A 55,446-nucleotide genomic window follows, 5' to 3' on the forward strand; every position below is an offset into this window, starting at 1 on the left:
AGACGTCGTCGCCGATCACGGGCGTCCGACCCTTCGACTCGCCGATGGTGACGCCTTGGTAGATGAACGCGTTCCTTCCGATCACCGTGCGCGGGTGCAGGATCACGCCGCGGCCCCAGTGGGGGAGACGCAGGCCGGGCCCGACCGGAGCGGCCGGCGGCAGCTCGGCTCCGAGGATCATGCGGGTCCAGACGAGATCGACCAGGCGGTAGACGAGGTGGAGGGGGAGCCGGGTCCTCCGAGAGCTCGAGTACTGCCCGAGCCGGAGGACGAGGACGGTGAGCCGGTCGGAGGCGTGGCCCTTGGCGGCCAGGTCCGCGCGGACGACGGCGCGGAGGTCAGCGAGATCCATGCTCCCAGTCTGAGTGGGAGCCTCGAGGGTGAGGCCGGGCCGTCGGAGATCGTCCGGGGCGTGGCGAGCATCCGCGAGCGGACGACACGGTGGCGCGATGCGCTAGCACGTCCCGACGCGCCGCGCCCGTACTGGCCGCTCTCCGCTCGACGTGATTGCCTGAACCCGTGCCTGATCTTCCGATGTTCCCGCTCGGCTCCGTGCTCCTGCCGCACATGCCGCTCCCGCTCCGGCTGTTCGAGCCGCGGTACCTGCGGATGCTCGGCGACGTCCTCGAGGACGAGACCCTCGCGTTCGGCGTCGTGCTCATCGAGCGCGGCCAGGAGGTGGGCGGCGGCGACCAGCGGTTCGCGGTCGGCGCCCGCGCGCGCATCCTGAACATCGACGGGGCGGAGTCGTTCGTCACGCTCGACTCCGTGGGCGAGGAGCGCTTCGAGGTCGTCCGCTGGTACGAGGACGACCCGTACCCACGCGCCGAGGTCCGCCTGCTGCCCGATCTGGAGTGGGACGAGAAGCACGCCCCCGCGCTGGCTGCGGCGGAGTCGGCGGTCCGCACGGCACTGGCGGTCGCGAGCGAGTTCGTCGAGCAGCGCTACGGCGCGGTCGTCGAGCTCGCCGAGGATCCGGCCGCGCACGCCTGGCAGCTCGCCGGCGTCGCACCGGTCACCGAGCTCGACCGCCTCGCGTTCCTCCGCAGCTCCACCATGGAGGAGCTGCTGGAGTCGGTCCGGGAGCGCTCCGCCGAGGCGACCGAGTCGTTCCGCGCCGGCTGGGCCTGAGCCCCGTCCCGGCGTCCCACGACGAGCCCGTCAGTCCTCGAGGCTGACGCCGCGCTCCTCCGCCAGCTTGACCAGGTCGTCGACGACCACGAGCGCCATCCGCACCGAGCGGTCGCGGCGGTACTCCTCGTCGTCCGGGTCGATCCGCGAGGTGCGGTCGAGGGTCTCCTCGATCGACTGGGCGAGCTCGCGCCACGCGTCCTGACGGGCGTCGTCGACGAGCGTCGCGAGGTACTCCTCGTCCTGCGCACGCCTGTGGAGGGAGTCGGCGACCAGGAGCGAGAGCCGCTCGCGGTGGTCGAGGTTGTCGACGTCGGCCGAGCGGTAGTCGTGCACGTGGTCGGAGCGGCCGCCCACCGAGGTCACGTCGGCGGCGATGCCGCGCAGGCGCTCGGCGGCTGCCTCGGACTCGCGCGCCAGCTTCTCGAGCTCCTCCGCGGCGACGACGGAGTAGCGGCCCGAGTCGAAGGGGACGTCAGCACCGAGGCCGTCCATCAGCACACGGTTCTTCACGGCCATCCGGCTCGCGTACTGCGCGAGCATCAGGCCCTCCTCGGCGGCCTCCTCGACGGAGGCGGGCTCGCGCGACGGGTTCTCATCGGGGTCGTACGGCTCCATCTTGAACCTGCGTCGACGCCGGAACCACACGTGCGTCACCTACATCCCGGAGCAGGCGCCCCGCCCGCCGGAGCACCTCTTCGAGAGTACCCGGCGGGCGGGCGCCGTGGTCGGCGGCTCAGGCCTCGCGCCAGTCGTCCTGCCGGAGGTGGGAGCCGGCCTGCGGCCCCATCTGCAGCATCCCGCCGTCCACGACGTACGAGGATCCGGTGATGTAGGAGGCGGCGGGAGAGGCCAGGAAGGCGACCACCGCCGCGATCTCGCGGGCGTCGCCGGGGCGGCCGAGGGGGATGCCGGGGCGGTCGATCGTGACGGGGTCCACGTCCTCGGCGTCGTTCATCGGCGTGGCGATCTCTCCGGGGGCGACGGCGTTGACGGTGATGCCGAGGGAGCCGAGCTCGAGTGCGGCGACCTTCAGCAGGCCGCCCAGCCCGTGCTTGGCGGCGGTGTAGGCGACGGAGCCGACCCGCGGCTGGTGTTCGTGGACGCTGGTGACCGCGATGATCCTGCCGCCCGTGCCCTGGGGCGCCATGCGCCGCGCGGCGCGCTGAAGGCAGACGAACGCTCCGTCGAGGTTCAGGGCGACGGTCGAGCGCCAGCTGTCGAGGCTCTGCTCGAGGAAGGGCTCGCCTCCGCCTCCGCCCGCATTGCTGACGGCGACGTCGAGCCCGCCCAGTCGATCCGCGAGATCGTCGATCACGTCGCCCGCGCCCTCCAGATCCGTCGTGTCGAGGCGCGCGATCTCGGCGCGCCGGCCGAGGGAGCGCACCTCCTCCGCCGTGCCCTGCGCGCCCTCCTCGTCGCTGTGCCAGGTGATGCCGACGTCCATGCCCGCCTCGGCCAGTGCCACCGCGGTCGCCCGGCCGATGCCGGAGTCAGAGGCGGTCACCAGTGCACGGGTGGGCCGGAAGTCTCGAGGTCCCTGGGTCATGTCGTCTCCTGTCTCGATCGGGCCGCCGATCCGGCGGACACGGGTCGATCCCATCAGGGGATCCGACGCGCTCGGGAGCCGGTTGACAGGTCCGGGCTCGCGCGAGACGCGTGGCGGTGTCCCCGCTGAGCGCCCCGATCGCGTTGACTGGGCGGATGGATCACCGGCGCATCTCGGTCGTCGTCCCCGTGAAGGACGACGCCCGCCACCTCGAGCAGCTGCTCGAGCTCCTCCGCGAGCAGACGCTCGCTCCGTTCGAGATCGTCGTCGTCGACGACGGGAGCACCGACGACAGCGCCGCCGTCGCGCGGGCGGCGGGCGCGCGGGTGGTGCGGCACGACGGAGCCGGGATCCCGGCGAGCACGGCGCACGGCTTCGACGAGGCGCACGGCGACGTCCTCGCACGGCTCGACGCCGACTCCCGCCCGGGACCCGACTGGCTGGCGCGCCTGGCCGGCCACTTCGCCGACCCCGAGGTCGGAGCGGTGACCGGTCCCGGACGCTTCGACGAGCTCGGCCCGATCGCCCGGGTGATCGCGCGGGTCGCCTACATGGACGCCTACTTCGTGCTGATGGGGTCGGCGCTGGCCAACTGGCCGCTCTTCGGCTCCAACTGCGCCGTCCGCCGGTCGGCGTGGGAGGAGATCGCGGAGGAGATGCACCGGCACGACGCCTACGTGCACGACGACGTCGAGATCAGCGTGCACCTGGGACTCCGGCACCGGATCGTGCTCGACCGCCACCTCGAGGTCGGCATCTCGGCCCGCCCCTTCGGCGCCTTCGCCGACATGCTCCGCCGGTTCGACCGCGCTCTGCACACGCTGGCGCGGCACCCCGGGATGGGGTCGTCCCTGCAGCGCTGGACGCACCGGGTGCGCCGCACCCACCGCGACCGCCTGCGAGCGACGGCCGCGGCGCGCCGCTCCGGCTGACGACGAGAACCGACGGCGCCGCCTGACGGCTAGGGCTGGGCCGCGTCCGGCCGGGCCGCGTCGGGCTCGGCCTCCGCCGCCCGATCCTCTCCGGGCGCGGTGCGCCCCTCCTTCGGCATCGCCCAGACCGCGGCGAGCATGCCCACGGCGAGGACCGTGAGCGCGATGCAGACGAAGCGGGTGCCCTCGGCGAGGTCCGCCGGTGCGGGGACGCCGCCGCCCGCCTTCGCGTTCACGATCGCGCCGAACACGGCCACGGCGACGGCGCTGCCGATGTTGCGGGCGAAGAAGTTGGTCGAGGAGACCACTCCGCGCTCGTTCCAGTCGACGCTCGACTGCGCCCGGATCAGCGTCGGAGTCGCCACGAGCCCCATGCCGGCGCCGATCAGCACGCAGAAGCCGGCGATCTCCCACAGCGTCGAGGAGGCGCCGAGCAGGATGGTCAGCGCCGTGCCGATCACGACGAGCCCCGCTCCGAGGAAGCCCGTGTTGCGGAAGCCGATGCGCAGGTAGAGCCGGCCCGACAGGCTCGCCGCGACCGGCCAGCCGAGCGTCATCGCCGCGACGGCGAAGCCCGCGCCGAGGGCGGAGCTGCCGAGCACGCCCTGCGCGAAGGTCGGGAAGTACGAGGTGACGCCGAGCGTGATCGCGCCGACGGTCACCGAGACCAGGCTGGTCGAGATCAGCACGCGCCGCGTGAGGACCCAGAGGGGGAGCACCGGGGCGGCAGCTCGCCGCTCGATCGCGACGAAGCCGGCGAACGCGAGGGCCGAGACGACGAACACGCCGACTCCGGCGGGGGAGAGCCACGGCCAGGCGCTGCCGCCCTCGAGCAGCCCGAGGATGAGCAGCGCGGTGCCCACGGCGAGCACGGAGGCGCCCGCCACGTCGATCCGCTGCTTCTCGCCCCGCGTGGTCTCGCGGAAGCTGCGGATCAGGAGGAACGCCGCCAGGAGGCACAGGGGGATGTTGACGAGGAAGATGCCGCGCCAGGCGCCCAGGTCCGAGAGCACGCCGCCGAGGGTCGGCCCGACGACCGAGGAGATGCCCCAGACGCTCGCGAGGTAGCCCTGGGTCTTCGCACGCTCGGCGACCGTGTAGATGTCGCCGGCGATGGTGATGCCCATCGGCTGGATCGCTCCGGCCCCCAGGCCCTGCAGGGCTCGGAACGCGATCAGCGCGGGCATGCTCCAGGCGAGGCCGCACAGGAGCGAGCCGACCAGGAACAGGGCGATGCCGATCAGCATGATGGGCTTGCGCCCGATCACGTCGGCGAGCTTGCCGTAGAGGGGGACCGAGACGGCCTGGGCCAGCAGGTAGATCGAGAACAGCCAGGGGAACTGCTCGAAGCCCCCCAGGTCGGCGACGATGGACGGCACGGCCGTCGAGAGGATCGTGGCGTCGAGGGCGACCAGAGCGGTCGAGATCATCAGGGACAGCAGGATCGGGCCGCGCTCCGAGCGCAGTCCGACACTCGCGCGGGTGGGGGCGTCGGTCACTCTGCCCAGGCTATTCCACAGCCGGGGGATGGAAGCGGGGAGGAGAGGATCCGCTCCGGGGCTCGGTAGACTGGTGGCATGGAACTCGTTCTCTGGCTCGTCGTGTCCGCCATCGCCGGTGTCGGCCTCGTCTCCGGAGTCGCGGCTCTCATCGCCATGACGCGGGCGCCCTGGTCGGCCGACAAGTAGCCGCCCGGCCGGCCTCGCGCCGGCACTACTCGTAGATCCGCACCACGCTCCACTGCGGCTCCGTCGACGCGACCACGTCGAGCACGAACGCGCCGCCGGTCGCGAGGTCCGTCGCCTGGAAGCGCCAGCCGCCGATGCTCACCGGTGTGCGCCCGAACGTCGGCGGGAACCCCTCGAGGGGCGCCCACCACTCGCTCGTGCAGGTCCACACCGTCGGCCGGTCGGTCACCCGGTAGCTCCCGCCCCGCCACTCGAGCGCGATCGGCACTCCCTCGCCGTCGGTCGAGACCAGCGCCGTCTCGTCGATCACCGCCATCGTCGTGCTCCCGTTCACTCGCCGGACCCGGTTGGCCGTTCGAACATGTGTTCGATAGTCTGCGAGTGTACGCCGCGGCGCTCGTGCTCGCCACGGCCGCGGATCGACCGGTGGGAGGCGCGATGATCGAGTGGAGTCCGCTCCAGATGCTGCGCAGCAGCGGGCAGGACGAGTGGGTGATGGTCGACGCCCTGCGCACCGGCCGGATCGGCCTGGTGCGCCGCATCGAGACCGGCCCGTACCGCGAGACCTGGTTCCGCGCGGTGACCTGGGCGGCGGAGCCGGAGAGGCGGACGCTCGTGGGCTACTCCCGCTCGATGGACACCATCGCGGCCGCCCTGTGGGCCCATCAGCCGCCGACAGCGCAGGAGAAGCCCTTCCCCGGCTACCCGCCCTCGCGGCCGTCGCCGTGACTCCTTCAGCGAGAGGGGGCCCGGCCGTCCCCGCGACGGCGGCCTCCGTGTCCGCCACGGGGGAGAATGGCCCGATGCTCCTCGCACTCGTCGGCGGCCCCACGGGGGCGTGGCGGGCGGTCGACCCCGTCGGCGGCGCCGAGGCCGGGAGCGGCAGGGGCCCGGTCGAGCTGGCGGCGTTCGTCCGGAAGCGGGAGCCGGAGCGCCCGCGCTGGGTCTGGGACGACACCGCGCGCTGGTACCCCGCACTGCTGTCGGCCGGCGTGGTCGTCTCCCGGTGCCACGACCTCCGGCTGGCCCGCGCGATCCTCCGCCGCTCGGTCTCCGCCGCCGCATCGGCTCTCGCGCGCTCGCCCCTCGACCCGTGGGACGCGGGAGCCGCGGCCCCCGCCGCGCAGGACACGCTGATCGGGTTCGAGGAGGCGGCGGGCGGCTCCGACGAGCTCGACCCCGTCCTCGAGCTGGCCCGGCAGGAGGAGGCGCTCTCCGGCGCCGCCGAGGCCGGCCGGCTCCGCCTGCTGCTCGCCGCCGAGTCCGTCGGCGCCCTGATCGCTCGCGAGATCGCCCACGCGGGGCTGCCGTGGCGCGCCGATGTGCACGACCGGGTGCTCACCGGGATGCTCGGCCCCCGCCCGCTCTTCGGCGGCCGCCCGGCCCTGCTGGAGACGCTGGCCGTCCGTCTGCGCGACGAGCTCGGCGCGCCCGAGCTCAATCCCGACTCGCCGGCCGAGCTCCTCAAGGCGCTGCGGCGCGCGGGGCTGCCGGTCGAGTCGACGCGCTCCTGGGAGCTGCAGTCCCTCGAGCACCCCGCGGTGCCGCCCCTCCTAAAGTACAAGAAGCTCTCCCGGCTGCTCACCGCCAACGGCTGGGCCTGGCTCGACACGTGGGTGCGCGACGGACGGTTCCGGCCGGAGTACGTGGTGGGCGGCGTCGTCACCGGCCGCTGGGCGACCTCGGGCGGAGGGGCGCTGCAGCTGCCGCGGCAGATCCGCGCCGCGGTCACCGCGGATCCGGGCTGGAGCCTCGTGGTCGCGGATGCCGCGCAGCTCGAGCCGCGCATCCTCGCCGCGCTCTCGGGCGACTCGGCCATGGCCGCCGCCGGGCGGGGCCGCGACCTCTACCAGGGCATCGTCGACGCCGGAGTGGTCCCCGACCGGCCGAGGGCGAAGGTCGCGATGCTGGGGGCGATGTACGGGGCGACGAGCGGGGAGGCCGGGCGGCTGCTCCCGAGGCTCGCCCGTGCCTACCCGCGCTCGGTCGCGCACGTCGAGGCGGCGGCTCGGGCGGGGGAGCGCGGCGAGAGCGTCTCGACGTGGCTCGGGCGCAGCTCGCCTCCCGGACCCGAGGGGCTCTCGGCGGATGCGGCGCGAGCGCGCGAGTGGGGACGCTTCACCCGCAACTTCGTGGTGCAGGGCACCGCGGCCGAGTGGGCGCTCTGCTGGATGGGCGAGCTGCGGGCGCGACTGCGCGCCGAGGGCGGCGCGGTCGGCCGGGCGCACCTCGTCTACTTCCTGCACGACGAGGTGATCGTGCACGCTCCCGCCGACGTCGGCGAGCGGGTCGCCGCGATCGTCCGCGAGGCGGCGGTGCGCGCCGGACGCTCGCTCTTCGGAGAGGGCGAGGTCGACTTCCCGGTCACCGTCGCCGTCGTCGACTCCTACGACCAGGCGAAGTGAGACGCGGGATCAGTACCAGTGCGGCGAGCGGTTGTTCCAGCTCGACCATGCGTTGCAGGGCGAGCCGTAGGCGCTCTTGATGTACGAGAGACCCCAGTCGACCTGCGTCGCCGCGTTCGTCTGGTAGTCGGCTCCCGAGTTGGCCATCTTGCTCGCCGGGAGGGCCTGCGGGATGCCGTAGGCGCCGGAGGAGCGGTTCAGCGCGTTCCAGCGCCACCCCGACTCGCCGTTCCACAGCGGGATGAGGCACCGGTCGACCTGGTCGGCGCCCCAGCCGAAGCGGCCGACAGCGGTGCGGGCGTAGGCCTGGGCCTGCGCGGGGGAGAGGCCGTCCGTGCGTCCGGCGTAGGTGCCGAGGGCGGCGATGGTCTTGGCGGAGCTGTTGCGCGCGCCGGTCGGGTCGTCGTCGCCGAGCTCGACCGGGCCGCCTCCTCCGCCGCCTCCGCCTCCGCTGTTGGAGGGCGCTGCCGGAGCGGCGGCCGCGGCGGGAGCCGACGCGGCGCGCTGGCGGGCGGCCTCGGCCTCGGCGGCGAGGCGGGAGAGGCGCTGCTGCTCCTCGAAAGCCGACTTCGCGTCCTGGCCGTCGGCGTACTCCCGCTCGATCTCGGCGGTGGTGTTCTTGAGTGAGGCGAGCTGGGTGTAGAGCTCCTGGCTGTACTTCTCCTGGTCGGCGACCTTGGCGTCGGCCTCGGCCTGAGCAGAGCGGGCGACCGAGAGCGCGTCGGCCGCGGCGGTGGCGAGGGAGACGCGCTCGCCCCGGGCCTGCTCGGCCTGAGCGGCGAGGGAGACGGCCTGGTTCTCGGTCGACTGCGCCGCGGTCTGGAGCCGGCTGGTCTGCTGGGTGAGCTGCGTCATGGTGCCGAGGCGGTAGAGCAGCTCGCTCGACTCGTCGCCGCCGATGAGGAGGTTGAGCGTCGCATCGGTCCCGCCGTTGCGGTAGAGCTGCGCGGCGAGACGGCCGGCCTGCTCCTTCGCTGCGTCGGCGTCCGAGCGGGCGGCGGAGGCGCGCTCCTCCAGGGCGCTCACGCGCTGGGTCGCCTCGTCGAGAGCGCTCTGCGCGGCGTCCGCCTCGGCGGCCCGGCTGATGGCGGCGTCGGTGAGGGCGGCGGCCTGGTCGCGCAGGTCGGCGAGGAAGGCGGTGATGCGGTCGACCTCGGCGGCGGTGGCGCTCTCGCTCGACTTCGCGGCCTCGACATCGGACCACGAGGGGTAGTCGGACGGGTCGTAGGCGGCGGACGCGGAGAGCGGGGCGGCGAGGGCGGCGCACAGGACGAGGACCGTGCCCGCTCCGGCGGCGACGAGGCGCCGGCGCGCCCGGGAGGGGACGCGGAGACCGAGGGGGGTGCGGGACATGCGAACCACCCTAGGCGACGGCACCCGCGCCTGTCTCGTCCTAGCTCGAGGCTCGACGGCCCCGACGGGGACGCTCGAGAGCGTATCCGCGGACGCCCCGTCCCGGCCCGTCGCCCGTGAGCTCGTCGCGGGCCGCCTCGAGGAGGCGCCTCAGGGCCTCCTCCCGCACGCCGGCGGCGGTCGCGGCGAGGCGGCGCTGCGGGTGCGCGTCCTCCTCTTCCGCCTGCTCGTCGGCGGTGGCGGGCAGCGAGCTCTCGTACGCGTCGAGGACGGCGGCGAGGTCGGCGCCGGACAGGCTCGACGCCAGCAGCACGCGGTCGAGGACGTCGTCCCAGTCCTCCTCCGGGGACGCTCCGTCACCCGTCAGCCAGGCGGCCGCCTCCGCGCGGCCCTCGCGGGTGAGCGCGTGCAGGGGGAGGCCGTCGTCGGTGGACCCGGCCGAGACGACGAGGCCCCGCTCGCGCAGGCGCTCGAGCGTCGAGTAGATCTGGCCGACGTTGACCCGGGGCCGGTGCGCGGCACGGTCGAGGAGCTCGGCGTGCAGCTGGAGGCCGTAGGCGGGGCCGAGCGTGAGCAGGGCGAGCAGGCCGTCGCGGACGGACACGGTGCTCCTCCCGGCGGGCGTCTGGCGGTGTGCGGCGTCCGGCGGCGCGGACGACCCGAGTATAGGCAGGAGCCGCCCACGGCCGGTCGAGCAGGCGCGGCGAGCCGCCTTGACGGAGGTCCGCCGCTCCTGCATGATCGGGCGTGGTGGCACGTCCACCGTCATAATCGAAGAAGGCGCACCGCAGAGTGTTCCGTGGTCCGGGTCGTTGGGGAAGACGCACCGGGACGAACGGAGGACACCATGGTGGCGCAGCAGACTCGGGGTGTGCTCTTCGTGCACTCCGCCCCCCGCGCGCTCTGCCCCCACCTCGAGTGGGGGACAGGTCGCGCTCTTGGTCGTGCCGTGAACTTCGCCTGGATCGAGCAGCCCGTGCTCCGCAGCACCCTGCGCGCCGAGTTCGCCTGGGAGGGCCCGGTCGGAACCGGTGCCGTCATCGCGTCCGCTCTCCGCGGCTGGGCCGATGTCCGCTACGAGGTCACCGAGGAGCCCTCGCCCGGCGTCGACGGCGGCCGCTGGATGCACACGCCCGAGCTCGGAATCTTCTACGCCCAGACCGACAGCGCGGGCAACACCGTCGTGCCCGAGGACCGCATCCGCTCCGCCATGGAGCTCGCCGGCGCCGACCCCATCGAGCTGCACCGCGAGTTGCGCCTCGCCCTCGGCCAGGCCTGGGAGGACGAGCTCGAGCCCTTCCGCTACGGCGGCGACTTCGCGCCCGTCGTCTGGATGCACGGGGTCGGCTGAGTTCATTCGACGCCGCTCCTCGCGCGGCGTCGCGCAGTCGGCTCGGGCGGGTGGTCGGGTTCCTTGGAGCGGCCGGCGGCCGGCGACGCCGATCCGCTGGCACGCGGATCGGCGGATACGCCTCGCGGGGGCCGCTCGCTCCCGCCTCCCTGAACCAGGCGGCCAGCGGACCCTCGTTCCGGCAGAGGTCCGCCTCGAAGTCGCGTCGTCGCCTCACGGTTGCCGCTCGCTGGCACGTCGACCAGACGGTCGGCGGAGCACCGCGTTCCGGCGGAGGGCGTCGGAAAGCTCGTGGAGCCGCCCGCGCCTCTGTCGCGCACGACACCGACGGCCCGAGTAATGGCGAGTCGCACGCTCCCCACGAGCGCAGCCGCCCTGATCCGAGCATCCGACCCGGGTCGCGGCGAAGCCCGCGCTCCCCTCGAGCACAGCTGCTTGAACCGAAGCTTTCTACCCGAGCCGCGGCGAAGCCCGCGCTCCCCACCAGCACGGCGTGCTCACCAGCCCGCACCAGACGGCGGCGCAGATCCCTCGCGGCACGAGGCGTATCCGGGGATCCGCGTTCCAGCGGATCACCGTCGCCGCACCGCACCGGCCCTCGGAAACCCCGCCCCCCCTCCCCAGCGGACGCGCCTGCGCCGCGCAAGGAGCGGCGCAGCCCGCTTTCCGGACGGTGGAGCGGGGCTACGCCCCGCTACACCGTCCGGAAAGCGGCAACAGCATTGTGCCCCCCGAACCCGAACGAGTTCGAGATGGCGACCAGCGGTCCGTCGCCGAGGGCGCGGGGGCTGGTGACGACGTCGAGGGGGATCTGGGGGTCCTGCTCGAAGAGGTTGATGGTGGGGGGTGCGGTGCGCTCGTGGAGGGCGAGCACGGTGAAGATGGCCTCGAGCGCGCCGGTGCCGCCGAGGAGGTGGCCGGTGGACGCCTTGGTCGCGGAGACGGCGATGTTCGGGAGGTGGTCGCCGAAGACGCGCAGCAGGGCGCGGTACTCGGCGATGTCGCCGACCGGGGTGCTCGTCGCGTGGGCGTTGACGTGGGTGACGTCGGTGAGCGCGGCTCCGGCCTGCTCGAGGGCGCCGATCATGGCACGGGCGGCGGCGGAGCCCTCGGGGTCCGGCGCCGTGATGTGGTACGAGTCGCTGGTGACGGCGCCGCCGGCGAGCTCCGCGTAGATGCGGGCTCCGCGGGCGAGGGCGTGCTCCTCGGTCTCGAGGATGAGCGTCGCGGCGCCCTCTCCGAGGACGAAGCCGTCGCGGGAGACGTCGTAGGGGCGTGAGGCGGTCGCCGGGTCGTCGTTGCGGCGCGAGAGGGCCTGCATCGACGCGAAGGCGGCGATCGGGAGCGGGTGGACGACCGACTCCGTGCCGCCGGCGACGACCACGTCGGCGAGGCCGAGCTGCATGTGCTCGTAGGCGTTCGCGAGGGCCTCGGTGCTGGAGGCGCAGGCCGACACGTCGGTGCGGGCGTAGGCGCGGGAGGGGATGGCCATGCTGATGGCGGCGGCGGCCGCGTTGGGCATGAGCATCGGGATGGTCATCGGGAGGACCCGGCGGGGACCGCGCTCGCGGAGGGTGTCCCACGCGTCGACGAGGGTCCAGAGGCCGCCGATGCCGGTCGAGTAGTCGACGCCCACGCGGAGCGGGTCGACGTCGGTGATGCCGGAGTCGGCCCAGGCCTCGCGGGCCGAGATGAGCGCGAACTGGCTGGAGGGGTCGAGGCGCTTCGCCTCGGGGCGGGAGAGCACCTCCTCCGGGCGGACCTTGGCCTGGGCGGCGAAGGTGACCGGGATGTCGTACTGGGCGACCCAGTCCTGCTCGAGGGAGCGGACGCCTGATTCGCCGGCGAGGAGTGCGTTCCAGGACTCCCGGGCGGTCCCGCCGAGGGGAGTGCTGGCACCGATTCCGGTGACGACGATCTTCTTGGTCATGACGAGCTTCTCTGTTCCGTGTGGGTGGGTGCCGGGCTCACCCCGGCCGACGATCGCCGGCCGGGGTGTCCGCCACGAGGACGGGGTGCGCGGGCGACGACTACTCGGACGCCTTGACGATGAAGCGGACCGCGTCGCCGACCGTCTTGAGGTTCTTGACCTCGTCGTCGGGGATCTTCACGTCGAACTTCTCCTCGGCGTTGACGACGATGGTCATCATCGAGATGGAGTCGATGTCGAGGTCGTCGGTGAACGACTTGTCCATCTCGACGGAGTCGGTGGCGATGCCCGTCTCGTCGTTGACAAGCTCGGCCAGGCCGGCGAGGACTTCTTCGTTGGACAGTGCCATGGTTCTCTCCTTGGGGGTTCTTCGGGTGTTCGTCAGTGACCGTAGGTCAGTTTAGGGGTGGGGTCGCGCCGGTCACGGGAGCACCACGACCTGCGCGCCGAACACCAGTCCGGCGCCGAAGCCGATCTGCAGCGCGAGTCCGCCGTGCAGCTCCGGGTGCTCCTCGAGCAGGCGGTGGGTGGCGAGCGGGATCGACGCGGCGGAGGTGTTGCCGGTGGTCTCGATGTCGCGGCCGATAGCGACGGTCTCGGGCAGCTTCAGCTGCTTCGCGAGCTCGTCGATGATGCGCATGTTCGCCTGGTGGGGGATGAACGCGGCGAGGTCCTCGGGCTGGACGCCCGCCTCCGCGAGCGCCTGCTTGGCGACCTTAGCCATCTCCCAGACCGCCCAGCGGAAGACCGACGGGCCGTCCTGGCGGAGGGTGGGCCATTCGGCGGTGCCGTCGCGGTAGGCCGCGAGCGGGTTGTCCATGCCGACGGTGTCCCATTTGGAGCCGTCGGATCCCCACACGGTCTTCGAGATGCCGGCGGTGTCGCTGGGGCCGACGACCGCGGCGCCCGCGCCGTCGCCGAGGAGGAAGGAGATGCTGCGGTCGGTCGACTTGACCAGCTCGGACAGCTTCTCGGCTCCGACGACGAGCACGTACTCGGCCAGGCCGGAGCGGATGAAGGAGTCGGCCTGGGCGATGCCGTAGGTGTAGCCGGCGCAGGCGGCCGAGATGTCGTACGCCGGGGCGGGGTTCGCGCCGATGCGGTCCGCGAGGAGCGCGGCCAGCGACGGGGTCTGCACGGTGTTGCTGATCGTGGAGACGAGCACGACGCCGATCTGGTCCGGGCGGATGCCCGCCTTCTCGATCGCCTCGAGGGAGGCGGTGGTCGCGAGGTCGACCGCGTGGATGTCGGCGGAGGCCCGGCGGCGCTCGATGATGCCGGTGCGCTGGCGGATCCACTCGTCGGAGGAGTTGATCGGCTCGATCAGGTCGTCGTTCGGGACGACGAGGTCGCCGCGGGCCGCGCCGATGCCGAGGATCCGGGTGTACGCGCTGCCGCTGGACTGGGTGAGGGAAGGGGTCGTCATGGGGTCTCTCCTGCTAGGCGGCGTGCTCGTCGAGGAAGGCGCGGGCGGCGTCCACGTCGTCGGGGGTCGTGATGGCGATGCTCGGCACGCCCTTGAGGCCGCGCTTGGCGAGGCCGACCAGCGCGCCGGCGGGTGCCAGCTCGATGATCCCGGTGACGCCCGCGTCGGCGAAGGCCGCCATGCAGAGGTCCCAGCGGACGGGGGAGGCGACCTGGCCGACGAGCAGCTCGAGGAACGCGGCACCGGAGTCGACGACCGACCCGTCGCGGTTCGTCCAGAGACGGAGCGTCGGGTCGGTGGGGGTCAGCCCGGCGGCGACGCCGGCGAGGGAGTCGCGGGCGGGCGCCATGTAGCGGGTGTGGAAGGCGCCGGCCACCTGCAGGGGGATCACGCGGGTCCCGCGGAGCGGCTCCGCCTTGAGGGCCTCGAGCGCGTCGACCGCGCCGGCGACGACGATCTGACCGCCGCCGTTGTAGTTGGCCGGCTCGAGGCCGAGCTCGTCGAGACGGGCGATCAGGGCCTGCTCGTCGCCGCCGAGGACCGCGCTCATCGCGGTCGGCTCGGCGGCGGCCGCAGCGGCCATGGCACGGGCGCGCTCGCGGACGAACACCAGCGCGTCGGCCTCGGTGAGGACCCCGGCTCCGGCGGCCGCGGTGATCTCGCCGACGGAGTGGCCGGCGATGCCCGCGATGCGCTCGCGCCGTCCGCCCTCGAGGAGGGCGGCGAGGCTCACGAGTCCCGCGGAGACGATCAGGGGCTGGGCGACCGCGGTGTCGCGGATGGTGTCCGCGTCCGAGACGGTGCCGTGCGCGGCGAGGTCGATGCCGACCGCCTCCGAGTGCGCGGCGACCTGCTCGGCCACGGAGGGGATCTCGAGCCAGGGGGCGAGGAATCCGGGGGTCTGGGAGCCCTGACCCGGGGCGACGACGACGATCACGGTATCCAGTCTTCCGATCTGCGCTCGCACGTGCGGCGCGTGGAGCCACTGACAAAGCACAAAGAGCTTGTCGCGGGTCTACAAGTGTTCAGGGGCGGGAGGGGTTCGGCGAGCAGACGGCCTCAGCGGCGGGACGGCTTCCGGCGGACGGCGCCGTCCGGGTCGCTCATGGAGCCGAGGATGAGGGCGGACTGGAGGATGAGCGCCTCGCGGGCGCCCGTCGCGTCCCAGCCGATCACCTCGGCGACCCGCTTGAGGCGGTAGCGCACCGTGTTCGGGTGCACGAACAGCTCGCGGGCGGTCGCCTCGAGGGAGCGGCCGTTGTCGAGGTAGGCCCACAGCGTGGTCAGCAGCTCGGTCGAGTGCTTCTGCAGGGGCCGGTAGATCTGCGTGATGAGGCTCTGCCGGGCGAGCGGGTCGCCGGCGAGGGCGCGCTCGGGAAGGAGGTCGTCGGCGTTGACCGGTCGCGGCGCGTTCCGCCAGGAGCGGGCGACCGCGAACCCGGCGAGGGCCGCGCGGGCGCTGCGGGACGCCTCGACCAGGGTCGGCACCTCGTGGCCGAGGACGAGGTGGCCCGTCCCGAAGCCGGGCTCGAGCGCCTCCGCGATCTCGAGGAACGCGACCGGCGGACCGGTCTCCTCCGTGGCGTTCTCGCTCGGCTCGGCGCGGCCGATGACCAGGACGAGCCGGCTGCCCTGCACGCCGATCAGCACGTCGGCGTCCATGTGCCGGGCCGTGCGGCGCAGCTGGTCGACGTCGAGCATCTTGGGGGCGGTGCCCACCAGGACGGCGACCTCGCCGTGGCCGTGCCAGCCGAGGGCGGCGATCCGGCTGGGCAGCTCGTCGTCGGCCTCGCCCGTGAGGATCGAGTCGACGACCAGCGCTTCCAGGCGCGCGTCCCAGAGACCTCGGGCCTCGGCGGCGCGCGCGTAGACGTCGGCCGCGGCGAAGGCGATCTCGCGCGAGTAGAGGAGGATCGCCTCGCGGAGGTCCTCCCCGCCGTTCTTGATCCGGTCCTCGACGACCTCGACCGTCACCTTGATCAGCTGCAGCGTCTGCGTCAGCGAGACGGAGCGCAGCAGCTCGCGGGGAGCGGCTCCGAACACGTCCGCCGCGATCCACGGCGTGGCCGACGGGTCGTCGAACCACGAGATGAACGAGGTGATGCCGGCCTGGGCGACGAGGCCGACCGCCGAGCGCCGACCGGGGGGCATGCTGCCGTACCAGGGCAGCGTGTCCTCGAGGCGCTTGATCGTCTGCGTCGAGAGCTCACCGGCGAGGGTGCGCAGCCAGGCGAGGGTCTGCTCCTTCGTGCGGGGAGCGCCCGGCCGGGTGGCCGGACGCTCCGCCGCAGGAGCAGGACCCCGCGCACTCGACGGTGCGGGTTCCTGCGAGAGCACGGACTCGTCCGTCAGCTCTCGCCGCCCGCGTTGCCGGTGGTGCCGGCGTTGACGTCGAGGAGGCGGTACTTCTCGATCGCCTGGACGGCGAGCGAGGGGTCGACCTCGCCGCGCTTGGCGAGCAGCTGCAGCGTCCGCACGACGACCGAGGGGCCGTCGATCTGGAAGTAGCGCCGCGCCGCCGCACGGGTGTCCGAGAAGCCGAAGTCGTCCGCGCCGAGCGTCGCGAAGTCGCCCGGGATGAACTGGCGCAGCTGGTCGGGGACCTGGTGCGAGAAGTCCGAGACGGCGACGAAGGGACCCTTCGCGTCGGCCAGCTTCTGCGTCACGTACGGCACCTGCTCGGCGTCCTCGGGGTGGAGGAAGTTGTGCTGCTCGGCCTTGATGCCGTCGCGGCGCAGCTCGTTCCACGAGGTGACCGACCAGACGTCCGCCGAGACGCCCCAGTCCTCGGCGAGGAGCTTCTGCGCCTCGATCGCCCACGGCACCGCGACGCCCGAGGCGAGGAGCTGGGCCTTCGGCCCGTCCCACTGGCCCCAGGAGATGCGGTGGATGCCGCGGACGATGCCCTCGACGTCGACGTCCTCCGGCTCCTTCGGCTGCACGATCGGCTCGTTGTAGACCGTGATGTAGTACATGACGTTCGGGTCGGTGTGCTTCCCGCCGTACATGCGCTCGAGACCGGACTGCACGATGTGCGCGATCTCGTACCCGTAGGCCGGGTCGTAGCTCACGACGGCGGGGTTGGTCGCCGCGAGGATCGGGGAGTGCCCGTCCGCGTGCTGGAGGCCCTCGCCGGTCAGCGTGGTGCGTCCCGCGGTGGCGCCGATCATGAAGCCGCGCGACATCATGTCGCCGGCCGCCCAGATCGCGTCGCCCGTGCGCTGGAACCCGAACATCGAGTAGAAGACGTAGACCGGGATGAGCGGCTCGCCCTGCGTCGAGTACGAGGTGCCGATCGCGGTGAACGCCGCGAGGGCGCCCGCCTCGTTGATGCCGACGTGGAGGATCTGACCCTGCGGGCTCTCCTTGTAGGCCAGGAGGAGCTCGCGGTCGACCGACGTGTAGTGCTGGCCGCGCGGGTTGTAGATCTTCGCGTTCGGGAAGAACGCGTCCATGCCGAAGGTGCGCGCCTCGTCCGGGATGATCGGGACGACGCGGTTGCCGAAGTCCTTCGACCGGAGGATGTCCTTGAGGATGCGGACGAACGCCATGGTGGTGGCGATCTCCTGCGTCCCGGAGCCCTTCTTGCCGACCGCGTACGCCGAGTCCTCGGGGAGGTTCAGCTGCGTGTACTTCGAGCGGCGCTCGGGGAGGTAGCCGCCGAGCGCGCGGCGGCGCTCCTGCAGGTACTCGATCGCCTCGTCGTTCTGACCGGGGTGGTAGTACGGCGGGAGGTAGGGGTTCTCCTCGAGCTGCGCGTCCGTGATCGGGATGCGCATGGTGTCGCGGAACGACTTGAGGTTGTCCAGCGTCATCTTCTTCATCTGGTGGGTCGCGTTGCGGCCCTCGAAGCTGCGGCCGAGACCGTAGCCCTTGATGGTGTGGGCGAGGATGACGGTGGGCTGGCCCTTGTGCTCCGTCGCGGCCTTCATGGCCGCGTAGATCTTGCGGTAGTCGTGGCCGCCGCGGCGCAGGCCCCAGATCTGCTCGTCGGAGTAGCCCTCGACGAGCTTCTTGGCGCGCGGGTCGCGGCCGAAGAAGTTCTCGCGGACGTAGGCGCCGTCCTCCGTCTTGTAGGTCTGGAAGTCGCCGTCGGGCGTCTTGTTCATCAGGTCGAGCAGCGCGCCCTCGGTGTCGCGGGCGAGCAGGTCGTCCCACTCGCGGCCCCAGATGAGCTTGATGACGTTCCAGCCCGCGCCGCGGAAGTACGACTCGAGCTCCTGCACGATCTTGCCGTTGCCGCGGACGGGTCCGTCGAGGCGCTGGAGGTTGCAGTTGACGATGAAGTTCAGGTTGTCGAGGCCGTCGTTCGCGGCGACCTGGAGCTGACCGCGCGACTCGACCTCGTCCATCTCGCCGTCGCCGAGGAACGCCCAGACCTGCTGGTCGGAGGCGTCCTTGATGCCGCGGTTGGTGAGGTACTTGTTCGCCTGCGCCTGGTAGATCGCGTTGATCGGGCCGAGGCCCATCGAGACGGTCGGGAACTGCCAGAACTCCGGCATGAGCCGCGGGTGCGGGTAGCTGGAGAGCCCGCCGCCCCGGTGCGACTTCTCCTGGCGGAATCCGTCGAGCTGGTGCTCGCTCAGGCGTCCCTCGAGGAAGGCGCGCGCGTACGGGCCGGGGGAGGCGTGGCCCTGGATGAAGACCTGGTCGCCGCCGCCCGGGTGGTCCTGACCGCGGAAGAAGTGGTTGAAGCCGACCTCGTACAGCGAGGCGCTCGACGCGTACGTCGAGATGTGGCCGCCGACCCCGATGCCGGGACGCTGCGCGCGGTGCACGAGGATGGCCGCGTTCCAGCGGATCCACGCGCGGTAGCGGCGCTCGACGTCCTCGTCGCCCGGGAAGTCGGGCTCGTTCTCGGGCGCGATGGTGTTGATGTAGTCCGTGGTGGGCACCATCGGCACGCCGAGGTGGAGCTCCTTGGAGCGCTTGAGGAGGCTGAGCATGACGTCGCGCCCGCGACCCCGGCCCCGCTCCTCGACGAGCGCATCGAGCGACTCGTTCCACTCCGACGTTTCCTCGGGGTCCGAGTCCACGTGACCGACGGAATACGGGTCCTGATCGTTAACAGTCACCCTCGACCTCTCTCTGGGGGCAGATCGTGCCCGAGACATCACTCTCATGAAGCGGTGCGGATCCGCGGATCCGGGGCTCGGATGACGAGCCGCGCGCGGGCACCTCCGTCAGCCTAGCGATTCCCGTGCCCCGAACCTGGAATCGCACTGTGGTGATCCACGAGGGATGTGCGCCGACGACTGTAGGAGAGCGCCAGACGGGACGCGTCGACCGGCCCGTGATCGGGGGAGACGGGCCGTTCCTTGGAGTCTGCGCGGAGCGGGTCTAGCATTGCCCCTCGTGCTCGCGCGACTCTCGTGCGCACGGAAGGACATCGGACCGATGGCTCTCGAGAAGCTGACCCTGGCTCCCGACTTCGAACTCGCGAACCAGTACGGCGAGCGCATCCAGCTGGGCGACTTCCACGGGCGGCGCAACGTCGCCCTGGTGTTCTTCCCCCTCGCCTTCTCCGGCACCTGCACGGGCGAGTTCTGCGCGCTGCGCGAGAACCTCTCCCTCTTCGAGCACGCCGACGTGGAGCTGATCGGCATCTCGGTCGACTCCAAGCACACGCTGCGCGCCTGGGGCGAGAAGCAGGGCTACGACTTCACGCTCCTCTCCGACTTCTGGCCGCACGGCGACGTCGCCAAGCAGTACGGCGTGTTCACCGAGGCGAAGGGCTACGCGACCCGCGCGACCTTCCTCATCGACAAGGCCGGCGTCATCCGGGACACGTTCATGACCGCCCCGGGCGAGCCGCGCTCGATCGACGCCTACCGCGCCGCGATCGACGCGCTCGCCCCCGCGCACGTCTGACCCTCCGGAGGCGGACCGCCCCGGTCGTCAGCTGAGGATGTTGACGGCCCGCGAGATCACGAGGGCCAGCAGGACGAATCCGGTGAACGCCTCGGCGATCATCAGGAGCTTCATCCGGCTCGACAGCGGCATCGTGTCGGTCGGGCTGAACGCCATGGTGTTCGTCGTCGACACCGAGAGGTAGTCGACGAAGCCGGGCCGCCAGTCGGCGCGCTCGGAGGAGGTCGCGGCGACCTCGGGCGCGGTGTCGCGGTAGGTGTCCTGCGGGAAGGCGAAGTCGGCCGCCGGCAGCTCCGTGCGGGGGAGTGTTCCGCGGGCGACCGGACCGCCGCGGTCGAGCTCCCAGAACAGCAGCGCGTACGCGACGACGTTGGTGACCCAGACCTGGAGTGCGGTGAGCAGCAGCGGCGGGCCGTCGGCCGTCCCGTCGACGAGGTCGATCACCACGGCGACTACGTTCACCTGGTTCGCCACGGCGAGCACGACCGCCAGGGCGATGGAGACCCCGCGCGACCAGCGCGTCTCGCTGTCGAGCCGGTGCGGGTTGACGACGAACAGCGGCACGAGCAGCGCGAGCGTGATGCCGGCGGCGACGAGGCGGACCACCGAGGTGTCGGCGCTGTGGCCGGCCACGTTCAGGGCGACGGCCACGAGGATCGCGGCGGAGGCGGGCCAGCGGCTCTCGGCGCGCCGCCTCGCCCGGGAGTCGCTGTCGGCGGTCATGTGCCGAGGCTAGTGCCCGCAGGGGGCCGCTCCGCCTGCCGTAGGATCGAGTCGATCGTCCGCGGGTGCTCCCGCGACGGGGGCCTTTAGCTCAGTTGGTAGAGCGCCACGTTTACACCGTGGATGTCATCGGTTCGAGCCCGGTAGGGCCCACCACATCCGACGACCGGACACTGCGCGTCAGCGGGACTGGCGGCGCTTGTAGGGCTTCGGCTGGCCCTTGACGATCGGGGCGCGCCCGGTCCCCTTGGAGGCCTTGGCCTTGCCTCCCGACTTCGGGGCCGCCTCCGGCTCGTCGCCGAGCGCGGCGAGCTCCTCGCGGGCCGAGGCGAGGCGCTGCCGCCCGGCCGCGGTGAGGGTCGTGGCGGCGGCACCGGGCTCGAAGAGCGGCTTGCCGAGGTCGAGCTCGACGGCGGCGACGGAGGAGTCGAGCTTCTGCCGCGAGATGCCGAGGCGCTCGGCGGCGCGCACGAAGTGCAGCTCCTCGGCGACCGCCACGAAGTGGCGCAGCTGGCTGATCTTCATCCCGAACCCTTCACGGCCGCTCCCTGCGGCACGACCACGGTACGCGGTCCGGGAGGGGGCGCCGACCGCCGGGAGCGCCACCAGGAGCAGCGGCGACCCGTCGATCCGCGCCAGAGGCCCCGGCGGACATTGCCGGACGGAGGCGGGAGGCCTACGGTCGCGCCCGTGGGCGGTCCCGAAGCCGGCCACGGAGAGAGGCCGACGTGGGCGCGCTCATCTACAGCTCGATCGCGTCGCTCGACGGCTACGTGAACGACGCGGACGGCGGATTCGCCTGGGCGGAGCCGCGACCCGCCGTGCACCGCTTCATCACGGAGCGCGAGGGGCGGGTGCGCACGTACCTGTACGGGCGGCGCATGTACGAGGTCATGCGCGCGTGGGAGCAGACCTGGGCCCTCGCGGAGGAGTTCGCGTTCATCCGGGACTTCCAGGAGATGTGGCGGGCGGCCGACAAGGTCGTGTACTCGACGACACTGGAGTCGGCCGAGACCCGCCGTACCCGCGTCGAGGGCGGGTTCGACCCGGTCGTCGTCGCCGCGCAGGTCAGCGCCGCCGACCACGACGTCTCGATCGGCGGGCCGACCCTCGCCCGGCACGCGCTGCTCGCCGGGATCGTCGACGAGGTGCAGGTCTACACGGTGCCGGTGGCGGTGGGCGGCGGGACCCACTTCCTCCCGTGCGGGTTCCACGCGCGCCTCGACCTGCGCGAGGAGCACCGCTTCGCCGACGGCACGGTCTTCACGCGCTACAGCGTGCGGCGCTGAGACCGGCTACTCGGCGCCGACCAGCGCGGCGATCCGCGAGGCGAGCCGGGCGCCCTGAGCACGTCCGGCGCGGGCGGAGGCGGCGCGGACGGCCGGGTCGAGCGAGTTCGGGCCGAAGGCGCGCACCGACTCCTCGTCGGCGTAGAGCACCTCGACCCGCGAGTCCGCGAGGGCGTCGAGCTCGCCGGTCGGGATCAGGCCCGCGCCGGGCGTGCCGACTCCCGGCAGCGGAGTGACGATCAGTACCCAGTCGGCTCCCGCGGCGAGGTCGGCGTTGCTGCCGGAGCGCACGCCGCCGTCCATGTAGCGGACGCCGTCGATGCTGACGGGAGGCCAGACCCCGGGGACGGCGCAGCTGGCGGAGATCGCGTCGACGAGGCCGACACCGCTCTCGCGGTCGAACACGCGCAGCTCACCGGTGGCCGTGTCGACCGCGGTGATGAGCAGACGCTGCTCGGGCCAGTCGGCGTCGCCCACGCGGGCCGAGATGACGGCCCGGCGCGTGTCCTCGGGGAGCGTCTCGGCCTCGAGCGCGAGGGTGCCGATGCGGCGCCGCGCGTCCTGGGGCGAGGTCGCGCCCTCGACGGCCGTGGCGAAGAGGGCCTGGAGGCGCTCACCGTCGACGTCCGCTCCTATCTCGGCGGACTCCTCCTGGAGCTGGGCCTCGTACGACTCGTCGAGGCCGGTGCCGGTGCTCAGCTGCGCGGCGACCGCGGAGCCCGCGGAGGTGCCGATGAAGGTCGTCGACGGATCGAGCAGGAGGCGGGCCGCCTCGGGGGAGGCGTCTGCGAGGCCGCGGAGGACGCCGAGCTCCCAGGCGATTCCGGCGAGGCCGCCGCCGGCGAGGACGAGTGCACCAGGCATGGGGGAGGTCCTTTCGATCAGGATCAGGAGGGGGCGGGCGCTGCGGAGCGCCGCAGCACCAACGCTGTCACATCGTCGTGCGCGTCGTCTGCGAGAGCATGCAGACGCTCGAAGAGAGCGGGGTCGTCGTTGCTCCGCACCAGCTCGGCGAGACGGTCGAGCGCGTCGAGGCGCCCGCCGAAGACGTCGAGCAGGCCGTCGCTGCAGGAGAAGAGCGCGTCGCCGGGGGCGAGCACGCGCTGCTCCTCCTCCCAGGAGACGTCGGCGGCGATGCCGAGCGGGACGCCGGTGGAGGCGAGCCGCTCCGTGGTGCCGTCGGCGCGCAGCAGGAGGGTGAGGCCGTGGCCGCTGTCCACGAACGCGACGGCGCCGCTCGCGAGGTCGGCCCGGGCGATCAGTGCGGTCGCGAACATCCCGGTCGCGGTCAGGTCGGGCAGGAGCTGGCGGTTGACGGCCTCGACGGCTGCCGCGGGAGGGAGCTCCGGCCGCGCCTGGAACGCGGAGCGGATCGCGGAGGCGACGATCGCCGCCGACACCCCCTTGCCCATCACGTCGACCAGCTCGAGGGAGAGGTCGTCCCCGCTGCGACGCCACGCCGTGTAGTCGCCGGCGACGTCGTGCAGCGGCGTGGTCAGCGAGTCGAGGCTCCACTCGCCGAGGTCGAGGCGCTGGGGCCGGAGCCGCTCCTGCGTCTCGCTCGCGCGTCCGGAGAAGGCGATCTCGCGCAGCTCCCGCTCGGCCCACCGGCCGAGGTCCTCGAGGATCTCGCGCTCCTCCTCCGAGAAGCCGCGCACCTCGCTGTCGATGATGCAGATCGTGCCGACGCGGAGGCCGTCCCCCACGACGAGCGGGCGGCCCGCGTAGAAGCGCACGTGAGGGGATCCGGTGACGACTCCGCGGTCGGCGAACCGCGGATCGGCGGTGGCGTCCTCGACGACGAGGATGTCGCCCTGCTGGACCGTGACGTCGCACATCGAGTCGGCGCGCAGCATCCTGCTCGCCCGCGCCGAGCGCTGGGGCGACTTCGTGAACTGCGTCGACTCCTCGAGGATGTTGATCTCGGCGAGGGGGACGCGCAGGAGCCGGCGGGCGATGCGGGTGATCCTGTCGAAGCGCTCCTGGGGGGTGCTCAGGCCGATCCCGAGCTCGGCGATCGCGGCGAGGCGGGCGCGCTCGGTCGGCTCGCTCACGTGCGGGTCCGGGCGAGTGCCCAGAGGTTCTGCCCGTCGACACGGCGGTAGGAGAACTCGGTGACGAGGGCGTGGATGAACGGGATCCCGCGGCCTGCCTCGTCCCACTCGTCCGGCATGTCGCGGGGATCGGCGACCTCGGCGGGCGCCTCCTCGGCGGAGTCGTTGAGCGAGGCGCGCAGCTCGGTCGCGTCGACGCGGATCTCGACCAGGCAGATGATGTGCCGGTACGACCGGGCGTGCTGGACGATGTTCGAGGTCAGCTCGACCAGCGCGGTCTCGAACGACATCCGGTCGACCGGCGCGACGCCCGGCTCCTCGAGCCACAGCTCCTCGAGCGCCTCGTGGACGGCGGTGACGCCGTCCTCGGGCGGCGTGCGCACGACGAAGGAGCGCTCAGGCACGGTAGGCCTCCTCGACGGTCTCGGCGCTCCCGAGCAGGCGGTCGAGGTTGGACAGGCCGAGCACCATGGCGGGCTGCTCGCCGGCGGCGGCCACGCGCAGCTCGCCGCCCGCCTTCCGCGCCTCCTTGAGTCCGGCGACGAGGACGCCGAGCCCGGACGAGTCGAGGAACTCGACGGCCGCCAGGTCGACGACCACGCGGACCTCTCCCGCCTCGAGCGCGCGCTGGAGGACCGCTTCGAGCTCCCACGCCGTGGACAGGTCGAGCCGGCCGACGGGGCGGATCACCACGATGTCGGGCTCGATCCGCTCGGTGCTGATCCTCGAGCTGGGCTCCATGGTGTCCTCCTGACGGGACGGCACGCGGTTCCGCAGGGCTCGGAGACGTGGTGAGGACGCGGTCGGGCGCGCGACCGAGGGGCTCCGGATCCGATGCGGGGGTGAATCGGGGAGTTCGTCCGCCTCCGACCGTACAAGGGAACGGGGCGCCCCGTGGGAGGCGTGACCGCATCCGCGCTGCGACACGCGGTGCGCGACCCGGGGGAGGAGGCTCCGCTCAGCCCCTCGCGGCTGCGAGAGCGTCGGCGGCGAGCCGCACGGAGGCGTCCCGGCCGGTCAGCCAGAGCGGCACGGAGCGGGCGCGGAGCCCCGCCGACTCGAGCGCCGGGACCGCGTCCGCGTCCTCCTCGCCGACGAGCCAGGCGTCGAGGAGGCCGCCCCCGCTCCGGGCTCCGTAGTGCCGGCCGACGGCCTCGGCGGAGGTCTCGACGCCGATCGCGGCGAGGCAGGCGTCGGCCATGCCGCGCACCACCGCGCCTCCGATGACGGGGGAGACGCCCACGACGGGTGCGGAGGTCCGGCGGAGGGCGTCCGCGATCCCGGGCACTCCGAGGATCGTGCCGATCGAGACGACGGGATTGGAGGGGGCGACGAGCACCGCGTCGGTGTCGGCGATCGCCTCCAGCACGCCCGGGGCGGGGCGGGCGCTCTCCACCCCCTGCTGGACGAACCGGCGCGCGGGCGTTGACGCCCGAAGCCGCACCCACCACTCCTCGAAGTGGAGGAGCCGCACGCCCTCGCCGGGAAGGTCGACCTCGACGTGGGTCTCGACGTCCTGGTCCGACATCGGCAGCAGGCGGACCCCCAGTGGCCAGCGGGCGGTGATCCGGGCGGTCGCCTCCGAGAGGGTGAGGCCGTCGCGCAGCATCGAGCTGCGGGCGATGTGGGTGCCGAGGTCGAGGTCGCCCAGGGTGAACCACGGCCAGCCGACGCCGAAGGCGGTGAGCTCGGCCGAGACCCTCTCGCTCTCGCCGGCCCGCCCCCAGCCGCGCTCCGTGTCGTTCACTCCGCCGAGCGCGTAGGTGATCGAGTCGAGGTCGGGGCAGACCTTGAGGCCGGTGAGCCACATGTCGTCGCCGGTGTTGACGACGACGGTGATCTCGCTCACCTCGCCGCCGGCGGCCTCGAGATCGCTGAGGTGCTCGCGGACCGCCGAGGTGAAGCGGGCGCCGCCGACGCCTCCGGCCAGGATCGTGATGCGCATCCGACCACGCTAGCGGCACCGACGGATTCCTCCCCCGGCGAGCCTTAATGCTGCGGATCCGCGCCGGAAACACCGGGGAAACGTCGAACCCCGACGATGAAGCCCTGTCCCCGGAGCCGGACGGTCCGTCATTGCCTTCGGGCCCGGCGGGGACCACAGTGGGTCCACGTCCCCGGCTCCGCACCGCCCGGCGGAGCACACCGGAGCCGGACAGGGACGCCCGAGCATGGAGGTACCGATGACCATCGTCCGCGCAGCGATCACCCAGACGACCTGGACCGGCGACAAGGAGTCGATGCTCGACAAGCACGAGCGGATGGCCCGGGACGCCGCAGCCGACGGCGCGCAGATCGTCTGCTTCCAGGAGCTGTTCTACGGCCCGTACTTCGGCATCACCCAGGACAAGAAGTACTACCGCTACGCCGAGCCCGCCGACGGGCCGATCGTGCAGCGCTTCGCGGCCCTCGCGAAGGAGCTGGGCGTGGTGATGATCCTCCCGATCTACGAGGAGGAGCAGACCGGCGTCTACTACAACACCGCGGTCGTGGTCGACGCCGACGGGACGATCCTCGGCAAGTACCGCAAGCACCACATCCCGCACCTGGACCGCTTCTGGGAGAAGTTCTACTTCCGGCCCGGGAACCTCGGCTTCCCGGTCTTCGACACCGCGGTCGGCAAGGTCGGCGTCCACATCTGCTACGACCGCCACTTCCCGGAGGGCTGGCGGGAGCTGGGCCTGAACGGCGCCCACCTCGTCTTCAACCCCAACGCCACCAAGCCCGGCCTGTCGAACCGCCTCTGGGAGGTCGAGGGCCCGGCGGCCGCGGTGGCGAACGGCTACTTCGTGCTGCAGCCCAACCGCGTCGGCCGGGAGGACAACGAGTACGGCGACCTCGCGGTCGACTTCTACGGCACCAGCCAGATCATCGATCCGCGCGGGGAGTTCGTCGGCGAGCGGGGCTCGGGCGAGGCCGAGGAGATCCTGATCCGCGACCTCGAGATGGACATGGTGCAGGAGATGCGCGACGACTGGCAGTTCTACCGGGACCGCCGGCCGGAGTCGTACACCAGCATCCCGAAGCCGTGACCGCAGACCGAGACGGGGAAGACCGATGAAGACCCTCATCACCGGCGGGACGGTCGTCAACGCGACCGGCACCGGAGCCGCAGACGTCCTGATCGACGGCGAGACCATCGCCGCCGTCCTCGCCCCCGGCTCCACGCTGCTGGGCTTCGACCTGGCGGCCCACGTCGACCGGGTGATCGACGCGCGCGGCAAGTACGTCATCCCGGGCGGGATCGACGCGCACACGCACATGGAGATGCCGTTCGGCGGCACCTCCGCCTCGGACACCTTCGCGACCGGCACGCGCGCCGCGGCCTGGGGCGGCACGACGTCGATCGTCGACTTCGTGGTGCAGTACCCGGGCGAGAGCGTCGTCGACCGGTTCCAGGCGTGGCAGGAGAAGGCGGCCGGCAACTGCGCGATCGACTACGGCTTCCACCAGATCCTCTCGGACGTGCAGGACTCCTCGCTCGTCGCGATGGACGAGCTGATGCGCGAGGGGGTGACCAGCTTCAAGCTGTTCATGGCCTACAAGGGCGTGTTCCTCTCGGACGACGGGCAGATCCTCCGGGCTTTCCAGAAGGGCGCGGAGAACGGCGCGATGATGATGATGCACGCCGAGAACGGCGCCCTCATCGACGAACTGGTGAAGCAGACCCTCGCCGCCGGGAACACCGCGCCGTACTTCCACGGCACCTCTCGCCCCTGGCAGGCGGAGGAGGAGGCGACGCACCGGGCGATCATGATCGCCGACCTCACCGGCGCGCCGCTGTACGTGGTGCACGTCTCCGCGAAGCAGGCGGTGGAGCAGATCGCCCAGGCCCGCGACCGCGGCATGAACGTCTTCGGGGAGACCTGCCCGCAGTACCTCTACCTCTCGCTCGAGGAGCAGCTCGGCGCTCCGGGCTTCGAGGGTGCGAAGTGGGTGTGCTCCACGCCGCTGCGCTCGAAGGCGGAGGGGCATCAGCACCACATGTGGCAGTCGCTGCGCACCAACGACATCCAGATGGTCTCGACCGACCACTGCCCCTTCTGCATGAAGGGCCAGAAGGACATGGGGATCGGCGACTTCTCGAAGATCCCCAACGGCATCGGCTCGGTGGAGCACCGGATCGACCTGATGTACCAGGGCGTGGTGTCGGGGCAGATCTCCCTGCCGCGCTGGGTCGAGCTCACCTCGACCACCCCGGCGCGGATGTTCGGGATGTACGGGAGGAAGGGCGTCATCCAGCCCGGGGCCGACGGCGACGTCGTCGTCTACGACCCGAGCGGGCACACCTCGATCGGGATCGGCGAGGGCCGCAGCCACCACATGAACATGGACTACTCCGCCTGGGAGGGCTTCGAGATCGACGGCCACGTCGACACCGTGATCTCCCGCGGCAGGTTGGTCGTCGACGACGGCTCCTACGTCGGCACGAAGGGCGACGGGGCGTACATCCCGCGCGGTCTGAGCCAGTACCTGATCTGAGCCGGCACCCGATCCGAGCCAGCACCTGATCGAGCAGAAGGAACCCCATGGACTTCGGAGTCGTCCTCCAGACCAACCCGCCCGCCTCGCGCACCGTCGCGCTCGCCGTCCTCGCGGAGACGCACGGCTTCGACTACGCGTGGACCTTCGACTCGCACCTGCTCTGGCAGGAGCCCTACGTGATCTACTCGCAGATCCTCGAGAGGACGCACCGGATCACGGTCGGCCCGATGGTCACCAACCCCGCCACGCGCGACTGGACGGTCATCGCCTCGCTGCACGCGACGCTCAACGAGATGTACGGGAACCGCACGGTGTGCGGGATCGGCCGCGGCGACTCCGCGGTGAGGGTGACCGGAGGAGCTCCGACGACGCTCAAGACGCTGCGGGAGTCGATCCACGTCATCCGCGAGCTCGCCAACAGCCGTCCGGTCGAGTACCACGGCCAGACGCTGCAGTTCCCGTGGAGCCGGGGCTCGTCCCTGGAGATGTGGGTGGCCGCCTACGGCCCGCTCGCCCTGAAGCTCGCGGGCGAGGTCGGCGACGGCTTCATCCTGCAGCTGGCCGACGTGGACATCGCGCGCTGGATGATCGGCGCCGTCAAGGAGGCGGCGGCGAACGCCGGCCGGGATCCCGAGTCGCTGCAGTTCTGCGTCGCGGCGCCGATGTACATCGGCACCGACCGGGAGCACATGCGCGATCAGTGCCGCTGGTTCGGCGGGATGGTCGGCAACCACGTGGCCGACATCGTGGGCCGCTACGGCGCCTCCGGAGCGGTGCCGCAGGCGCTGACGGACTACATCGCCGGGCGCGAGGGCTACGACTACAACGAGCACGGCCGCGCGGGCAACAGCCACGCCGCCTTCGTGCCGGACGAGATCGTGGAGCGCTTCTGCGTGCTGGGCACGGCGGACGAGCACATCGAGAAGCTCCGGGCGCTCGCCGACATCGGCGTGACGCAGTTCGCGGGCTACCTCCAGCACGACAACAAGGAGGAGACGCTGCGCGTGTACGGCGAGCGGGTCATCCCGGAGCTGCGCGAGCACATCGTGGCCCGCGCATGAGACCGGCCCTCGCGCGCGGGCTCGTGCTCGGCGCCGGCGGGCTCCTCCTGCTCGCGCTGGTGTGGGAGGGCTGGAAGGCGCTCGGGCCCGAGGCCGGGGTGGTCGTCGGAGGAGTCGCGGTGCTCCCGCGCACGAGCGCCATCGCGATGCCCCACCTCTGGGAGATCGCGGCCCGGCTCGGCGAGCCGGTCACCGGAGCGCGGAACGCCCCGGCGCTCTGGTCGGCCGTCCTGGGGGCGAGCGCCTTCTCGCTCGGGATCGCCGCGGTCGGCTGGGTCGTCGGCACGGTCGTGGGGCTGCTCCTGGCTCTCCTGATGCAGCGGTTCCGCACGGCGGAGTCGGCGGTGCTGCCCTGGATCGTGCTGAGCCAGACGGTGCCCCTGATCGCGATCGCGCCACTGGTGCGGCGCTGGGGGTCGCAGCTCGAGCTCGGACCGGTGACCTGGGAGAACTGGATGTCGGTGGCCCTGATCGCCTCCTACCTCGCGTTCTTCCCCGTGTCGATCGGGGCGCTCCGCGGGCTCGGCTCGCCGACGGCGCACCAGGTCGAGCTGATGCACGTGTACGGCGTCGGCTGGTGGAAGACGCTGGTGCGCCTGAGGCTCCCGGCGAGCGTGCCCTACCTGCTGCCGGCCCTCCGGCTCGGAGCGGTCAGCGCCGTCGTCGGCACGATCGTCGCCGAGGTCTCGATCGGCCTGCGCGGCGGGATCGGCCGCATGATCATCGAGTTCGCCTCCGCTGCCGGAGGCGACCCCGCCAAGCCCTGGGCGCCGATCCTCGGGGCGGTGCTGGTGGGCCTCGCGGCCGCCGGCGCCGTCGCTCTGCTCGGCACCCTCCTCCGTCCGTACCGCCGAGGGGAGCAGCCCGCATGAGCACTGCAGGATCCGCGGTCGTCGTCGACTCCGTCACGAGGACCTTCACCACCGCCCGCGCCGCGAGCGTCACGGCGCTCCAGGACGTCTCGCTCGAGGTGGCCGCGGGGGAGTTCGTCTCGCTGATCGGCCCGTCCGGCTGCGGCAAGTCGACGCTGCTGCGGCTGATCGCCGACCTCGACGAGCCGGACTCCGGCTCGATCGCCGTGTTCGGCAAGACGGCCCGGCAGGCGAGGCTCGACCAGGACTACGGGATCGCGTTCCAGCAGGCGGGCCTCCTGCCGTGGCGCACGATCCGGGCGAACATCGCCCTGCCGCTGGAGCTGCACGGCGTCGCCGCGACCGCCCGGCGCTCGCGCGTCGACGAGCTGCTGGCGCTGGTCGGGCTCGGCGACTTCGCCGACTCCTACCCGGACCAGCTCTCCGGCGGAATGCAGCAGCGCGTCGCCATCGCGCGGGCGCTCGCCGAGAGCCCGCGTCTGCTCCTCATGGACGAGCCGTTCGGGGCGCTCGACGAGATGACCCGCGAGCGGATGCAGACGGAGCTGCTGCGGATCCGGCGCGAGACCGGCGCCGCCGTCGTCTTCGTCACCCATTCGATCCCGGAGGCGGTGTTCCTCTCGGACCGCGTCGTGGTGATGTCGCCGCGGCCGGGCAGGATCCGCGACGTCCTCCCGGTCGGACTCGCCGGAGCATCCGAGCGCGACGCGGCGGTCAGGGAGGACACGGCGTTCTTCCGCGACGTGAGCGCCGTGCGCGAGCTGCTGCACGGCGATCCCGCCGCCGTGCCGCGCGGAGTGGAGAGCCGGTGAGCACGACGGCGCTGGCGCGCAGCGTGCTCGCGCCGGTCGTGCTCGGGATCGCCGCGGTCCTGCTCTGGCAGGCCGGGGTCACCGCTCTGGCGATCCAGCCGTTCGTGCTCCCGTCGCCGCTGGCGATCGGACGGGAGTTCGCCGCGAACCTCGGCTCCGTCGCCGAGGGCAGCGCGGTGACCGGCCGCAACGCGCTGGTCGGCCTGCTGGTCGGCGCAGTGCTGGCGGTCGTGGTCGCCGGACTCTCGGCGCTCGCGCGGGTGTTCGACGGACTGGTCGCGCCGATCGTGGCCGCGGCCGCTGTCGTGCCGATCGTCGCCCTCGCTCCGGTGCTCTACACGATGTTCGGAGCGAACGCCGAGACCGCGAGGCAGCTCGTCGCGGCGCTCGCCGTGTTCGTGCCGGTGTACGTGACGACGCTGCGCGGGCTGCGGCAGGCCGCTCCGGTGCACCGCGACCTGCTGAAGGCCTACGCGGCGACCCCCTGGCAGACCGCCCGCACGATCACGCTGCCGGGAGCGGTGCCCTACGTCTTCACGGGGCTCCGCATCGCCTCCTCGCTCGCGGTGATCTCGGCGCTGGTCGCCGAGTACTTCGGCGGACCCGTGGGCGGGCTCGGCAAGTCGATCACCACGGCGGCCTCGGGCAGCGACTACGCGCTCGCCTACGCATACGTCCTGGGCGCCGTGCTCGTCGGCCTCGCGTTCTACTGCGTGACGGCCGCGCTCGAGGCGTTCGCGCTGCGGCGCAGCCGGCTGCGCTGAGCGCGGCGCCGCGCGTCCCCGCACCCTCCTCGATCCTCCCGATTCCCGATTCCCGATTCCCGACTCCACCCGACGCACCATCCGCACCGCCCGCATCATCAGCGCCACCTGCACCACAGCACCACCTGCACCGCCGCACCACGGGGCGCGCCGCACCGGCGACCCCGCAGACCGCACCAGGAGGACCCGTGACCAGACGCACCCGCATCACCCTGACGACGACCGCCGCCTTCGCGGCCGTGGGCCTCGCGCTCACCGGCTGCAGCGCCTCCGGCGGCTCCGACCCGGGGTCGGCTTCCAGCTCCGGCGGCCTCGCGCCGGTCACCCTGCAGCTGCAGTGGGTGGCCCAGGCGCAGTTCGCCGGGTACTACGCCGCGCTCGACCAGGGCTACTACGAGGACGAGGGCCTCGACGTGACGATCGCCGAGGGAGGCGGCGACATCGTCCCCCAGGACGTGCTCGCCTCGGGCGACGCGGACTACGCGATCTCCTGGGTGCCCAAGGTCCTCGGCTCGATCGAGCAGGGGGCCGGGATCACCGACGTCGCGCAGATCTTCGAGCGCAGCGCCACCACGCAGATCTCCTTCAAGGACAAGGGGATCACCTCGCCCGCCGACCTCGCCGGGAAGAGCGTGGGCAGCTGGGGCTACGGCAACGAGTGGGAGCTGTTCGCCGGCATGCAGAAGGACGGCGTCTCCCTCGACGACATCTCGCTGGTGCAGCAGCAGTTCGACATGAACGGCTTCCTCGCGGGCGACATCGACGCGGCCCAGGCGATGACCTACAACGAGTACGCCCAGGTCCTCGAGACCGTGAACCCCGCCACAGGCGAGCTGTACCAGCCGGACGACCTGAACGTCATCAGCTGGAACGACATCGGGACCGCGATGCTCCAGGACGCGATCTGGGCGGACGCGGGCAGGCTCGCCGACGACGACGCGTACGCCGAGCAGACGGTCGCCTTCATCAAGGCCTCGATCAAGGGCTGGATCTTCGCGAAGGACGACCCGCAGGCGGCGGCCGACATCGTCACCGCGGCCGGATCCACGCTCGGCACCAGCCACCAGCTCTGGATGACCAACGAGGTCAACAAGCTGATCTGGCCCTCGACGAGCGGCGTCGGGATGATCGACGAGGCCGCGTGGCAGCAGACGGTCGACATCGCGAAGGAGACGGAGAACGAGACGGGGGCGACGATCATCAGCGCGGACCCGCCCGCCACCGCCTATTCGAACGAGTACGTCGAGGAGGCGCTCGCGGAGCTCGCCGACGAGGGAGTGGACACGAGCGGTGCCGACTACGCGCCGATCGACGTGACGCTGGAGGCCGGCGGCGCCTGAGCCCGGACTCCGCCCCTCCCGGCTTCTCCCGGCCCCTCCGGCCCCGGAGGGGGCCGGGAGGGGTAGGCTGGACCCTCGTGACTACTTTCAAGAAGACGCCGTTCACCGTGAACGTGCGCGACCTCGTGAGGCGACCGGGCGAGATGCGCGAGCACCGCCTCGAGCTCGAGGCGCCGGAGCAGTTCGGCGAGGGGATCGTCGCGGTCCGCAAGGGATCGGCCGTCGATCTCGACGTCCGGCTCGAGTCCGTGCACGAGGGGATCCTGGCCAGTGTCGAGGTGTCGGCGAGGGCCGACGGCGAGTGCAGCCGGTGCCTGACCGACATCTCCCTGCCTGTCGATGTCGAGTTCCAGGAACTTTTCGCGTACTCTTCTGACGAAGCTTTCGACTATGAGGTTCACGACGACCACGTGGATCTTGAACCTCTGGTCAGGGATGCGGTGGTTCTGTCGCTGCCGTTCCAGCCGGTCTGCCGGCCGGACTGTCCGGGCCTCGACCCCGTCACGGGGGAGCGGCTGGCCGATTCCTCCACGCCCGAACCCGAGGCGCCGCGCGACTCCCGGTGGGCCGCGCTCGCAGGGTTGAGCGAGGGGGACGGCGGGGCCGCAGCGCCCGGAGCTTCCACCGACAGAGCTTCCGCAGACAGCGGTGAGGGCGCGACCGCCCGCACCGAATCCGACTAGAGGTAGAGAAGAGAGAATCATGGCTGTTCCCAAGAGGAAGAAGTCCCGCGCGAACACCCACGCCCGTCGTTCGCAGTGGAAGGCCGAGGTCCCCACCCTCGTCAAGACCATCGAGAACGGCAAGGTCGTCTACAGCCTTCCCCACCGCGCCAAGGTCGTCGAGGACTCCGCGGGCACCGCGCTGTTCCTCGAGTACAAGGGCCGCAAGGTCGCCGACGTCTGATCCCGCTCCTGGTCCGCACGGCGCGGGGCGCACCGCCTCTCGACGAACGGACCGCGGTCCATGGTGAACCAGACCTCCGCACGACCCTCCAGCGACGACCGGTCGCGTCTGGAGGCCACGCTCGGCGTGAGCCTCGACGGTGAGCTCTTCGAGATCGCCCTGACGCACCGGTCGTTCGCTTTCGAGCACGGCGGCATCCCGCACAACGAGCGCCTCGAGTTCCTCGGCGACTCGATCCTCGGGCAGGCCGTGACTGTCATGCTCTACACCGAGTACCCCGCCCTCAGCGAGGGCGACCTGGCTAAGCGCCGGGCGAGCCTCGTCTCGACCGTCGCGCTCGCCGAGATCGCCCGCGGCATCGGCCTGGGCGAGTTCCTCCGCCTCGGACGCGGCGAGGAGCTGACCGGCGGCCGCGACAAGGCGTCGATCCTCGCCGACACCGTCGAGGCCATCATCGGCGCCGTCTACCTGGGCACCGGTCCCGACGCGGCCCGCGACCTGGTGCTGCGCCTGATCGCCCCTCTGCGGGCCGATCCGCTCCGCTTCGGCGTCTCGATGGACCCGAAGACGAGCCTGCAGGAGGCGGCCGCCGAGCGCGGTGCGCCGGCCCCGCGCTACGAGATCGCCGCCACCGGCCCCGACCACAACAAGGTGTTCGTCGCCACCGTGATCGTCGGCGGACTCGTCACCGCCCGCGGCGAGGGGACGAGCAAGAAGGCGGCCGAGATGGCCGCCGCGCTCGACGCGTGGACGCGTCTGGCGGCCCCCGGCGCACCCGTCGCTCCAGCGGTCTCGGACTGACCGTGCCCGAGCTGCCCGAGGTCGAGGTGGTGCGGGCGGGTCTCGCTCCCGCGGTCACCGGCTCCCTGGTGACCGGCGTCGAGATCGTCGACGAGCGCTCGCTGAAGCGGCACGTGCATCCGCACGGGACCTTCGAGCGCCTGCTCGTCGGGCGCCGGCTCGAAGCGGCGGTGCGGCGCGGGAAGTTCCTCTGGCTGCCCGCGGGCCGCGACGAGGCGCTGCTGGTGCACCTCGGCATGAGCGGCCAGGTGCTGCTGCGCACGGCGGATGCGGCGCTGCCGCGGCTGGCGCGCATCCGGATCGGGATCGAGCACCCCGAGCACGGCGAGCTCGCCCTGCACTTCGTCGACCAGCGGATCTTCGGCTCGATGGCGGTCGACGCTCTGGTGCCGACCCCGGACGGAGCGCCGGGCGGCTACGCGGGCGAGGAGGTCCGCGGAGGCGGCTGGCTGCGCGCCGTGCCCTCGCAGGTCGCGCACATCGCCCGCGATCCGCTCGACCCCTCCTTCGACCTGGGCTCGGTCGTCGCGTCGCTGGCGAGGAGGAGCAGCGGGATCAAGCGGGCGCTGCTCGACCAGACGCTCGTGAGCGGCATCGGGAACATCTACGCGGACGAGTCGCTGTGGGCGGCGGAGCTGCACCCGGAGCGGCCGAGCTCGTCGCTCGGCGAGGCGCGTATCCGCCGCCTCTTCGCCGAGGTGCGCTCGGTGCTCGAACGGGCGCTGGCCGAGGGCGGCACCAGCTTCGATGCGCAGTACGTGAACGTGAACGGTGCCTCCGGCTACTTCTCGCACAGCCTGCACGCCTACGGGCAGACGGGGAAGCCCTGCGCCCGGTGCGGCGCGGCGATCGTGCGGGTGCCGTTCATGAACCGCTCCTCGCACCTCTGCCCGCACTGCCAGCAGCTGCCGCGCTGACGCGCCGGGAGGCGCCGCCTCAGGCGGCGGCGTCGGCGGGCGCCGGAGCGTACCGGGAGTGGACGACGAGCTCGCCCAGCAGCGTCGCGACGAGCGTGATGACGGCGGCGATCGCGAGGCCGAGCCAGAGCCCGACCAGCAGGGCGAGCGCGCCGACTCCGGCACCCGCGGCGATCAGGACGATCGCCGCCGCGCGGCGGAACCACGGCTGACCGGAACCACCCGCCAGGCGGGAGTCCGCAGCGAGGCCCGTGATCGTCGAGGTGACGACGACCGTCGTGACGTCCTTGACGGCGAGGTGGCGGGCGGTCGCGGCCTGGAGGCCCATCGCCCCGCCCAGCACGCCGGTGACGGTGAAGGCGAGCGGCTCGGGGTGCTCGGGCACGACCGCGAGCACGATCGCCAGGACGCCGAGCAGGATGCCGACCACCGCGAAGAGCCAGGTCGAGCGCGAGGTCCAGCCCTTCTTCACCGGGCGGAGCACCCGGCCGCCGATCACGGCGCCGATCATGAAGGCGCCCAGCGCGATCAGGGGCCCGACCACGGGCAGGTCGGCCGCGCCGGAGAGGGCCATGCCGAGGATGACGACGTTGCCGGTCATGTTGCCGGCGAAGACGCGGTCGAGCCCGAGGTACCCGACGGCGTCGATGATGCCGGTCGAGAAGGTGAGGGCGAGCATCAGGCCGAGGGTCGCGCCCTCGGAGCGGGTGCGCAGGCGTCGGAGCACAGGAGTCCTGTCGTCGGGGGCGGGTCTGGAGAATCGTGGCACACGCGTGCACATGCTCGAAACACGGCGCGGTTAGGGTCGGACGGCGCGGACGGGCCGCGCGGGAGGCGGACGCGCATGCGGTGGACGGAGTGGGCGGTGCAGCCCGGTGAGGGAGTGCCGCCGGGGGTGGACTACCTGCCGGCCGAGCCGGGTTCGGTGCTGTGGGGGCGCCTGCCGTGCGCGGCGGACGCGTCCGTGCTCACCGTCGACTCGGGGGCCGAGGTCGTCATCGACACGCTCAGCCACGAGGGCGTGCTGGAGGATCAGGGCCGCGATCCGGTCGCCTTCTTCGGCCGCCACGGAGTCGCTCCGGAGGGGGTGCTGCGCGACGCGGTCGCGCTCGCCGCGGACGGGCCGTTCCGCGACGGCGAGACGGACGGGCCGCACGTGGTCACGGGGCCGATCGCCGTCCGGGGAGCGCTGCCGGGGGACCTGCTCCGGATGACCCTCCTCGAGGCCGAGCCGCGCGTGCCGTACGGAGTCGTCTCGAACCGGCACGGCCGCGGGGCGCTGCCGGGCGAGTACCCGCTGCAGGAGGGGCCGTTCAGCGTCTTCGCGCGCGTCGACGAGGACGCGCAGGGCGGTCTCCGCGGCGTGATCCCGCTGGTGCCGGGAGGAGAGCGGGCCGCCCGGTTCCCGCTCCGGCCGTTCCTCGGGATCATGGGCGTCGCCGTCGCAGGGGAGGAGCGCCCGCACTCCGTGCCGCCCGGTGCGCACGGGGGCAACATCGACATCGCACTGCTGACCGCCGGAACCAGCCTCTACCTTCCCGTGCAGGTCCCGGGCGCGCTCGCGTACGTCGGCGATCCCCACTTCGCGCAGGGCGACGGCGAGGTGGCGCTGACGGCGATGGAGGCGAGCCTGCGCGTCCGGGTGCGCCTGGAGGTCGTCCCGCGTGCCGAGGCGATCGCGGCGTTCGGGGAGCTGCTCGGGCCGATGGGGGAGACCGGCGAGTTCCTCGTGCCCACCGCGATGGACGAGGACCTGGACGTCGCCGTGCAGAAGTGCGTCCGCGCGGCCATCGCGCTGCTGGCGGCCCGCTACGGGATGGACCCGGCTCACGCCTACGCCTACCTCAGCGCGGCGACCGACTTCGACATCTCGCAGGTCGTCGACCTGGTGAAGGGCGTGCACGCCCGCGTCCGGACGGCCGACTTCGATGACTGACCCGCGGGTGACGACGCTCGAGGGTGACCTGCCGGACGGGCTGGTGGACGCGGTTCTGGCGTACGAGGCGGCGCTCGGGGCTGACGACGTCGCGGCGCTCGCCGACGCGTTCGTGGACGCGCCGACGACGCTCCGGGGCGACGCCTCCGGACTGCTCGTCGGCCACGCGGTCATCACCGGCTTCCGGGGTCGTCGCGGCGGGGCGCCGGTGCGGGAGCTGGTCGAGCTGCACGTGCGGGCGGTCGATGCGGACACGGCGCTCGTGGTCAGCGTGAACGCTCCGGCCCGTGGCGGGCGCGGGCTCGTCACGCAGCTGTGGTCGCGCGAGGGCGGGACCTGGCGGGTGCGCGCCGCGCAGGTGCAGGCGCCCTCGCCCGCGCTGGACCCCCGTGTCTGGCGGGCCGTCGGCGCGCCGCTCGTGCCGGCCGCCGGCTCCGGGACCCTCGACGGACTGGACGTCGCGGTCAAGGACCTCTTCGCGATCGAGGGCCAGCGGATCGGCGCGGGAGTGCCGGCCCGCCTCGCTTCCGCGCCGATCGAGGCGGCGACCGCTCCGGCCGTCGCGCAGCTGCTCGCAGCGGGAGCGTCGGTGCGCGGGATCGCTCAGACCGACGAGTTCGCCTACAGCATCGCCGGCCGGAACTCCGGCTACGGGACGCCGCCCAATCCGGCCGTGCCCGGAGCGATCCCGGGCGGATCGTCGAGCGGACCGGCGACCGCCGTGTCGCTCGGGCAGGCCGCCGTCGGGCTGGCGACCGACACCGCGGGATCGATCCGGGTACCCGCCTCCTACCAGGGCCTGTGGGGGCTGAGGACGACCCACGGTGCGGTGCCCGTCGAGGGGCTGCTGCCGCTGGCGCCGAGCTTCGACACCGTCGGGTGGCTGACGCGGGACCTCGGCACGCTGAGGCGGGTGGCCGAGGTCTGCCTGCCGTCCGGCCCGCCGGTGCGGAGTCTCGCGGTGGCGCCGGCACTGCTGAGCGGAGTGGACGCGGCCGTCCGGGCGGCGTTCGGATCGGCCGTCGGGAGGATGAGCACCGAGGAGGTCGAGCTGCCCCCCGTGGCGGAGATGCTCGAGGCGTTCCGGCTCGTGCAGGCGGCGGAGGCGTGGCGGTCGAGCGGCTCGTGGGTCGCGGCGCATCCGGGAGTGCTGGCGGCGGACGTGCAGGCGCGCTTCGACGCGGCCTCGCTCGTCGACGAGCAGACGGAGGCGGCCGCACGGGCGCGGGTCGCGGGGTTCCGGGAGGCGCTCGACCGTGCGCTCGAGGGGCGGGTGCTCCTCCTGCCGTCGACGTCGTCGGCGGCGCCGGCCCTCGATGCGTCGGCCGAGGCGATCGACGCGGCGCGGACGGCGACGCTCGGCCTGACCTGTGTCGCCGGGATAGGCGGGTATCCGGCGCTGTCGGTGCCGCGATTGAGTGTCGGCGGCGCTCCGGTGGGGCTCTGCCTGGTGGGACCGCGGGGGTCGGATCTCGCGCTGCTGAAGCTGGCCGGCACGCTCTGAGAGGGGCCACGCCCGGAGCTCGTTCTCTCCCTCATCGTGAATCGAGGCGGAAGCCGTGACCCGCTCTCCCGCTTGCCGCCTCTCCCTCTCCCTCTCCCTCTCCCTCTCCCTCTCCCTCTCCCTCTCTCTTTCTCTCTTTCTCTCTTTCTCTCTCGCTCTCTCGCTCTCTCGCTCTCTCGCTCTCTCGCTCTCTCGCTCTCTCGCTCTCTCGCTCTCTCGCTCCGTCCCTCCGTCGCTCCGTCCCTCGTCGTGGATCCGAGGCGGAAGCTGCGCCGTCGCGCCCGAGTCGCTGCGGTGATCGCTGTCCTCGGGTGCGATCTCAGCGGTGAGCACGGGCGCCGAGCCCGGAGGGTGGAACGGGCCCGGGTGCAGCGAGTGCGGGCTCGGTGGACCGGTTCGTCGGCGGGCGCGTCGGACGACCGGCTTCCACGGCTCGGCCCTCGGCTGAGACAGGCCGCCGGCTCGGACCCGCGCGGCGCGAGCACGCCTGCTGGAGCACGCCTGCTGGAGCACGCCTGCTGGAGCACGCCCGCTGGAGCACGCCCGCAGGAGCGCGGCTCCTTCCGCCGTCAGAACGGGGGCGGCGCATCGCTGAAGCTCGGCCTGCGCCGCGGCGGGGCTGGCGGCGCGGGCGGATCGGGTGGACGGGTGACCACGCGGCGGCCCGTGGGGGTGGTCCAGTCGGCCGATCCGTCGGGGTGGAGCGTGTAGGTCCAGCGGTCGCCGTGGCGGACGTGGTGGTGGGCGACGCAGAGCGACGCCAGGTTGTCGAGGGCGGTGGCGCCTCCGTGACGCCACTCGAGCGTGTGGTCGGCCTCGGCGGTCGCCGCGGGCCGGGTGCAGCCGGGGAAGCGGCAGGTCCGGTCGCGCAGCTGGAGGGCGAGGCGCATCCGCGGGGGAGGGAGGCGGTGCGTGCGTCCGACGGAGACCACGGCGCCCGTGCTCGGATGGGTGAGCACCGGGGTGACGGCCGAGTCGGCTCCGAGGAGCTCGCGCGCGACGCCGGCCGGGATGAGGCCGTAGCCGTCCAGTTCCGCGGGGGTCTCGTCCTGTCCGGCCGCGGTGCTCGCGGCGAGGGTCAGACGCACCTCGGCCCGGATGCCGCGAGCGGACGTGCGCGGACGCTCGTCGCCCGGCGCCGTGCCGGACACGTCGCCGTCGCAGAGCAGGTCGACCAGGGCGTCGGCCCGCAGCTGCGCGAGCGTGCGCTCCTCCGCTGCACCGCTCCCGTCGCGGAGGGCGCGGGCGATCCGGTCGAGCCGCGCGAGCGCACCGAACGCTGCCGGAGCGGGGAGGGTCGCGCAGAGCGTGGCCATGCCGTCCTGCTCGGGCGAGACCCGGACCGACCGGTCCTCCCGAGCGCGGGCGTGCCGGTCGGCCAGAGGACTCTCGTGGAGCTCGTCCCGCAGCCGGGCGAGGCGTCGCCGCAGCTGGGTCGGCGTCATCGAGGCGGCCAGTCCCGCGGCGCGCTCGTCGAACTCCGGGAGGGTGGCCGGCGGCAGGGTGGCCGCGACTCCGCAGATGATCTGCCCCGCCTCCCAGCGCAACCGCGCCTCGGCCAGCGCGGCGCGCGTGCAGGGCAGGTGGTCGACCAGCAGACGGGCGTGCTCGAGCTCGCGCGCGGCCACACGCTCGGACACGGCGAGTGCGAAGGCGAGCTCGGCCCGGACGGAGCGCTCCACGAGGTCGCGTGACTCGGCGGGAGACCCGCCGCGCGCGAACGCCTCCGGGCGACGCAGAGCAGCCGTGTACGCCTCGTGCAGCGCCTCGGCGGAGGCGAGGTGGAGCGGAGCCGCCGAGCGGGCGAGCAGCGCCGCGCGGTCGCCGAGGGCGCGGACCTCCTCGAGTCCCTGCCGCATCCCATCCGCCATACCCGTATTGAACCAGCGACCACCGACACGCGGGCCGCAGGTGCGTCCGATCGGGAGAACCCGCTCGCCGGACGGCCCTGTGGAGGAGGCTCGCCGCACCAGCGGACGTCGAGCCGGTTCCGATCAACCGGATCAGGACGATCCGCACAGGTCCGACGTCGCCGTCAGCAGGACCACGAGGACGCCGATGACGACGAGGAGAGCTCCGCCCGCGGCCGTCAGGAACGGCGACTGCCCCGAAGGCCGGGCCCGTTGCCCGTGCTTCCGCAGCTGATCACGGGCCCGCGCAGAGATCCGCTCGCGCTGAGTGATGAACACCACACCGAAGATGATCGCGATCGACGCCTAGGTGAGGGCGACGATCCGGTCCTCGATCACCGTCCGGAGGCCCTTCCCTCCATCACGGCCCTCCTGCCGACCAGCGTCTCGCGACCCTCCCCGACGACCCCCGCCACACCGCGAAACACCGGCGAAACGTCCGTCGCATAGGCTCTGCGGGTGAAACGACTGTTTCTCTCCCGCTCGTGAAGAGGTGGCCCATGACCGCGCCCGCACCGTTCCTCCCCGTCGATCCGCCGCCTCGCCTGCTGATGGGGCCGGGCCCGATCAACGCGGATCCGCGCGTCCTGCGTGCGATGTCGGCGCAGCTGGTCGGGCAGTACGACCCGTTCATGACGGCGACGATGACGGAGACGCAGGAGCTGTACCGGCAGGTGTTCCGCACCCGCAACGAGAAGACGATGCTCGTCGACGGCACGAGCCGTGCGGGCATCGAGGCGGCGCTGGTCTCGATGCTGGAGCCGGGCGACCGCGTGGTCGTGCCGGTCTTCGGGCGGTTCGGGCACCTCCTCCGGGAGATCGCGGAGCGCTGCGGCGCGGAGGTGCACGTGATCGAGGCCGAGTGGGGGCAGGTCTTCCCCGTCTCGGCGATCGCCGAGGCCCTGGCCCGGGTGAAGCCGAAGATGCTGGCCGTGGTCCACGGCGACACGTCGACCACCATGGCGCAGCCGCTGGAGGAGCTCGGCGCCCTCTGCGAGAAGCACGGCGCCCTCTTCTACACCGACGTCACCGCCTCCCTCGCGGGCAACGCCTTCGCGACCGACGAGCTCGGGCTCGACGCGGTCACCGCGGGGCTCCAGAAGTGCCTGGGCGGTCCGTCCGGATCGGCTCCCGTCACCTTCTCGGAGAAGGCCGTCGCGGTGATCGAGTCGCGCAGGAGCATCGAGGCGGGGATCCGCGACGAGGGCGACACCGTCAGCGCCCGCCGCGTCCGCTCCAACTACTTCGACCTCGGGATGATCTTCGACTACTGGGGGCCGCGCCGCCTCAACCACCACACCGAGGCGACCACGATGCTCTACGGCGCGCGCGAGTGCGCCCGCATCGTCGTCGAGGAGGGCCTGGACGAGACGGTCGCCCGCCACGCGCTGCACGGGTCGGCGATGCTCGCCGGAGTCCGCGGCCTCGATCTCGAGGTGTTCGGCGACGTCGGGCACAAGATGACGAACGTCGTCGCGGTGCGCATCCCGCAGGGCGTGAACGGTGATGCGGTGCGCGGGGAGATGCTCGCCGACTTCGGCATCGAGATCGGCACGTCCTTCGGGCCGCTGCACGGGAAGGTCTGGCGCATCGGCACGATGGGCTACAACGCCCGGACGGACGCGGTGCTGACCACCCTGGCGGCGCTGGAGGCGGTGCTGCGCCGCGCGGGCGCCTCCGTGCCGGTGGGCGGCGGAGTCGCGGGCGCGTACGAGGTCTACGGGGCGGCACGCGCATGACCGGCACGACCACCGACCCCACGACCGCGCCCCCCGCCGCCACCGCCGCCCCCGCCCTCGACGCCGCCGCGATCATGGCCCGCTGCGACGAGCTCGCCGCGGTCTCCTCCAGCCGCGACGGCATCGAGCGGGTCTACCTCTCGCCCGAGCACGCCCGCGTGAACGCGATGGCCGCGCGCTGGATGACCGAGGCGGGCATGCGCACCTGGCAGGACGCGGCCGGCAACCAGTGCGGCCGCTACGAGGGCGCGACTCCGGGACTCCCGGCGCTCCTGCTCGGCTCGCACCTCGACACGGTGCCCGACGCGGGCCGCTACGACGGGATCCTCGGCGTGATGCTCGCGATCGCCGTGGTGTCGCGCCTGCAGGGGGCGGGCCGGCGCCTGCCGTTCGCCGTCGAGGTCGTCGCGTTCGGCGACGAGGAGGGCACCCGCTTCGGCACAGCGCTCCTCGGCTCCCGCGCCCTCGCCGGCACCTGGGACGAGCACTGGTGGGAGCTCGAGGACGCCGACGGGACGACGCTCGTCGAGGCGTTCCACGAGTTCGGGCTGGACCCCTCGCGCATCCGCACCGCCGCGCGCGACGCGCAGGACGTTCTCGCCTACCTCGAGGCGCACATCGAGCAGGGCCCCTACCTGGAGGAGGCGGACCGCGCCCTCGCCGTGGTCTCCTCGATAGCGGGCGCCCGCCGCTTCGCACTCACCCTCACCGGCAAGGCCGGGCACGCGGGCGGAGTTCCGCTCGACCGCCGCCGCGACGCGCTCACCGGGGCGGCCGAGGCCGTGCTCGCGGTGGAGCGCATCGCGCGGGAGCAGGGCGTGATCGCCACGGTCGGCCGGCTCGAGACCTTCCCGGGCGCGGTCAACGTCATCCCCGGCCGGGTCGAGTTCAGCCTCGACCTCCGCGCCGAGACCGACGCCCAGCGCGACGCGGCGTGGGACGCCATCGAGCACGCGATGTCGGAGTCGGTGTCGCGCCGCCGTCTCGCGCTGACGGTGGAGGAGACCCATTCGGCCCCCGCGGTCGTCGCCTCCTCTCGGCTGCAGGACGTCGTGCGGGCGGGCATCCGCGCGACCGGGGACGCGGAGCCGATGGTGCTGTTCTCCAAGGCCGGCCACGACGCGATGGCGGTCGCCGACCTCGCCGAGTACGCGATGCTCTTCCTCCGCTGCGAGGGCGGCGTCAGCCACCACCCGGACGAGAACGTGACCGAGGCCGACGTCGCGACCGCGCTCGACGCGTTCGAGGCGGCCGTGCTGGCGCTCGCCGACGGGACGCAGACTGCGTGACCCCCGCCCCGGCCCCCTCGACGAGCATCGGTCACCGCATCGATGCCGGCTACGCCGCGCTGTCGCGGCAGGAGCAGCGGGCGGCCGACTTCATCCTCGACCACCTCGGCGACCTGGCCGTCTACACGGCGACCGAGCTCGCCCAGCACAGCGGAGTGTCCAAGGCCACGGTCTCGCGGCTGTTCCGCCGCCTGGGGTTCTCGAACTCGCAGGAGGTGCGCGAGCACGCCCGGGCGCTGCGGTCCTCCGGTGTGCCGGTCGGTCCCGCGCAGGGACAGGGGGATCCGCTCGCCGCGCACCTCGAGAGCGAGCGGGCGAACCTGGCCCGGCTGGCCGCCGCGTTCGGCGACGGGCGGCTGGAGGAGGCGGTGCGGCTGATCGCGGGAGCGCGCGAGGTCGTCGTGATCGGACTGCGCAACAGCTACCCGGTGGCGCTGCACCTGCGCCAGCAGCTCGCGCAGGCGCGCGGAAGCGTCCGGATCGCCCCGCAGCCCGGCCAGTCGCTCGGTGAGGAGCTCGAGGGGCTCGGAGCCGAGGACGTCGTGGTGCTGGTCGGCTTCCGCCGCCGCCCCGCCTCTTTCGCGGCCCTGATCGGGACGCTCGCCGCGCGCGAGGTGCCCGTGGTGCTCCTCGCGGATCCGCCCGCCCGGCGCTACGCGGAGCACGCGGCGGTCTGGCTGGAGTGCCCGGTCGACAGCGGCACGGCGCTGGACAGCTACGCGGCGGCGATGAGCGCGGTCGCGCTCGTGGCGTCCGGAGTGCTCGGCGCGTCCCCGAGGGAGTCGCGCGAGCGGATCGCCGGGATCAGCACGGCCTACGCGGAGCTCGCCGAGCTGGAGGACCGGCCGTGAGCGAGGCGGCGGAGCTGATCCGCGCGCACGCCAAGGACCCCGTCGGGCAGGCCGACCCGACTCCGGCCCTCGGCCGGGCCGAGCTGATCACCCCCACCTGCGGCGACCGGATCGAGCTGCGCGTCGACGGCGGCGCGGAGCAGGTGCGCCTCGCCTGGAGCGGGCGGGGGTGCGAGGTCTCGCGGGGATCCGCGTCGCTGCTCGCGGACGGTCTCGACGGGCTGCCGGCGTCGGACATGCGGGAGCGGATCGACGCGTTCCTCGCGGCGATGGCGCACCGGGAGGGTGCACTCGCCGGCGAGGAGCAGGCGCTGCTCGCGGTGGCGGGCAACCCTGTCCGCTCCGTCTGCGCGACGCTGGCCTGGCGGGCGCTGGCCGCCGCCCTCGACGACGCGGGCCTGGCGTGAACCGCTCAGTCCGGCCCGTCGCGGTCGGCTCCCGACCACAGATCGCCGCACTCCACCCCGCGCGCGCCCCTCGCGCGGAGCAGGTCGCGCGCGCCGGAGTCGCCGTGCACGCCCTCGAGGAGCTCCGGCCAGTGGTCCCGTCCCAGCAGCACCGGATGACCGGGCCGACCGCGGAAGACCGCGCGGGCGAGCACGTCCGGCGCGACCGGCGCCTCCGCGAGCAGCCGGGCCCCCACGCTCGGCGGCTCCTCGGGCAGGTCGACCAGGGCGACCAGCGCGGCGACGCCCTCGGCCGCGGCGAGACCCGCGCGGAGCGACGCCGAGAGGCCGGTCTCCCACTCCGCCGCGACGACCACGTCCGCGGACGGCGGCACCAGGAGTCGCGCCCGTCCGGCCTCCGCGCCCAGGACCACGAGCACCCGCTCGCAGCCCACCGCGCGGAGCCTCTCGACGGCTCGCTCCACCCAGGGAACTCCCGCCGCGTCGCACCGCAGCGCCTTCGGGCCGCCCGCCCGGCGCCCCGCACCCGCCGCGAGCACCAGCCCGACGAGGTCCCGACTCCCGACCAGATCCATCCGACCATCGTGCCGCAGGCCGAGCCCCTGCTCCGCCGGACGAAGGAGACCGCATGACCGACACCCGATCCGAGACCGCCCGCGACGTGCTGCTCGCGTGCCTCGCCGTCCCCCGCTGGGCCGACGAGGTCGCCTCCGGCGCGCCCTACCCGTCGGCCGACGCGCTCGCCGACGCGGCCGAGCGGGCCGCGCGCACGCTCACCGAGGAGGAGGTGGAGGCGGCGCTGGCCGACCACCCCCGGATCGGCGAGCGGCACGCGGGCGCGGGGCGCTCCTCCGCGTTCTCGGCCGCGGAGCAGGCGGCGAGCCGCACGGGCGACGAGGAGCTGACCCGGCGGCTGCTGGCCGGCAACCGCGCCTACGAGGAGCGGTTCGGGCGCGTGTTCCTCCTCCGCGCGGCCGGCCGCGACCGGGCCGAGGTCGTCGCGGAGCTGGAGCGGAGACTCGGGCTCGACGACGAGACGGAGGCCCGCATCGTCGCGGAGCAGCTGCGGGAGATCACGGTGCTGCGGGTCCGCGGCCTCGACGACGGGCGCCTCGTCCGGGCGGAGGCCGCACGATGAGCGGGCACGCCAGCCGCGTCACCACCCACGTGCTCGACGCCGTCCGCGGCCGCCCCGCGCGAGGGGTCCCGGTGGCTCTCGACGCCCGTGCCGGCTCCGGCTGGGAGCGCCTCGCCGAGGCCCGCACCGACGACGACGGCCGCGTGGCGGCCTTCGGGCCGGAGCGCCTGGCCGCCGGGGTCCACCGGGTCGTCTTCGACACCGGCGCCTGGTTCGCCGCCTCGGGCACCGAGTCGTTCTACCCCGAGGTCGTCGTCGCCTTCCGCCTCGACGACGAGGAGGCGCACTTCCACATCCCGCTCCTGCTCAGCCCCTTCGCCTACTCGACCTACCGGGGCAGCTGATGCAGCTGCAGGACGTCCTCGACGCGCCGCAGCTGCGGCTGCGCGTGCTGGTCGCCGGCGACGGAGCGCTCGCCCGGCCGGTCGACGGCATCTTCACGACCGATCTCCTCGATCCGCGCCGCTACATCTCGCGCGACCAGCTGGTGCTGACCGGTCTGGTCTGGCGTCGGGACGCCCAGGACAGCGCGGCCTTCGTCGCCGCGGTCGCGGACTCGGGTGCCAGCGCTCTGCTCGCCGGCGAGGGGCTGCTGGGCTTCGTGCCGGACGACCTCGTCGTCGCCTGCCGCGAGCACGACGTCCCGCTGATCGCCGTGCCGGCCGATGTGTCGTTCGGCGCGATCACGGCGCACCTGTCGAACGCTCTCGCCGGCGACCGCGTGGCCCGGCTGACGGCCGCCCTCGCCCGCCAGCGGGAGCTGCTGACGGAGGTCTACCGGGGGCAGCAGCTCGACGAGCTCGTCACGCGCACCTCGCGCGAGCTCGGACTCCCCGTGTCGGTGCTGACCGCCACCGGCCGGACCGCGGCCTCCGCCTCGCCCCTGGGGCTGGGGGAGATCGAGCGGGTCGTGCACGCGGCGCTCACGGCCCGGCGCAGCCCGGTCATGGTCGCGGACGCCCGCGGCGGCGCCCTGTCGGCCCTCACCGTCGCCGGAGCGGGCGAGCACCGCGCCACCTCCTGGCTGGTCGTCGTCGGGGGCGACTGGAACGACTGGCCCGCCGCAGTGCTCGACGCCGTGACGGAGCTCGCCGGAGTCGTGGGGGTCTACCGGCTGCAGCGGGAGGCGGCGCTCTCGGCCGACTCCGCTCTCGCCGACCGCCTGCTCGAGCTCGTGGAGGAGGACAGCGAGCAGCCCGAGGCCGCGGTGTACCTGCGGCAGCTGGGACTCGGCGGCGCCGGGCGGTGCGCCGTGGTCGCCGCCGAGTTCGAGGGCGACGCGCCCCCGGACCTGGCGCGCCGTGTCCTGGTCGACGCCGCCGCGCACCTGGGCCGCGCCGTGGTCGGACGCGACGCCCAGGGCTGCGCGGTGGCGGTGCTGCCCACCGAGGCGACCGATGCGATCCCCACCGGCGCGGATCCGCTCGCCGTCGTCACCTCGGCGCTGCGACGAGCGGGAGCCGCGTGGCCGGGCGCCGTGCTGCGCGTCGGGACGAGCGCCGCGACTCCGCTGCCCGCGCTCGGCGGCGCCCTCCGCTCGGCACGCTACGGGATGCTGCTGCCGGGCTCTCCGGGCGACGACGCTCCGGTGCGGGTCAGCGACTCCGGGGAGGTCACCTCCGCCGTGCAGCTGCTGAGCGTGGTCCCCGACCACCTGCGCTCGGTGTTCGTCGAGCTGGTGCTCGGGCGGCTCGTCGAGCACGACGCGCGCTACGGCTCGCAGCTGGTCGCCACGCTCGCGGCGTTCCTCGACTGCGGCGGCTCGTGGGTGCGCACGGCGGAGCAGACGCACCTGCACCTGAACACGGTGCGGTACCGCATCGCGAGGGTGGAGGAGCTGACGCAGCGCGACCTGTCGGACACCGCGGACCGCGCCGACCTGTTCCTGGCGCTGCGCCTGCGCTGACGGCCGGGTGCGCGCGGTCCGCACCGCGCTTCCCGGGCCGGCCCCGTCACTCCGGAGCCACGATCCGCATGCCCCGGACGTGCACCGCGGCGATCGCCGGCTCGCGCAGCGTCATCAGCAGGGCGAAGAGCAGCTGGGCCGTCGCCTCCTCCTCGTCGTCCGCGCGGATCCCGTGGGCGAGGACGTCGGCGAGCGGCTCCCACCGGTCGGGCTCGATGCGGAGGAAGTCCGCGTCCTTCCCGGGGTCGAGGCTGCCGAACCGCTCCTCCTGGTCGAGCGCCCGCGCGCCGGCGAGCGTCGCCGTGAACAGGAGCTCGGCCGGATGCAGGGCGACGGCCGCGTCGCCGGGCTCCGAGAGGTGCACCTTGAAGGCGTCGTTCGCCACTCGCGCCAGCAGCCACTCGTCGCCCGCGCCCACGTCCGAACCGAGGGCGACGGTGACCCCCGAGGCGACGGTCCGGCGCCAGGGCATGGTGCCGGAGCCGAGGAACTGCTGCGAGGTCGGGCAGTGGGCGATCGAGGTGCCGGTCTCCTCCATCCGGTGCAGCTCCGCGTCCTGGCAGTGCACGGCGTGGGCGAGGATCGTGCGCGGCCCGAGGAGGGAGGATCCTCCGCGCGCGGAGCCGGGGAGAAAGAGCCCGTCGTAGGTGTCGAGGTAGCTGCGGGTGCCGTACGAGCCGAGCACGGCGGCGATCTCGCCGTCGCCGGGCCGGTCGTTCTCGTTGAGGTGGCTGTGCACGTAGACGCCGCGTCCGCGGACGTCGTCGTAGAGGTCGCCGAGCGCTCCGAGGGTCCGGGGAGTGACGGACAGCGAGAACCGCGGGACGAGCGCGACCTGCAGGAGCGGGTTCCTCCCGTGCCAGCGGTCGATCTCCTCCGACGCGAGCGTCAGCGCCTCCTCCTCCGAGGTGATCAGGGGCGCCGCCGAGGCCGGGCCCGTGGTCTGGATCCCGCGCCCCGACACGATCCGCAGCCCCGCCTCGCGGGTGCGCTCGAAGAGGGCGTCCTGCGCGGCCGGGAACGCGGAACCGAAGACCATCGCGGCGGTCGTGCCCGCGGCCACCCGCCGCCGGGTGAAGGCTCGCGCGACGACGTCGGCGAACTCCGGGTCGGCGAGCCGCGCCTCCGAGGGGAACACCGTCCGGTCGAGCCACTCGAGCAGCTGGCCGCCGCCGAAGCCGTCGGTCGAGAACGTCTGGGGGAAGTGCACGTGCGCGTCGACGAAGCCGGGCAGCAGGACCGACGCGGCGTCGCCGGAGACCGGCAGGAGCGCGAAGCGGTCCGGCAGCTCGCGGTACGGACCGACCCAGGCGATCGTGCCGTCCTCGTCCACGGCGAGAGCGCCGTCCGGGATCGACACCAGCGACTCCCGCGCGGTCGCGAGCGTCGCACCCCCGGCGACGTGCAGCACGTGCCCCCGGTGGACGCCCCCGGCGCCGGTCACACCAGGCCCGTGTAGGCGGTCCAGGCGGATCCCGCGGGCGGCGCGTCGTCGCGGGTGACGCTCGCCTGGATCAGCCCGTATGGGCGGTCGGCGGCGTGGAAGACCTCGTTGTCGTTCTCGACGCCGAAGGGCGAGAGGTCGTAGACGAAGTGGTGCTTGTTCGGCGCGGAGAGACGGATCTCGACGATCTGCGGGTACTCCTCCAGGACCGCCTTCCCCATCTCGAAGAGCGTCTGCTGGAGGGCGAGGGAGTGCACGGTCGCGAAGCGGCTCGTCATGAGCGCCTTGACGCCCGCGTAGACCGCCTCCCAGTCCATCGCCGCGATCTCGTCCTCGCTCAGGGCGAAGCGCCACTTCGCGACCAGCGAGGTCGCCATCACCCGGTCGTTCGTCGGCTGGAGGACCGTGTACGGGTCGGTGAGGAAGCCGTGGAACTCGCTCCCCGTGGACTTCAGGATCGTGAGGTCCTTGAAGCCGCCGGTGATCCAGATCCGCCGCTCGTCGCCCGAGCCCTCGACCGTGACCGACGCGATCCGCGTCTCCTGGCCCTTCCGGACCCAGGTGTGGTCGTGCTCGCGCCCGTCCACCAGCACGCGCTCCCAGGCGAACTCCTCGATCTCGATGCGGGCGCCGTGGACGGGCTCGTAGCCGTCGACGAAGTGGCGGGCCAGCTCGAGGCCGTAGGGCTCGATCGAGCGCAGGCCCTTCTCCTTGGCGAAGGCGTACGCCGTCTGCTTCTGCGTGTCCGTGGGCAGGACGGCCGACTGGTCGCCCTCTCGGTGCGCGGCCTCGAAGTCGCCGCGGAGGGCCATGGAGACATTGACGTCGTGGATCTCGTGCCGCGGGGTCTCGCGGTAGATCCGCACGACGCGGTTCTCGGCCTTCCCGTACTGGTGGTCCCCGAGGATGATCGACATGTCCGCTCCTGTCCGTTCCGTGCGGCCGGGCCCGGTCACGCGGTGGTGCCCGTCCTGCTCGCGGCTCCTGCGAGCCCGTCTGCCAGCCTCGCGCCTGCCGGGGGCTCCGCGCACCGGCGGAGCATCCCGAGGAGCCGCCGCCGGGACTCCGAGTCTTGTGCGATCCGCCCGCTCCGCGGCTCCGACCCGCCTCCGTTCACACACTCGAAACCTGCCGATGACACGGCGGCGCTCGGCGTGAGCGGGGGAGCTCCCCGAGGTGTCGTCAGGGAGGCGGGGCATCGGCGGGTCGAGGTCAGGGGCGGCTGAGGAGGCGCCCGGCGGGCGGGACCGTCGCGGCGGTGACGCGTCGGCCACCGACCCAGGTGGCGGCGACGGCGCCGCGGAGGACGCGGCCCTCGTAGGCCGAGACGGGGTTCCGGTGCGAGAGGGCGTCGACGTCCACGCGCCACTGCGCCTCCGGGTCGAACGCGACCAGGTCGGCGTCGGACCCCGCGTGCAGCAGGCCCTTCTGGCCGAGCCCGGCGAACGCGGCGGTCGCCGTGGACATCCAGGCGACGACCTGCTCGAGCGGGATGCCCCGCTCGCGGGCCCCGGTCCAGACCGCGCGGAAGCTCAGCTCGAGTCCCGAGATCCCGCCCCAGGCGACGCCGAAGTCGCCGCCGGCGGGGAGCTTCAGCTCGGCGGTGGCGGGGGAGTGGTCCGAGGCGATGATGTCGATCGTCCCGTCGAGCAGCCCCTTCCAGAGCAGCTCGCGGTTGCGCTCGTCGCGGATCGGCGGGCAGCACTTGAACTGCGTGCCGCCGTCGGGGATCGAGCCGGCGTCGAAGGTGAGGTAGTGCGGGCAGGTCTCGGCGGTGATCGGCAGCCCCTCGGCCTTGGCCTCTCGCAGGAGCGGCAGCGCGTCGGCGGAGGAGAGGTGCAGGATGTGCGCGCGGCAGCCGGTCTCGCGGACGGCCTCGATCACGTGCAGGATCGCGCTGCGCTCGGAGGCGGGCGGGCGGGAGTCGACGAACGCGCCGTAGGAGGCGCCGGGCTCCAGCGCGCTCGCCTCCAGCTCGGCCGGGTCCTCGGCGTGCACGATCAGCAGTCCGTCGAAGGCGGCGATCTCGCGCATCGCCTCGACGAGCTGCTCCCGGCTCAGGTGCGGGAACTCGTCCACTCCGCTCGGCGAGAGGAAGCACTTGAAGCCGAAGACGCCCGCGTCGTGGAGCTCGCGCAGCGTGCCGAGGTTCGAGGGGATCGCCCCGCCCCAGAATCCGACGTCCACCTGCGCCTGCGGCCCGGCGGCCGCGCGCTTGGCCTCGAGCCCCGACACCGTGGTGGTCGGCGGGATCGAGTTCAGCGGCATGTCGATGATCGTGGTGACGCCCCCGGCGGCGGCCGCGCGGGTGGCGGAGGCGAAGCCCTCCCACTCCGTGCGGCCCGGCTCGTTGACGTGCACGTGGGTGTCGACGATCCCCGGGATCAGGACCTGGCCCTCGGGGAGGACGATCTCCTCCGTGGTCCGCCAGGGGGCGTCCCGCTCGCCGACCGCGACGATCAGGCCCTCGGCGATCGCGATGCTGGCCGGACGCCGGCCGTTCTCGGTCAGCACGTCGGAGGCGCGGATCACGAGGTCGAGGAAGGGAGCGTCGTCAGGCATGGATCGACCCTATACTCGGCATGTTTCCTGCGTGTGAGCGCCCGTCGGCGGCTCCGCCCGGCCTCCCCGCAGCCCCGGCGCCGTCGCCTCCCGTCCGAGAAGAGGAGGCCGTCGTGCTCGACATCGCCGACCCCCTGCTCGAGCGCGTCGAGGCGGGCGGGAGCGTCGCGGTCGTCACGGTCACGCACGTCTTCGGCTCGGCTCCCCGCGCTCTCGGGTCCTCGATGGCGGTGGACGCGGAGGGGCGCGCGATCGGCTCGATCTCCGGCGGCTGCGTCGAGGCGCAGGCGTACGCGCTGGCCCAGGAGGTGCTCGGCACCTCGGGCAGCGCGTCCGAGCACTTCGGCTTCGACGACGAGGCGGCCTTCGCCGCCGGCCTGTCCTGCGGGGGGCAGCTGCGCGTGTTCGGCCAGGTCGTCGACTCCGGCTCCACCGCGGTCCTCGCCGAGCTGCGCGCCGCCCGCGCCGGCCGCTCGGCCGCGCTGGCGATCGTCGTCGGCGGCCCGGAGGAGCTGATCGGCCTCGTGCTCACCGGAGCGACGCGCCTCCAGGACGTCGTCGGCCCGCACCTGGACGAGGACACCGCCCGCCGCATCCTCGCCGAGCGCGAGGCTCGCCTGGCCTCCGGCCGCTCGGCCACGGTCGAGACCGCCTGCCGAGGTGCCGAGCTCGAGATCGCCTACGTCGTGCACGCCGAGCGGCCGCGCCTGCTGATCTACGGCGCCGTCGACTTCTCCGCCGCGCTCTGCTCCGCCGGCGCCCTGCTCGGCTACCGCGTGACCGTCTGCGACGCGCGTCCGGTGTTCGCGACCGCCGAGCGCTTCCCCGGCGCCGACGAGGTCCTCGTCGAGTGGCCGTCCGACCACCTCGCCCGCGCCGAGGTCGACTCGCGCACCGTGATCGCGGTGCTCACGCACGACGAGAAGTTCGACATCCCGCTGCTCGAGACCGCGCTCGCGCTCCCGGTCGCCTACGTCGGCGCGATGGGGTCGCGGCGCACCCATGAGCGGCGGCTGCGGCTGCTGCGCGAGACGGGAGTGACGGAGGAGGCGCTCGCCCGCCTGCACTCGCCGATCGGCCTGGACATCGGCGCGTCGACGCCGGAGGAGACGGCCGTGTCGATCCTCGCGGAGGTCCTCGCCGCGCGCACGGGGACGTCCGGGGAGCCGCTCGCGGGGCGCTCGGGCCCGATCCACGCGGCGCGCTGAGCCGCACTTGACGTTGCGCCGTCGTGATCGCGCCGGCCTGCTCGCATTCCGGCGGGAAACGGCCGCGAAACACCGCGCTGCCATGCTCGGGGCATGCAGCGCCACGTCCTCACCGGAGCCCACGTCGCCACCGTCGACGCGCACGGGACCGAGCACCCCGTCGGCCACGTCGTCGTCGACGACTCCCGCATCGTCGCCGTCGGAGCCGGCGACCCTCCGGCGTGGGCCCTCGACGGACGGTCCCCGACGGGTCTGCCGGCGCAGGAGGCGATCGCGCTCACGCGGGTCGACGGCCGCGGCCACCTGCTCACTCCCGGGCTCGTCAACACGCACCACCACCTCTACCAGTGGCTCACCCGCGGCTGGGCGCAGGATTCGATCCTCTTCGACTGGCTCGTCGCGCTCTACCCCGCCTGGTCCCGCATCGACGCCGACCTGACCCGCTCCGCCGCCCTCGGCGCGATGGGCGTCCTCGCCCGGTCCGGCTGCAGCACCGTCGCCGACCACCACTACGTCTTCCCACGGGGCTCCGGCGACATCGTCGGCGGCATCGTCGACGCGGCCGGCACCCTCGGCCTCCGGCTGCACGCGACCCGCGGGTCGATGGACCTCGGCGAGTCCCGGGGCGGCCTCCCGCCGGACTTCGCCGTCGAGACCACGGCGGCCGCGCTCCAGGCCAGCGGAGAGGCGGTCCAGCGGTACCACGACGCCTCCGCCGACGCGATGGTGCGGGTCGCGATCGCCCCGTGCTCGCCGTTCTCGGTGACCACCGACCTGCTGCGAGAGTCGGCCGTCCTCGCCCGTCAGCTCGGGGTCCGGCTGCACACCCACGGCTCCGAGACCGTGGAGGAGGACGCCTACACGCGGGAGGCGTTCGGCCTCTCGCCCACCGACCACCTGGAGTCGCTCGGCTGGCTCGGCGACGACGTCTGGATGGCGCACTGCGTCCACCTCGACGCCGACGCGATCGCGAAGTTCGCGGCCACGGGCACCGGAGTCGCGCACTGCCCGTCCTCGAACGGCCGGCTCGCGGCGGGCATCGCGCCGATCCCGCAGCTGCTGGCTGCGGGAGCCCCGGTCGGCCTCGGCGTGGACGGCGCGGCGTCGAACGAGTCCGGTCAGCTCGGCTCCGAGATCCGCGCCGCGGTGCTGATGAACCGCCTGCGCGCCGGCGCCGACCGGATGAGCGCCCGGCAGGCGCTCTCGGTCGCCACCATCGGCGGGGCCCGGGTGCTCGGCCGGCAGGACGAGATCGGCTCGATCGAGGTCGGCAAGCTCGCCGACCTCGCGCTCTGGCGGATCGACGGGATCGAGCACGCGGGCATCGCGGACCTGGTCGCGGCGCTCGCACTCGGAGCGCAGCCCCCGCTGAGCCTGCTCCTGGTGCAGGGTCGCCCGACGGTGCGGGAGGGACGGCTGGTGAACGCGGACGAGGACGCGATCGCCCGCGAGGTCGCCCGGGCGAGCACGGAGCTGGCGTCGCGCGTCTGAGCTGCGGCAGCCGATCGGCGCTCAGCCCGTCGTCGTTCAACCGGGCGGCGCCTCCGCCTCGACGGTCGCGACCGGGGCGGCGTCCGGGTGCAGGAGCCGCCAGATCCGGTCGCGGGAGAGCGGCAGCTCGGTCGGCCGCACGCCGATCGCGTCGCGGACGGCGTTGGCGAGTGCGGGGGCGACCGGGTTGTAGGGCGCCTCGCTCATCGACTTCGCGCCGAACGGCCCGAGCTCGTCGGCGGTGTCCGCGAAGAGCACCTCGGTCTCGGGCACGTCCGCCATCTGCGGGATGTGGTAGTTCCGGAGGATCGCCGTGGTCACGGTGCCCTCGCCGTCGAGGATCACCTCCTCGTACAGCGCCGAGCCGATCGCCTGCGCCACTCCGCCCTCGACCTGCCCGC

General features: G+C 73.2%; 56 protein-coding genes and 1 tRNA gene (2 of these 57 running past the window's edge). 30 read left to right on the plus strand and 27 right to left on the minus strand.

The genetic code is table 11. The annotated features are described in order from the left end of the window. Positions 1-352: the 5' portion of a DapH/DapD/GlmU-related protein gene (locus tag C5C29_RS10245; protein ID WP_104308352.1), read on the minus strand. 146 nt of this gene lie to the left of the window's left edge; the window shows 352 of its 498 coding nt (coding positions 1-352); the start codon lies at positions 350-352; its stop codon lies off the left edge, out of view. Positions 353-519: 167 nt separating this feature from the next. Here C5C29_RS10245 and C5C29_RS10250 point away from each other — a divergent pair, with 167 nt between their 5' ends. Beyond that, positions 520-1,131, plus strand: a complete 612-nt coding sequence (locus tag C5C29_RS10250) for an LON peptidase substrate-binding domain-containing protein (RefSeq protein ID WP_244229436.1) — start codon at positions 520-522, stop codon at positions 1,129-1,131. Between the two features lie 30 nt (positions 1,132-1,161). Here the strand turns inward: C5C29_RS10250 and C5C29_RS10255 are convergent, their stop codons facing one another. Together C5C29_RS10255 and C5C29_RS10260 are read right to left on the minus strand one after the other, a co-directional pair. Further along, positions 1,162-1,749, minus strand: coding sequence for a hypothetical protein (locus C5C29_RS10255; protein ID WP_104223455.1), 588 nt, complete (start codon positions 1,747-1,749; stop codon positions 1,162-1,164). 118 nt (positions 1,750-1,867) lie between these two features. Then, positions 1,868-2,680, minus strand: a complete 813-nt coding sequence (locus C5C29_RS10260; RefSeq protein ID WP_104308369.1) for an SDR family oxidoreductase — start codon at positions 2,678-2,680, stop codon at positions 1,868-1,870. Between the two features lie 155 nt (positions 2,681-2,835). On the opposite strand from C5C29_RS10260, the gene C5C29_RS10265 reads away from it, so the two are divergent. Further along, positions 2,836-3,612, plus strand: a complete 777-nt coding sequence (locus tag C5C29_RS10265; protein ID WP_104223456.1) for a glycosyltransferase family 2 protein — start codon at positions 2,836-2,838, stop codon at positions 3,610-3,612. Positions 3,613-3,641: 29 nt separating this feature from the next. On the opposite strand, the gene C5C29_RS10270 is transcribed toward C5C29_RS10265, so the two are convergent. Further along, a complete protein-coding gene (locus tag C5C29_RS10270; protein ID WP_104263019.1) occupies positions 3,642-5,042 on the minus strand; it encodes an MDR family MFS transporter in 1,401 nt (466 codons plus the stop codon). A 283-nt stretch (positions 5,043-5,325) separates the two neighbouring features. Further along, positions 5,326-5,634 (minus strand): hypothetical protein, encoded by a 309-nt coding sequence (locus C5C29_RS10275; protein WP_104226677.1) that lies wholly within the window; start codon positions 5,632-5,634, stop codon positions 5,326-5,328. 47 nt (positions 5,635-5,681) lie between these two features. Between C5C29_RS10275 and C5C29_RS10280 the strand changes: the two genes are divergently transcribed. Continuing rightward, entirely contained in the window at positions 5,682-6,029 is a 348-nt protein-coding gene (locus C5C29_RS10280) for a hypothetical protein (RefSeq protein WP_104223458.1), read from the plus strand. A gap of 74 nt (positions 6,030-6,103) precedes the next feature. After that, complete coding sequence (locus C5C29_RS10285; protein ID WP_104308353.1) at positions 6,104-7,705, plus strand: bifunctional 3'-5' exonuclease/DNA polymerase; 1,602 nt, start codon at positions 6,104-6,106, stop codon at positions 7,703-7,705. A gap of 9 nt (positions 7,706-7,714) precedes the next feature. On the opposite strand, the gene C5C29_RS10290 is transcribed toward C5C29_RS10285, so the two are convergent. Next, positions 7,715-9,058, minus strand: coding sequence for a hypothetical protein (locus C5C29_RS10290; RefSeq protein ID WP_258063522.1), 1,344 nt, complete (start codon positions 9,056-9,058; stop codon positions 7,715-7,717). A 40-nt stretch (positions 9,059-9,098) separates the two neighbouring features. Beyond that, positions 9,099-9,662: a PadR family transcriptional regulator gene (locus C5C29_RS10295; RefSeq protein ID WP_181128815.1), complete on the minus strand. Its 564-nt coding sequence runs from the start codon at positions 9,660-9,662 to the stop codon at positions 9,099-9,101. 243 nt (positions 9,663-9,905) lie between these two features. Between C5C29_RS10295 and C5C29_RS10300 the strand changes: the two genes are divergently transcribed. Continuing rightward, a complete protein-coding gene (locus C5C29_RS10300; RefSeq protein ID WP_104226674.1) occupies positions 9,906-10,409 on the plus strand; it encodes a DUF3145 domain-containing protein in 504 nt (167 codons plus the stop codon). A gap of 694 nt (positions 10,410-11,103) precedes the next feature. On the opposite strand, the gene C5C29_RS10305 is transcribed toward C5C29_RS10300, so the two are convergent. From C5C29_RS10305 to aceE, 6 genes are all read right to left on the minus strand, one after another. Beyond that, positions 11,104-12,339 (minus strand): beta-ketoacyl synthase, encoded by a 1,236-nt coding sequence (locus C5C29_RS10305; protein WP_104226673.1) that lies wholly within the window; start codon positions 12,337-12,339, stop codon positions 11,104-11,106. 100 nt (positions 12,340-12,439) lie between these two features. Further along, a complete protein-coding gene (locus C5C29_RS10310) occupies positions 12,440-12,688 on the minus strand; it encodes an acyl carrier protein (protein ID WP_104223463.1) in 249 nt (82 codons plus the stop codon). Positions 12,689-12,760: 72 nt separating this feature from the next. Then, a complete protein-coding gene (locus C5C29_RS10315) occupies positions 12,761-13,765 on the minus strand; it encodes a beta-ketoacyl-ACP synthase III (protein ID WP_104223464.1) in 1,005 nt (334 codons plus the stop codon). 13 nt (positions 13,766-13,778) lie between these two features. Continuing rightward, positions 13,779-14,702 (minus strand): ACP S-malonyltransferase, encoded by a 924-nt coding sequence (locus C5C29_RS10320; protein WP_104308355.1) that lies wholly within the window; start codon positions 14,700-14,702, stop codon positions 13,779-13,781. 122 nt (positions 14,703-14,824) lie between these two features. Continuing rightward, complete coding sequence (locus C5C29_RS10325) at positions 14,825-15,991, minus strand: CdaR family transcriptional regulator (protein ID WP_181027189.1); 1,167 nt, start codon at positions 15,989-15,991, stop codon at positions 14,825-14,827. A 122-nt stretch (positions 15,992-16,113) separates the two neighbouring features. Continuing rightward, complete coding sequence (gene aceE, locus C5C29_RS10330; RefSeq protein ID WP_104247522.1) at positions 16,114-18,840, minus strand: pyruvate dehydrogenase (acetyl-transferring), homodimeric type; 2,727 nt, start codon at positions 18,838-18,840, stop codon at positions 16,114-16,116. 322 nt (positions 18,841-19,162) lie between these two features. Here aceE and C5C29_RS10335 point away from each other — a divergent pair, with 322 nt between their 5' ends. Continuing rightward, on the plus strand, positions 19,163-19,636 hold the full coding sequence (locus tag C5C29_RS10335; protein ID WP_104238203.1) for a peroxiredoxin: 474 nt from the start codon (positions 19,163-19,165) through the stop codon (positions 19,634-19,636). Between the two features lie 27 nt (positions 19,637-19,663). Here C5C29_RS10335 and C5C29_RS10340 read toward each other — a convergent pair whose 3' ends face one another. Continuing rightward, positions 19,664-20,359: a hypothetical protein gene (locus tag C5C29_RS10340; RefSeq protein ID WP_104226669.1), complete on the minus strand. Its 696-nt coding sequence runs from the start codon at positions 20,357-20,359 to the stop codon at positions 19,664-19,666. An 80-nt stretch (positions 20,360-20,439) separates the two neighbouring features. Here C5C29_RS10340 and C5C29_RS10345 point away from each other — a divergent pair. Continuing rightward, positions 20,440-20,515, plus strand: a tRNA-Val gene (locus C5C29_RS10345). Positions 20,516-20,539: 24 nt separating this feature from the next. On the opposite strand, the gene C5C29_RS10350 is transcribed toward C5C29_RS10345, so the two are convergent. Next, positions 20,540-20,884 carry a LysR family transcriptional regulator gene (locus C5C29_RS10350; protein WP_104223469.1) on the minus strand — a complete coding sequence of 115 codons (345 nt, stop codon included), beginning with the start codon at positions 20,882-20,884 and terminating at the stop codon, positions 20,540-20,542. A 203-nt stretch (positions 20,885-21,087) separates the two neighbouring features. On the opposite strand from C5C29_RS10350, the gene C5C29_RS10355 reads away from it, so the two are divergent. Next, on the plus strand, positions 21,088-21,648 hold the full coding sequence (locus tag C5C29_RS10355) for a dihydrofolate reductase family protein (protein WP_104226668.1): 561 nt from the start codon (positions 21,088-21,090) through the stop codon (positions 21,646-21,648). Positions 21,649-21,654: 6 nt separating this feature from the next. Here C5C29_RS10355 and C5C29_RS10360 read toward each other — a convergent pair whose 3' ends face one another. The 5 genes from C5C29_RS10360 to cofD form a co-directional block, all read right to left on the minus strand. After that, complete coding sequence (locus tag C5C29_RS10360; protein ID WP_104308356.1) at positions 21,655-22,512, minus strand: patatin-like phospholipase family protein; 858 nt, start codon at positions 22,510-22,512, stop codon at positions 21,655-21,657. A 23-nt stretch (positions 22,513-22,535) separates the two neighbouring features. Continuing rightward, positions 22,536-23,702: a PP2C family protein-serine/threonine phosphatase gene (locus C5C29_RS10365; protein WP_181128816.1), complete on the minus strand. Its 1,167-nt coding sequence runs from the start codon at positions 23,700-23,702 to the stop codon at positions 22,536-22,538. Next, on the minus strand, positions 23,699-24,106 hold the full coding sequence (locus C5C29_RS10370) for an ATP-binding protein (protein ID WP_104223473.1): 408 nt from the start codon (positions 24,104-24,106) through the stop codon (positions 23,699-23,701). The genes C5C29_RS10365 and C5C29_RS10370 overlap by 4 nt, the downstream gene beginning before the upstream one ends. Next, a complete protein-coding gene (locus tag C5C29_RS10375; RefSeq protein WP_104223474.1) occupies positions 24,099-24,443 on the minus strand; it encodes an STAS domain-containing protein in 345 nt (114 codons plus the stop codon). The genes C5C29_RS10370 and C5C29_RS10375 overlap by 8 nt, the downstream gene beginning before the upstream one ends. Positions 24,444-24,660: 217 nt before the next feature. Further along, positions 24,661-25,647: a 2-phospho-L-lactate transferase gene (gene cofD / locus C5C29_RS10380; RefSeq protein ID WP_104308358.1), complete on the minus strand. Its 987-nt coding sequence runs from the start codon at positions 25,645-25,647 to the stop codon at positions 24,661-24,663. 238 nt (positions 25,648-25,885) lie between these two features. Here cofD and C5C29_RS10385 point away from each other — a divergent pair, with 238 nt between their 5' ends. The 11 genes from C5C29_RS10385 to mutM all read left to right on the plus strand — a co-directional run bounded on the left by C5C29_RS10385 (position 25,886) and on the right by mutM (position 35,660). Next, positions 25,886-26,734 (plus strand): nitrilase-related carbon-nitrogen hydrolase, encoded by an 849-nt coding sequence (locus C5C29_RS10385; protein ID WP_104223476.1) that lies wholly within the window; start codon positions 25,886-25,888, stop codon positions 26,732-26,734. A 25-nt stretch (positions 26,735-26,759) separates the two neighbouring features. Beyond that, positions 26,760-28,184, plus strand: a complete 1,425-nt coding sequence (gene hydA, locus C5C29_RS10390; RefSeq protein ID WP_104308359.1) for a dihydropyrimidinase — start codon at positions 26,760-26,762, stop codon at positions 28,182-28,184. A gap of 47 nt (positions 28,185-28,231) precedes the next feature. Beyond that, positions 28,232-29,248, plus strand: a complete 1,017-nt coding sequence (locus C5C29_RS10395) for a TIGR03842 family LLM class F420-dependent oxidoreductase (RefSeq protein WP_104308360.1) — start codon at positions 28,232-28,234, stop codon at positions 29,246-29,248. Then, positions 29,245-30,120: an ABC transporter permease gene (locus C5C29_RS10400; RefSeq protein ID WP_104308361.1), complete on the plus strand. Its 876-nt coding sequence runs from the start codon at positions 29,245-29,247 to the stop codon at positions 30,118-30,120. The genes C5C29_RS10395 and C5C29_RS10400 overlap by 4 nt, the downstream gene beginning before the upstream one ends. After that, positions 30,117-30,932, plus strand: coding sequence for an ABC transporter ATP-binding protein (locus C5C29_RS10405; protein ID WP_104308362.1), 816 nt, complete (start codon positions 30,117-30,119; stop codon positions 30,930-30,932). The genes C5C29_RS10400 and C5C29_RS10405 overlap by 4 nt, the downstream gene beginning before the upstream one ends. Continuing rightward, a complete protein-coding gene (locus C5C29_RS10410) occupies positions 30,929-31,696 on the plus strand; it encodes an ABC transporter permease (protein ID WP_104308363.1) in 768 nt (255 codons plus the stop codon). Before C5C29_RS10405 ends, C5C29_RS10410 begins: the two co-directional genes overlap by 4 nt. Before the next feature lie 188 nt (positions 31,697-31,884). Continuing rightward, a complete protein-coding gene (locus C5C29_RS10415) occupies positions 31,885-33,036 on the plus strand; it encodes an ABC transporter substrate-binding protein (RefSeq protein WP_258069489.1) in 1,152 nt (383 codons plus the stop codon). A 143-nt stretch (positions 33,037-33,179) separates the two neighbouring features. Beyond that, a complete protein-coding gene (locus tag C5C29_RS10420; protein ID WP_104226701.1) occupies positions 33,180-33,719 on the plus strand; it encodes a DUF177 domain-containing protein in 540 nt (179 codons plus the stop codon). 19 nt (positions 33,720-33,738) lie between these two features. Then, positions 33,739-33,942 carry a 50S ribosomal protein L32 gene (gene rpmF, locus C5C29_RS10425; RefSeq protein ID WP_104223482.1) on the plus strand — a complete coding sequence of 68 codons (204 nt, stop codon included), beginning with the start codon at positions 33,739-33,741 and terminating at the stop codon, positions 33,940-33,942. A 60-nt stretch (positions 33,943-34,002) separates the two neighbouring features. Beyond that, the gene (gene rnc / locus C5C29_RS10430; protein WP_104308364.1) at positions 34,003-34,743 is read left to right on the plus strand and encodes a ribonuclease III; all 741 of its coding nucleotides are present in this window, start codon (positions 34,003-34,005) and stop codon (positions 34,741-34,743) included. Between the two features lie 2 nt (positions 34,744-34,745). Then, positions 34,746-35,660, plus strand: coding sequence for a bifunctional DNA-formamidopyrimidine glycosylase/DNA-(apurinic or apyrimidinic site) lyase (gene mutM / locus C5C29_RS10435; protein ID WP_104283536.1), 915 nt, complete (start codon positions 34,746-34,748; stop codon positions 35,658-35,660). A 19-nt stretch (positions 35,661-35,679) separates the two neighbouring features. Here mutM and C5C29_RS10440 read toward each other — a convergent pair whose 3' ends face one another. After that, the gene (locus tag C5C29_RS10440) at positions 35,680-36,387 is read right to left on the minus strand and encodes a YoaK family protein (RefSeq protein ID WP_308470800.1); all 708 of its coding nucleotides are present in this window, start codon (positions 36,385-36,387) and stop codon (positions 35,680-35,682) included. 117 nt (positions 36,388-36,504) lie between these two features. On the opposite strand from C5C29_RS10440, the gene C5C29_RS10445 reads away from it, so the two are divergent. Beyond that, positions 36,505-37,596: an acetamidase/formamidase family protein gene (locus C5C29_RS10445; RefSeq protein WP_104308365.1), complete on the plus strand. Its 1,092-nt coding sequence runs from the start codon at positions 36,505-36,507 to the stop codon at positions 37,594-37,596. Further along, positions 37,589-39,100, plus strand: a complete 1,512-nt coding sequence (locus C5C29_RS10450; RefSeq protein ID WP_104223487.1) for an AtzH-like domain-containing protein — start codon at positions 37,589-37,591, stop codon at positions 39,098-39,100. The genes C5C29_RS10445 and C5C29_RS10450 overlap by 8 nt, the downstream gene beginning before the upstream one ends. A 569-nt stretch (positions 39,101-39,669) precedes the next feature. Here the strand turns inward: C5C29_RS10450 and C5C29_RS10460 are convergent. Then, positions 39,670-40,971, minus strand: coding sequence for an HNH endonuclease signature motif containing protein (locus tag C5C29_RS10460; RefSeq protein WP_104223488.1), 1,302 nt, complete (start codon positions 40,969-40,971; stop codon positions 39,670-39,672). A 539-nt stretch (positions 40,972-41,510) separates the two neighbouring features. Between C5C29_RS10460 and C5C29_RS10470 the strand changes: the two genes are divergently transcribed. Genes C5C29_RS10470 through C5C29_RS10485 form a run of 4 tightly spaced genes read left to right on the plus strand, consistent with a single transcriptional unit; the run spans position 41,511 to position 45,296 of the window. Next, positions 41,511-42,749 carry an alanine--glyoxylate aminotransferase family protein gene (locus C5C29_RS10470; RefSeq protein ID WP_258062256.1) on the plus strand — a complete coding sequence of 413 codons (1,239 nt, stop codon included), beginning with the start codon at positions 41,511-41,513 and terminating at the stop codon, positions 42,747-42,749. Next, complete coding sequence (locus tag C5C29_RS10475; RefSeq protein WP_104223490.1) at positions 42,746-44,038, plus strand: allantoate amidohydrolase; 1,293 nt, start codon at positions 42,746-42,748, stop codon at positions 44,036-44,038. The genes C5C29_RS10470 and C5C29_RS10475 overlap by 4 nt, the downstream gene beginning before the upstream one ends. After that, the gene (locus C5C29_RS10480; RefSeq protein ID WP_219812920.1) at positions 44,035-44,889 is read left to right on the plus strand and encodes a MurR/RpiR family transcriptional regulator; all 855 of its coding nucleotides are present in this window, start codon (positions 44,035-44,037) and stop codon (positions 44,887-44,889) included. The genes C5C29_RS10475 and C5C29_RS10480 overlap by 4 nt, the downstream gene beginning before the upstream one ends. Next, positions 44,886-45,296 (plus strand): iron-sulfur cluster assembly scaffold protein, encoded by a 411-nt coding sequence (locus C5C29_RS10485; RefSeq protein WP_104223491.1) that lies wholly within the window; start codon positions 44,886-44,888, stop codon positions 45,294-45,296. The genes C5C29_RS10480 and C5C29_RS10485 overlap by 4 nt, the downstream gene beginning before the upstream one ends. A gap of 5 nt (positions 45,297-45,301) precedes the next feature. On the opposite strand, the gene C5C29_RS10490 is transcribed toward C5C29_RS10485, so the two are convergent. Beyond that, positions 45,302-45,871 carry an NTP transferase domain-containing protein gene (locus tag C5C29_RS10490; RefSeq protein WP_104223492.1) on the minus strand — a complete coding sequence of 190 codons (570 nt, stop codon included), beginning with the start codon at positions 45,869-45,871 and terminating at the stop codon, positions 45,302-45,304. 53 nt (positions 45,872-45,924) lie between these two features. Here C5C29_RS10490 and uraD point away from each other — a divergent pair, with 53 nt between their 5' ends. From uraD to C5C29_RS10505, 3 genes are read left to right on the plus strand one after another with little or no spacing between them, the layout of a single operon-like run. Next, positions 45,925-46,434: a 2-oxo-4-hydroxy-4-carboxy-5-ureidoimidazoline decarboxylase gene (gene uraD, locus C5C29_RS10495; protein WP_104234584.1), complete on the plus strand. Its 510-nt coding sequence runs from the start codon at positions 45,925-45,927 to the stop codon at positions 46,432-46,434. Then, a complete protein-coding gene (gene uraH / locus C5C29_RS10500; RefSeq protein ID WP_104239680.1) occupies positions 46,431-46,778 on the plus strand; it encodes a hydroxyisourate hydrolase in 348 nt (115 codons plus the stop codon). The genes uraD and uraH overlap by 4 nt, the downstream gene beginning before the upstream one ends. After that, positions 46,778-48,340: a PucR family transcriptional regulator gene (locus C5C29_RS10505; protein WP_104223495.1), complete on the plus strand. Its 1,563-nt coding sequence runs from the start codon at positions 46,778-46,780 to the stop codon at positions 48,338-48,340. Before uraH ends, C5C29_RS10505 begins: the two co-directional genes overlap by 1 nt. Positions 48,341-48,386: 46 nt before the next feature. Here C5C29_RS10505 and C5C29_RS10510 read toward each other — a convergent pair whose 3' ends face one another. The 3 genes from C5C29_RS10510 to allB form a co-directional block, all read right to left on the minus strand. Next, complete coding sequence (locus tag C5C29_RS10510) at positions 48,387-49,784, minus strand: amidohydrolase family protein (RefSeq protein ID WP_104223496.1); 1,398 nt, start codon at positions 49,782-49,784, stop codon at positions 48,387-48,389. Next, complete coding sequence (gene pucL, locus C5C29_RS10515; RefSeq protein ID WP_104223497.1) at positions 49,781-50,701, minus strand: factor-independent urate hydroxylase; 921 nt, start codon at positions 50,699-50,701, stop codon at positions 49,781-49,783. Before pucL ends, C5C29_RS10510 begins: the two co-directional genes overlap by 4 nt. 295 nt (positions 50,702-50,996) lie before the next feature. Further along, entirely contained in the window at positions 50,997-52,346 is a 1,350-nt protein-coding gene (gene allB, locus C5C29_RS10520) for an allantoinase AllB (RefSeq protein ID WP_104223498.1), read from the minus strand. Between the two features lie 113 nt (positions 52,347-52,459). On the opposite strand from allB, the gene C5C29_RS10525 reads away from it, so the two are divergent. Then, entirely contained in the window at positions 52,460-53,554 is a 1,095-nt protein-coding gene (locus tag C5C29_RS10525; protein WP_104223499.1) for an XdhC family protein, read from the plus strand. 93 nt (positions 53,555-53,647) lie between these two features. Then, positions 53,648-55,045, plus strand: coding sequence for an 8-oxoguanine deaminase (locus C5C29_RS10530; RefSeq protein ID WP_104223500.1), 1,398 nt, complete (start codon positions 53,648-53,650; stop codon positions 55,043-55,045). 36 nt (positions 55,046-55,081) lie between these two features. On the opposite strand, the gene C5C29_RS10535 is transcribed toward C5C29_RS10530, so the two are convergent. Continuing rightward, positions 55,082-55,446 carry the end of a molybdopterin cofactor-binding domain-containing protein gene (locus C5C29_RS10535; RefSeq protein WP_104223501.1) on the minus strand. Its footprint extends 2,494 nt past the window's final position, so the window shows 365 of its 2,859 coding nt (coding positions 2,495-2,859); its start codon lies off the right edge, out of view — the gene reads right to left on this strand; it ends in the stop codon at positions 55,082-55,084.

The sequence above is a fragment of the Rathayibacter sp. AY1H2 genome (assembly GCF_002931985.1).
In the GTDB taxonomy this organism is placed as follows: domain Bacteria; phylum Actinomycetota; class Actinomycetes; order Actinomycetales; family Microbacteriaceae; genus Rathayibacter.

Excerpts from the sequence above, each read along its gene's own strand:
- C5C29_RS10270 (WP_104263019.1), bottom strand. The coding sequence starts at position 5,042 with ATGATCTCGACCGCTCTGGTCGCCCTCGACGCCACGATCCTCTCGACG.
- uraD (WP_104234584.1), top strand. The coding sequence starts at position 45,925 with ATGACCGACACCCGATCCGAGACCGCCCGCGACGTGCTGCTCGCGTGC.
- C5C29_RS10290 (WP_258063522.1), bottom strand. The coding sequence starts at position 9,058 with ATGTCCCGCACCCCCCTCGGTCTCCGCGTCCCCTCCCGGGCGCGCCGG.
- C5C29_RS10260 (WP_104308369.1), bottom strand. The coding sequence starts at position 2,680 with ATGACCCAGGGACCTCGAGACTTCCGGCCCACCCGTGCACTGGTGACC.
- C5C29_RS10445 (WP_104308365.1), top strand. The coding sequence starts at position 36,505 with ATGCGGTGGACGGAGTGGGCGGTGCAGCCCGGTGAGGGAGTGCCGCCG.
- hydA (WP_104308359.1), top strand. The coding sequence starts at position 26,760 with ATGAAGACCCTCATCACCGGCGGGACGGTCGTCAACGCGACCGGCACC.
- C5C29_RS10315 (WP_104223464.1), bottom strand. The coding sequence starts at position 13,765 with ATGACGACCCCTTCCCTCACCCAGTCCAGCGGCAGCGCGTACACCCGG.
- C5C29_RS10375 (WP_104223474.1), bottom strand. The coding sequence starts at position 24,443 with ATGGAGCCCAGCTCGAGGATCAGCACCGAGCGGATCGAGCCCGACATC.
- uraH (WP_104239680.1), top strand. The coding sequence starts at position 46,431 with ATGAGCGGGCACGCCAGCCGCGTCACCACCCACGTGCTCGACGCCGTC.
- C5C29_RS10530 (WP_104223500.1), top strand. The coding sequence starts at position 53,648 with ATGCAGCGCCACGTCCTCACCGGAGCCCACGTCGCCACCGTCGACGCG.
- allB (WP_104223498.1), bottom strand. The coding sequence starts at position 52,346 with ATGCCTGACGACGCTCCCTTCCTCGACCTCGTGATCCGCGCCTCCGAC.
- C5C29_RS10255 (WP_104223455.1), bottom strand. The coding sequence starts at position 1,749 with ATGGAGCCGTACGACCCCGATGAGAACCCGTCGCGCGAGCCCGCCTCC.
- cofD (WP_104308358.1), bottom strand. The coding sequence starts at position 25,647 with ATGCGCATCACGATCCTGGCCGGAGGCGTCGGCGGCGCCCGCTTCACC.
- C5C29_RS10505 (WP_104223495.1), top strand. The coding sequence starts at position 46,778 with ATGCAGCTGCAGGACGTCCTCGACGCGCCGCAGCTGCGGCTGCGCGTG.
- C5C29_RS10490 (WP_104223492.1), bottom strand. The coding sequence starts at position 45,871 with ATGGATCTGGTCGGGAGTCGGGACCTCGTCGGGCTGGTGCTCGCGGCG.
- C5C29_RS10360 (WP_104308356.1), bottom strand. The coding sequence starts at position 22,512 with ATGCCTGGTGCACTCGTCCTCGCCGGCGGCGGCCTCGCCGGAATCGCC.
- C5C29_RS10335 (WP_104238203.1), top strand. The coding sequence starts at position 19,163 with ATGGCTCTCGAGAAGCTGACCCTGGCTCCCGACTTCGAACTCGCGAAC.
- C5C29_RS10340 (WP_104226669.1), bottom strand. The coding sequence starts at position 20,359 with ATGACCGCCGACAGCGACTCCCGGGCGAGGCGGCGCGCCGAGAGCCGC.
- C5C29_RS10310 (WP_104223463.1), bottom strand. The coding sequence starts at position 12,688 with ATGGCACTGTCCAACGAAGAAGTCCTCGCCGGCCTGGCCGAGCTTGTC.
- rnc (WP_104308364.1), top strand. The coding sequence starts at position 34,003 with ATGGTGAACCAGACCTCCGCACGACCCTCCAGCGACGACCGGTCGCGT.
- C5C29_RS10470 (WP_258062256.1), top strand. The coding sequence starts at position 41,511 with ATGACCGCGCCCGCACCGTTCCTCCCCGTCGATCCGCCGCCTCGCCTG.
- pucL (WP_104223497.1), bottom strand. The coding sequence starts at position 50,701 with ATGTCGATCATCCTCGGGGACCACCAGTACGGGAAGGCCGAGAACCGC.
- C5C29_RS10395 (WP_104308360.1), top strand. The coding sequence starts at position 28,232 with ATGGACTTCGGAGTCGTCCTCCAGACCAACCCGCCCGCCTCGCGCACC.
- C5C29_RS10385 (WP_104223476.1), top strand. The coding sequence starts at position 25,886 with ATGACCATCGTCCGCGCAGCGATCACCCAGACGACCTGGACCGGCGAC.
- C5C29_RS10300 (WP_104226674.1), top strand. The coding sequence starts at position 9,906 with ATGGTGGCGCAGCAGACTCGGGGTGTGCTCTTCGTGCACTCCGCCCCC.
- C5C29_RS10475 (WP_104223490.1), top strand. The coding sequence starts at position 42,746 with ATGACCGGCACGACCACCGACCCCACGACCGCGCCCCCCGCCGCCACC.
- C5C29_RS10265 (WP_104223456.1), top strand. The coding sequence starts at position 2,836 with ATGGATCACCGGCGCATCTCGGTCGTCGTCCCCGTGAAGGACGACGCC.
- C5C29_RS10400 (WP_104308361.1), top strand. The coding sequence starts at position 29,245 with ATGAGACCGGCCCTCGCGCGCGGGCTCGTGCTCGGCGCCGGCGGGCTC.
- C5C29_RS10305 (WP_104226673.1), bottom strand. The coding sequence starts at position 12,339 with ATGACCAAGAAGATCGTCGTCACCGGAATCGGTGCCAGCACTCCCCTC.
- rpmF (WP_104223482.1), top strand. The coding sequence starts at position 33,739 with ATGGCTGTTCCCAAGAGGAAGAAGTCCCGCGCGAACACCCACGCCCGT.
- C5C29_RS10405 (WP_104308362.1), top strand. The coding sequence starts at position 30,117 with ATGAGCACTGCAGGATCCGCGGTCGTCGTCGACTCCGTCACGAGGACC.
- C5C29_RS10350 (WP_104223469.1), bottom strand. The coding sequence starts at position 20,884 with ATGAAGATCAGCCAGCTGCGCCACTTCGTGGCGGTCGCCGAGGAGCTG.
- C5C29_RS10420 (WP_104226701.1), top strand. The coding sequence starts at position 33,180 with ATGCGCGAGCACCGCCTCGAGCTCGAGGCGCCGGAGCAGTTCGGCGAG.
- C5C29_RS10285 (WP_104308353.1), top strand. The coding sequence starts at position 6,104 with ATGCTCCTCGCACTCGTCGGCGGCCCCACGGGGGCGTGGCGGGCGGTC.
- C5C29_RS10460 (WP_104223488.1), bottom strand. The coding sequence starts at position 40,971 with ATGGCGGATGGGATGCGGCAGGGACTCGAGGAGGTCCGCGCCCTCGGC.
- C5C29_RS10450 (WP_104223487.1), top strand. The coding sequence starts at position 37,589 with ATGACTGACCCGCGGGTGACGACGCTCGAGGGTGACCTGCCGGACGGG.